Raw genomic sequence first — 57,671 nt, forward strand, 5'->3', positions numbered from 1 at the left:
CACTCTTATGGAGAGGGGTCCGAGGGGTGAACTATATATCAGCCCGAAGGGGGCCGATGTGGTGCTGGTCACATTGACCGACGGAGGGTGGTTTGGTTCTTTACAAGACGTAAGGCCAGGCCAAATCCCACACACAATGAAGAACCTTGTGGGAGCTGGCTTGCCTGCGATCGCGGTGTGCCAGGCAGAAAACTTTGCACTGATGCACCGCCATCGCGGGCAAGCCCGGCTCCCACACTCACCAGCTCCCACATTGGTTCTGCAGTGGCATTGAGGGATGGTTACAATGCCGCTCCCCCAAGGAGCCTCCATGACTTCCCTGCTCACCGACTGGCGCCACCGCTCCACCCATCGCCGCGTCTGGGCCCTGGCCGCGCCGATGATCCTGTCGAATATCTCGGTGCCATTGGTGGCCTTGGTCGACAGCATGGTCATCGGCCACCTGCCTCACGCCCACCAGTTGGGCGCCGTGGCCGTCGGCGCGAGCCTGTATACCTTCCTCGCCTGGGCCATGGGTTTTCTGCGCATGGGCTCCACCGGTTTCGCCGCCCAGGCTGCCGGGCGTAACGATGGCGCGGCATTGCGGCAAATCCTGTTGCAGGGCTTGTTGCTCGCGCTGGGGCTGGCGATGCTGCTCGGCACGGTGGGCATCCCCTTGAGCCATCTGGCCCTGGAATGGATGCAGCCGTCCCCCGAACTGAATCAACTGACACAAGACTTTTTCCACACGCGCTTGTTTGGCTTGCCCGCCGCACTTGCCAGCTATGCGCTGGTCGGCTGGTTCCTCGGCACGCAAAACGCCCGCGCGCCGCTGGCGATTTTGCTGACGACGAACCTTGTGAATATCGCCCTGAACCTGTGGTTCGTGCTTGGCCTGGATTGGGGCGTGGTGGGTTCGGCCCGCGCCTCCGTCGTGGCCGAATGGACCGGCGCCCTGCTCGGCCTGGCCCTGACGCAAAAAGCCCTGCGCGCCTACCCCGGGCACATCGCCTGGGCCGCGTTGAAATTGTGGGAAAGCTGGCGCCCGCTGTTAGCGGTCAACCGCGACATCTTTATCCGCAGCCTGGCGCTGCAATCGGTGTTTTTCATGATCACGGTACAAGGCGCACGCCTGGGCGACGCCACCGTGGCGGCCAATGCGCTGTTGCTCAACGGCCTGCTGCTGACCGCCCATGCGCTGGACGGTCTGGCCCACGCCGTCGAAGCCCTGTGCGGCCATGCCATCGGCGCCCATGACCGCCAGTCGCTGCGTCGTTCGTTGGTGGTGGCGGGCGGTTGGTCGCTGATCGCCAGCATTGGCTTTGCATTGCTGTTCACTGTCGCCGGGCATCTGTTTATCGCCATGCAAACCGACATCCCCAGCGTGCGCGAAACCGCCGACCTTTACCTGCCTTATCTGGCAGTACTCCCGTTGATTGCGGTGTGGAGCTACCTGCTCGACGGCCTGTTCATCGGCGCCACCCGCGCCCGGGAAATGCGCAACGGCATGCTGCTGACCGTGCTGCTGACCGTGCCGGTTGCCTGGGCCTTGCAGGGCCTGGGCAATCACGGGCTGTGGCTGACCTTCCTGTTGTTCATGGCCCTGCGCAGCCTTACTTTGTGGGCGATTGCCTGGCGCTTGAACCGGCAGGATCAGTGGCTTGGATAAAAGCGGTTACGCGGTCCAGCACAGGCGCGAGCCAACGTAGCGGCTTGGCGATAGACGCCACCAGCGTCGCGTGGTTGGTCCTGGTGAAATAGAACGCTTCGACCGGCACGCCCGCCGTGCGCAACTTGCTCGCCAGCCCCCCGGTATTGCGCGTGGGGTTGACCAGGTTGTCGTCCTTCGAAGCGATCAACAGGCTGGGCGGCGCACTGGCGCTGACGTGGTTGATCGGCTGCGAGTCCGGTGGCGAATCGGGGAAGAAAAACACCGGGCGCACGTCGCGGTTTTCAATCGGCAGGAAGTCATACGGCCCGGCCAGGCCAATCCAGCCCTTGAAGATTGACGGCGACAAACCCACCGCGTTCAGCCAGCGCGAATCCAGTGCCAGCATCGACGCGTTATACGCGCCGGAGCTGTGGCCCATCACATACATCTGCACGGGATCGGCGCCGTAGTCGGCGATGTGCTCGTGAGCCCAGGCCACGACTTTGGCGCCGTCCTGGAGAAAAGCGGGGTAACGTACCTGGGGGTAGAGCCGGTAATCAGCGATCACCACCACAATGCCGCGCGAGGCCAGGGCTTCGCCGACGAAACCGTAGTCTTCCCTCGAGCCGCTGTTCCAGCTGCCGCCGTAGAAAAACACCACGACCGGGGCGTTGGACACGGCCGGGACGGGGCGGTAGACGTCGAGTTTCTGGCGGGGGTCATCGCCATAGGCGATGGCGGAGGTTTTGGTGAAGGTGCTGGAGGGCGTGAGTGCGTTGAGTACTTTGATCGGGGAGCAGGCCGACAGTAGCGCCGCGACAATCAAGGTAAATGCTTGAAGGTACTTGCTCGACATTATCCAGCCCTCACAATGAAGCGACTACCAAACTCAGATACAAATGTGGGAGCGGGCTTGCTCGCGAATACGGTGGGTCAGTGAACACATACGTGACTGATATACCGCATGCGCGAGCAAGCCCGCTCCCACATTTTGGATCGCTGTCGACCGTACTTACGAGGACAGGTAAGACGAGCGCGTCAGGCCCAGGCGCAATGCATCCAGGAACTGGGTGCGCTCGCTGGCACTGATCTTCGCGCTCGCACACTTGTCACGGTAGTGCGTCATCAGCTCCTCCGGCGACAAGTGCACGTAACGCAGCATGTCTTCGATGGTGTCGTGGGTTTCGATGCCGGCGCTGTATACCGAACCGTCTTCACGCTGGTAGATGTTCACCGAATCGGTGTCACCGAACAGGTTGTGCATGTCACCCAGAATTTCCTGGTAGGCACCGACCAGGAAGATACCCAGCAAGTAGTCCTCGCCCTCGTTCAGGGCGTGCACCGGCAGGCTGGTCTCGATGGACTGCTCATCGACGTACTGCTTGATCTTGCCGTCGGAGTCGCAGGTCAAATCCTGCAATACCGCGCGGCGCAGCGGCTCTTCATCCAGGCGATGCAGCGGCAGGATCGGCAGGACCTGGCCGATGGCCCAGGTGTCCGGCAGGCTCTGGAACACCGAGAAGTTGCAGATGTATTTGTCGGCAAGCTTGTCGTTGAGCTCGTCCAACACCTGGCGGTGCGAACGCTGGCGGGCCTTGAGCGAGTCGTGCAAACGGCGGCATACGGCGAAGTAGCACTGCTCGGCCAGGGCTTTTTCAGCCAGGGTGATCTTGCCGTCGGCGTACTGGGTGGCCACGTCGCTCATGTAGTGAGTGGCGCGCCAGTAGGTTTCGGTGACCATTTCAATGTCGGTCGGGCCCAGCAGGTCCACCAGCCATTGCACGGTTTCCGGCAGGCTTTCCTTGTTTTCGATCAGCGGGATTTCGTCGTTGTGTTTCTCGACGTCAGTCACCTGCACCACCAGCATGGCGTGGTGGGCGGTCAGGGAACGGCCGCTTTCGGAGAAAATGTTCGGGTGCGGCAGGCTCTGGGCGTCGCAGAATTCCTTGAGCATACCCACGACCACACCGGCGTAGTCGTCCATGTCGTAGTTGATCGAACTGGCGTTACGCGAGTGCGTGCCGTCGTAGTCCACACCCAGGCCGCCGCCGACGTCGATGTGGTCCACCGGCAGGCCGAGGTTGCGCAGTTCACCGTAATAACGAATGGCTTCCTTGAAACCGTGCTGGTAGTCGGCCAGGTTGGCGATCTGCGAACCCATGTGGAAGTGCAGCAGGCGGATGCCCTGATCCAGGCCCGCCGCGCGGAAACGCTCGACCACGGACAGCAGTTGCGCCGCCGAGAGGCCGAATTTGGACTTCTCGCCGCCGGTGTCCGCCCACTTGCTCGAGGCCAGGGACGACAAGCGCACGCGCAGGCCAACCTGCGGCTTGACCTTGAGGCTGGCGGCTTCTTCGATCACCAGTTCAACTTCGGATTCTTTCTCGATCACGATGAACACGTTGTGGCCCAGCTTCTGACCCATCAGGGCCAGGCGGATGAACTCACGGTCCTTGTAACCGTTGCAGACGATGGTGCCACCCTTCGGCGCGAGGGCCAGCACGGCCAGCAGCTCAGGCTTGGAACCGGCTTCCAGGCCGATGGACACGTTCTGGGTGGCGATGATGTTCTCGATCACCGCCTCCTGCTGGTTCACCTTGATCGGGTACAGCGCGGTGTACTTGCTCTGATATTCCAGGCGCTCGATGTTCGAATCGAAGGCACCGGTCAATTGGCGTACACGGTCTTGCAGAATATCGGGGAAGCGCACCAGCAACGGCAGTGACAGGCCGCTCTTGCGCAGTTCGTCGACTTGCTCGTAAAGGTCGACAGGCGTGCTGTTCGGGCCGTTCGGACGGACTTCAACGCGACCGGCATCATTGATCGCGAAATACCCGGCCCCCCAATGGCGAATCCCGTAAACACTGCGGCTGTCCGCAACTGTCCATTGGCTGCCATCGTCTTTGCGTGTGCGTCGTACGGACATCGAAGTCCCCTATAAATGAAGTCGAAGGCACCGCCCCTATCAGAGGCTGGCGCAGTCTAAAGAATGAAAATGACGATTTGCCTGCGTGAAAGGTAGGACCCCACGCGCAGGACAGAGTTTAGACACAGGTCGGGAAGAGGCTTTCAGCCGCCGGACTTCTTGGCCTTGTACCCGAGCTTGATCAGCTCGGCCAACAGCAACTCGACGTGATCGCCCTGAATCTCGATGACGCCGTCTTTCAACGCGCCACCGGTGCCACAACGCTTTTTCAACGTGGTGGCCAGTTCTTTCAGGGCATCCTCGGCCAGCGGAACGCCGGTGATGGTGGTCACCGTCTTGCCGCCACGGCCTTTGCTCTCGCGTCGCACGCGGGCAATACCGTCGCCTTCAGGGATCAGGGTCTGTTTACAGGTACACGAATCCACGGGCTGACGACAGTCCGGGCAGTGTCGACCTGCGTCGGTGGAAAATACCAGGCCACCAAGGGCGGCGAAGGATGCGGCTTTTTTGGCCACCGGCAATCCTCTTGGGAGGACAAAGACTGATCGGTACTCACAATGAGGGTTACCGACCGCGAAGCCCCACTCAGGCAGGGGCAGCGCTACCGAACCAACCGACTCCTAACAGCAGGGTGGTTCGGGTGAAAAGTCGCGCAGTGTAACGGCAAAAAGCCGACTTGCTAAGGGCCAAATGGCGCCAATTTATGCAGCTTTAGCGACGTGAGGCCAGATAGCGCCGCAAGCCCTCTTGCGCGTCCGGGCAGTAGGGCTTTTGTTCAGCTTCCTGCAGGACAATTTCAAGGGGTAAAAAGCGCGCTTCCATGACTTCTTCGGGCTGCAGCCGCAGGGGGCCGTCCCAGACGGCCGAGTAGGATTTGCACCAGAGTTTGCTGTCGCCGTCTTCAAAGTAGAAATGGTCGTGCTCGACCAATTCCACGCCGCTGACGCCCAACTCCTCTTCAAGCTCCCGAGCCGCCGACAAGGTGTAGGACTCACCCTTCGCGACCATCCCGCCCGCCGCCGTGTCCCAGAAACCCGGGTACATGGCCTTGCTCAGGGTGCGCCGGTGCACGCAGAGCTCGCCGGCGGAGTTGAACAGAAAGATAAAGGTGCAACGGCCAATCAGGCCGCGCTGGCGCAGGTCGGACCTGACCAGGGCGCCGAGCAGGTTGTCTCGCTCGTCGACCCAGCAGATCAGTTCAGCATCGGAAGCCGCTCGGTGGGCGGCCTCCTTTTGAGTAGCGTCCATCATCACCCCTGGTTGAGGAGCTGACGCAGATCGATAACGGCAGCGTTTGCCCGGGAAATATAATTGGCCATGACCAGCGAGTGGTTGGCGAGGATGCCAAAGCCACTGCCGTTAAGAATCATAGGGCTCCAAACCGGTTCCTGCGAAGCTTCCAGCTCACGAATGATCTGGCGCACGCTGACGGTGGCGTTTTTCTTGGCCAGCACGTCGGCAAAATCGACTTCGATGGCGCGCAGCAAGTGGGACAAGGCCCACGCCTGGCCACGGGCTTCGTAGAACACGTTGTCGATCTGCATCCATGGGGTTTCCACCACTTCCTCATCGACCTGCGGCACTTCACCCGGCGCCAGGGCCTCGGTTTTCAGCGCGGTGTTCAGCTTGACCCGGCCGACACTGGCCGACAGGCGTTGCGACAGCGAACCCAGCCGGGTAGCGACATCGCCCAGCCAGTTGTTCAGGTTGTCGGCACGCGCATAGAACAGCGCGCCGCGTTGATTCGGGTCGGACAGGCGCGCTTCGTAGCGGCTCAGGGAGTTGATGCCTTCCTGGTATTCCGATTCGCTGGACGGCAGCACCCAGCTCTTGTTGTCAAAGTTGAAACGCGGCTCGGCCTTGGCCAGGTCAGCATCTTCAGCCGACTGCGATTGGGAACGGGCGAAGTCTTTACGCAGGGCACGGGTCAAGTCGCGGACCTGCACCAGCACGCCATATTCCCAGCTCGGCATGTTGTCCATCCACAGGCCTGGCGGGAAACGGTCGTTGGAAATGTAGCCGCCGGGCTTGTTCAGCAAAGTGCCGACCACGGTCTTGAGGGTTTCGACGGTGGTGAAGCCCACCACCATCTGCTTGCCGTCCTTTTCTGCGGCAAGCTGGGCATTTTGCTGGACCGGGAACAATGCCGGCTCTTCGCTCCAGTACCAGCCGAGGCCGCCGGTGACCAACAGGTACAAACCCAGCACGCTGAGCACGGCGCGGCTCATCAGCAGGTTGCGAAAGTAGCCGCGGTTGGCCGACTTGGGCTCAGGAGCAGGGCCTTTGGCGCTGCCTGCACGGTTTTTCCAGTCCAGCATGGCGATATCCTTTCAATCACTTGAGTTCATGCACGTCAATGGTCCGGGTGCGTTCAAACACTCCGACCACAACCCTACCCCATCGTGCCCGTGGATGCGGGGCTTTTAACCGAAAGTGGCAGGTGCGCGAGGTTCAACTATAAAGGATGCACGTTTTTTACGCTGCGCGACCAACAGGTCGGTAACTGAATGCTCAAGACCCGTACTTAATTGACGTATGACACTCATGTAATGGAAAAGAGGTGCTAGCATAGAGCCATCAGTCGACCTCAGCATGCGCCCTCACTAGTAGTCAGGATATGACCGAGCCAGAAGACCCCAGCCGTGAGCGTCTCAAGCACCATTTTGCCCAGCGGGTAATTCATCAGGCACGTCAAATTCTTGAGATCTGGCAGCGCCTGCAACGCAGCGAATGGTCGAACGCCGATTTGTCCGAACTCAGCGAGGCCAACCTGCGCCTGCTGCGCTTTGCCGAACGTTTCGAACAACCGGAGCACGGCCAGTTGGCGCGGCATATCGGCGAATCCCTCAAAGCTGTGGACGACAATCGCGGCCGCCTGAGCAGCCAGCTGATCACCGAGCTCAACCGCCTGATGCAGCGCTTGTCCCGCACCGGCTTGCGCCAGGGCGACCAGTTGGAACAGACCTTCCTGCCGCCGATGCGCAAGCCGATCTACGTGATGCTGGCCGATCACGACCGTGCCGAGCGCCTGGCCAAGCAACTTGAATTCTTTGGTTTGAGCGCCCAGTCCCTGGACAGCGTGGCGGCGTTTCGCGCCTCCATGGCCGAGCGCCTGCCGTCGGCGATTGTGATGGACGTGGATTTTTGCGGCACCGGCCTGGGCCTCAAACTCGCCGCCGAGGCCCAGGAAGGTCTGGAGCAAAAGCTGCCGCTGCTGTTTTTCAGCCTGCACGAAACCGATACGCCCACCCGCCTCGCCGCCGTGCGCGCCGGTGGCCAGGAATTCCTCACCGGCACACTGGAAGCCTCCAGCCTGCTGGAAAAAATCGAAGTGCTGACCTGCGTCGCCCAGTACGAACCTTATAAAGTGCTGATCATCGACGACTCGCGGGCTCAGGCGTTGCACACCGAACGCCTGCTCAACAGTGCCGGCATCGTTACCCGCACTTTGATTGAGCCGATCCAGGCCATGGCCGAGCTGGCGGATTTCCAGCCGGACCTGATCATCCTCGACATGTATATGCCAGCCTGTACCGGTACCGAACTGGCCAAGGTGATTCGCCACAACGACCGGTATGTCAGCGTGCCGATCATCTACCTGTCGGCCGAGGACGACCTGGATAAACAGCTCGATGCCATGAGCGAAGGCGGCGACGACTTCCTCACCAAGCCGATCAAGCCGCGCCACCTGATAACCACCGTGCGCAACCGTGCCGCACGAGCGCGCAACCTGAAGGCGCGCATGGTCCGCGACAGCCTGACCGGCCTGTACAACCACACCCATATCCTGCAATTGCTCGAAGACTGCAGCTTCCGCGCGCGCCGCGAGAACAAGCCGCTGAGCTTTGCCATGCTCGACATCGACCACTTCAAGCGGGTCAACGACAGCCACGGCCACCCCATGGGCGACCGCGTAATCAAGAGCCTGGCGTTGTTTCTCAAGCAACGTTTGCGCAAGACCGACTTTATCGGGCGCTACGGCGGCGAAGAGTTCGCCATCGTGATGCCCGACACCGACCTGGAATCGGCCTGCAAGGTGCTGGACGAAATTCGCGGGCGTTTTGCCGAAATCCACTACCCCGCCCAACCCCAGGATTTGTGGTGCACCTTCAGCGCCGGGCTGGTCGAGCTGTGCGAAGGTTCCGACAGCCTGATGATGGCTGCCCAGGCCGACGAGGCGCTGTATCGCGCCAAGGACGCCGGGCGCAACCGCGTACAAGCGGCGCGCACGTCAAAGCAAAGTGCCATCTTTTCACCGGAATCCAGCGATTCCGTCATAACTCTGTAATGGAAACGCAATAACTTCAGGCACTTATCTTTTGCTGTCGGTTGAAACCACGCATGCGCCTGAAGCTGCTGACCAATCTCAATACCCTCCTTCTGGTGGCCGTGTGCCTGGCACTTGGGGCGACGCTGTGGTGGTCGCAACGGGCGCTGGAACGGCCTTATTTGCTGATGGAGCGTTACCTCGGGCTGTCGCAGACCTTCCAGAACCAGGCCGCACGCAATATCGACGACTACTTGGGCAGCGGCGACGCCTTGCGCTTGAGCAGTGCCAGCCAGAGCCTGGAAAACCTGTTGCAGCATCTGGATGAACTGCCTGCCGACCTCGCGCAAAACCTGCGCCCGAGCCTGACCGAACTGGATGCTTTCAGCAAAACCGACCTGCTGGCCGCCGGCAAACTGGCTGGCGACCCGCAAGCCTTGTTGCTGCAAGCCGAGCGCGAACTGGGGGCGAACCTGGAGCAACTGAGCCAGTACGCGATGGGCGTCAATTCGCCGGATGCCGCGCGTTATTTGCCACCCCTGCTGGCAGCGGCCCAGCACCTGGGCAAGCTGTCACTGGCCCGCGACAAGCTGGTAAGCAGCGGCCGCGCAGAATTGGCTGACGATGTAGAGCGCGAAATCGCCAGCATCCGTACCCAGGCCGACGTGTTGGCGCAGTTGCCATTGCTCGGTGTGAAGGCCAGCAGCGAATCCAGCACCGATGACTTTTCCGCGATGATGGGCCTGGAAAACAGCGAAAAAACCGAAGTACAAGACACCGGCGTCGACCTCAAGCGCGAGCTCAACAGCCTGCTGACCCGCTACCCGGCCGAACTCAAGCGCACCCGCGACCAGATCCAGCAACGCGCCGACCTCGCCACCGGCACCCACCTGAAAATCGCCGCCGTGCAGCAAGCCATCGCCGGCCTTGAGCCGGTGGTGCGCGCGCAACACGGCAAGATCCAGGGCGAAGTGCGCCTGATGCAGGGCGTGATGATCGGCCTGATTTTGTTGATCGCGTTGCTGATCGACACCCTGCAACGCCGCCTGGCGCGGGTGCTGACCAACCTCGCACCGGCTCTGTCGACTTGGGCCGAGGGCGATTTCAGCCAGCCGATTGCCCTGGGCAAGACCAACCGCGAACTGCACGATATTGAAGCCTCGTTGAACCGCCTGCGCGCGTATCTGGTGGACCTGGTGGGCACCATTCGCGGCAATGCCGAGGAAGTCGCCGGCAGCAGCCGCGCCCTTGCCGAACTGAGCAGCGGGCTGCACGACGGCGCCGAGCGCCAAGCCGGTGATACCGGGCAGATTCGTGACTCCCTGGGCGAGCTGGAAGCGACGATCCAGCAAGTGGCGGGCGATGCCAGCCAGGCCGCCAGCGCCAGCCGCAGCGCGGGCCAGGCGGTGGAGCAAGGCCAGCGGGTGATTGGCTTGAGCCTGACGGGCTTGCACGCTTTGGTCGGCGAAGTGCAGCAAAACGCACAGATGATCGAGAAACTCGCCGAAGAATCCGCCACCATCGGCGGCGTACTGACAGTGATTCGCTCGATTGCCGACCAGACCAATTTACTCGCACTTAACGCCGCCATCGAGGCCGCGCGGGCCGGTGAAGCCGGGCGCGGGTTTGCCGTGGTGGCCGACGAAGTCCGCTCGTTGGCGCAGCGCACCGCCGGCGCCACCGCCGAAATCCAGGGCCTGATTGCCAGCCTGCAAACAGCCGCCCATCAGTCGGTTGAAGGCATGCGCGCCCAGGTCGAGCATGCCGAAGCCACCGCCCGGCAAGCCCAGGCGGCGGATGGCGCGCTGGATGAAATCGTCGGTGCGATCCACACCATCTCCGAAACCGCCGTGCGCATCGCTGATGTGACCGCGCAGCAGAGTGGCGCCGTCAGTGAGATTCGCGACAACAGCGAGCGGATTCACCAGTTGGGCGAGGATAATTTGCTGCGCATCGGGCAAGGGCGCAGCCAGGGTGAGCATTTGTTGGTGCTGGGTGGGCAGCTCAATACGGCGGTGCAGGCCTTTCGCGTCTGACCCGTTCCATTGCCAAGTGAAGATCAAAATGTGGGAGCGGGCTTGCTCGCGAATGCGGTGTCTCAGTCAACACATCCATCACTGACCCACCGCATTCGCGAGCAAGCCCGCTCCCACATTTAATCTCTGGTGTAGTCAGAACTGTGTTTCCAATGACCAGATCCGACGGGTTAGTCACAAATTTTGCGCAATCCTCGCTAATCGTGCTGCCTACTGCATAGAACTGGACAGTCACAAAGGCTTTGCGGCATAGTCGCCGGGTTCTGCCGTACCCACATCAATAACAAGGAACAGCCGATGGCGACCTTACTGGTTCTTCACGGACCCAACCTGAACCTGCTCGGCACCCGTGAACCGGGCGTCTACGGGGCAGTGACCCTGGACCAGATCAACCTCGATCTTGAACGCAGGGCGCGTGAAGCCGGCCACCATCTGCTCTACCTGCAAAGCAATGCCGAGTACGAATTGATTGATCGCATCCATGCCGCGCGCGGCGAAGGCGTGGACTTTATTTTGATCAATCCCGCCGCTTTTACGCACACAAGTGTTGCATTACGTGACGCGCTGCTGGCGGTGAGCATCCCATTTATCGAAGTGCATTTGTCGAACGTGCACAAACGCGAAGCTTTCCGCCATCACTCCTACTTCTCCGATGTAGCGGTAGGTGTGATCTGCGGCCTTGGCGCCAGCGGTTACCGACTGGCCCTGGAGGCCGCCCTGGAACACATTGAACAACCGGCCAAGCGCCCCTGACCGACCCTTGGGAGTTGATGATTCATGGATATCCGTAAAGTTAAGAAATTGATCGAACTGCTGGAAGAATCCGGTATCGACGAGCTGGAAATCAAGGAAGGCGAAGAGTCCGTACGGATCAGCCGCCACAGCAAGACCCCGGCTCAACAGTTCTACGCACCACAGATGCAAGCACCGGCGCCAGCCGCTGCTGCGCCGGCCGCTGCTCCTGCTGCCGCCGCTGCTCCTGCCGCCCCAGCCGCTCCGGCGCTGAACGGCTTCGTGGTCAAGTCGCCAATGGTCGGTACCTTCTACCGCACCCCGGCACCGACCTCGCCAGCCTTCGTTGAAGTCGGCAAGACCGTGAAAGTGGGCGACACCATCTGCATCGTTGAAGCGATGAAGATGATGAACCACATCACCGCTGAAAAAGCCGGCGTCATCGAATCCATCTTGGTAGAAAACGGTCAGCCGGTTGAGTACGACCAGCCGCTGTTCACCATCGTTTGAACCGCGGAGTGCCTTCGATGTTGAAACCTGCGAAGAAACTGGAAAAAGTCCTGATCGCCAACCGCGGTGAGATCGCCCTGCGAATCCTGCGCGCCTGTAAGGAACAAGGCATCAAGACCGTCGCTGTTTATTCGACGGCCGACTCGGAACTGATGCACGTGAAACTGGCGGACGAAAGCATCTGCATCGGCCCGCCACTGGCCACGAACTCGTACCTGAAAGTCCCAAGCATCATCGCTGCGGCAGAAGTGACCGGCGCTACCGCCATCCACCCTGGCTACGGTTTCCTTGCGGAAAACGCCGACTTCGTCGACCAGGTGGAAAAGTCCGGCTTTACCTTCATCGGCCCGAAAGCCGAGACCATTCGCCTGATGGGCGACAAGGTCTCCGCCAAGGAAGCCATGATCGCGGCCGGCGTGCCAACCGTTCCAGGCTCCGACGGCCCACTGCCTGAAGACGAGGAAACCGCTCTGCGCATTGGTCGCGAAGTCGGTTACCCGGTGATCATCAAGGCCGCCGGTGGCGGTGGTGGTCGCGGCATGCGCGTGGTGCACAAGGAAGAAGACCTGATCGAAGCCGCCAAGCAGACCCGCTCTGAAGCAGGCGCCTGGTTCAACAACCCGATGGTCTACCTGGAAAAGTACCTGACCAACCCACGTCACGTGGAAGTGCAGGTTCTGTCCGACGGCCAGGGCCACGCCATTCACCTGGGTGACCGCGATTGCTCGCTGCAACGTCGCCACCAGAAGGTACTGGAAGAAGCCCCGGCACCGGGCCTGGACGAAAAAGCCCGCGAAGAAGTGTTGGCTCGCTGCGTCAAGGCGTGCATCGACATCAACTACCGTGGCGCCGGTACCTTTGAGTTCCTCTACGAGAACGGCCGCTTCTACTTCATCGAGATGAACACTCGTGTGCAGGTAGAGCACCCGGTTTCGGAGATGGTCACCGGTATCGACATCGTCAAGGAGATGCTGAGCATCGCCGCTGGCAACCCGCTGTCCTTCACCCAGAACGACGTGAAGATCCACGGCCACTCCCTGGAGTGCCGGATCAACGCCGAAGACCCGAAAACCTTTATCCCAAGCCCTGGCCTGGTCAAGCATTTCCATGCGCCCGGCGGCAACGGCGTACGTGTGGATTCGCACCTGTACAGCGGCTACAAGGTTCCGTCCAACTATGACTCGCTGATCGGCAAGCTGATCACCTGGGGCGCTACCCGTGACGAGGCCATGGCCCGCATGCGTAACGCGCTGGACGAGATCGTGGTTGACGGCATCAAGACCAACATCCCGCTGCATCGGGACCTGGTTCGTGATGAAGGCTTCTGCGAAGGTGGTGTGAACATTCACTACCTGGAACACAAGCTGGCTAACCAGTAAGTGCTCCACCCAACAAAACCGCCTTCGGGCGGTTTTGTTGTTTGTGGCACCTGGGTTTTGCTGGATGGATACATTCCCCTGTGGGAGCGGGCTTGCTCGCGAATGCGTTGGGTCAGTGATGGATGTGTTGGCTGATACACCGCTTTCGCGAGCAAGCCCGCTCCCACATTTGTTATGTGTACACCCCTCCCGCCGCTCGCGTAAACTTGCGCGCTTTCGCAGCCCACCCCGCTGCACATTCAATTTTTCAAAGGTGCCCGCCATGCCTTGGCTGCAAGTCCGTCTCGCCATCAGCCCAGAACAAGCCGAAACCTACGAAGACGCTTTCCTCGAAGTCGGCGCCGTTTCGGTCACCTTCATGGACGCCGAAGACCAACCCATCTTCGAACCGGAACTCAACACCACCCCGCTGTGGTCCCACACCCATTTGCTCGCCCTGTTCGAAGATGGCACCGATGCCGCTGCCGTCCTGGCCCATATGGAACTGCTGACCGGCAGCCCGCTGCCCGAGCACCACAGTGAAGTGATCGAAGACCAGGACTGGGAGCGCAGCTGGATGGATAACTTCCAGCCGATGCGTTTCGGCCAACGCCTGTGGATCGTGCCAAGCTGGCACGCCGCGCCTGAACCAGACGCCGTCAACCTGCTGCTCGACCCCGGTCTGGCGTTCGGCACCGGCACCCACCCCACCACCGCGCTGTGCCTGGAGTGGCTGGACGGCCAGGACCTTAACGACTGCAACGTGCTGGACTTCGGCTGTGGCTCGGGGATCCTGGCCATTGCCGCGCTGCTGCTGGGCGCCAAGGAAGCCGTGGGTACCGACATCGACGTGCAGGCCCTGGAAGCCTCGCGCGATAACGCTGGCCGCAACAACATCCCTGAAGGCAAATTCCCGCTGTACCTGCCGGAGCAGCTGCCCCAGGTGCAAGCCGACGTTTTGGTCGCAAACATCCTCGCCGGGCCGCTGGTTTCGCTGGCCCCGCAGCTGTCGAGCCTGGTCAAGCCGGGGGGCCGCCTGGCACTGTCGGGCATCCTCGCCGAACAGGGCGAAGACGTGGCTGCCGCTTATGCGCAGGATTTCGAGCTGGATCCGATCGCAAACCGTGATGGCTGGGTACGCATCAGCGGTCGTCGGCGCTAGAATGAGCGCTTGCCTGAATCGGATGGCCGCATGACCGACAGTTTCGTCACCCAGTGCCCGCATTGCCAAGCCCGCTTTCGCGTCAGCCACGCCCAATTGAGCGTGGCCCGTGGCGTGGTTCGCTGCGGCTCGTGCCTGCAAGTGTTCAACGCGGCCCGCCAGTTGCTGGAGCAACGCGCCCACGCGTCTGCACCAGAACCTGAGCAGCCGGCGGTCGTTGAAACCCCTGCAGCGCCGGCCCCCGAGGCACCGCGCGCCATCAGCCAGAAACAGTGGACCGCCGAAGAGCTGGACCTGGACAACCTGGACCTGGACGAAGAACTGGCCAAGCTGGAACGCCGCGAGATTCAGCACACTCAGCCGGCAGGTGGCGAACGTCGCCAGGCCGGCATAGACCGCAGGCAAAAAGAAGAGTCTCTCAGCGCCAGCCGTGACACGGTCAAGGCCGAGGAAGAGAAATGGGCCGCCAGCCTGTTCAGCGAACCGCCTGAGGAACGCACGCCAGCAGCCGAAGACGAACCTGAACCGGCCAAAGCGCCTGCGACCCGGCAGCGCACCGAGCCGTCCATGTCGTTTCATATTGATGATGTCGACGAAGAACCGCCGCTGCGCTCAACCCCTGACGATGACGAACTGGACCCACCCTTCAGCCCCGTCACCGACGAAGTGCACGAGCCGGAACCCGAAGAGCGCCCTCAGCCGCGCCGTAAACGCTCGCGCCCGGAGGCCAGTGTTCACGATGAGATGCTGCAGGACCTGGAAGACGACCCACTGCATCTTTATGCACAGAAGCGCCCATCCGGCTGGGGCCGCCGCCTGATCTGGATCGTCCTGGTACTGCTGGCCGCCGCCGGCCTCGCAGGCCAGTACATCGCCTACCAATTCGACGACCTGGCCCGCCAGGACGCCTACCGCCCGTGGTTCCAGCAACTGTGCCCAAGCCTGGGTTGCACCGTGCCATCGCGGGTCGACATCGCTCACATCAAAAGCAGCAACCTGGTGGTGCGCAGCAACCCTGAGTTTGCCGGAGCACTGGTAGTGGACGCGATCATTTACAACCGTGCAACGTTCTCCCAGCCCTTCCCGCTGCTGGAACTGCGCTTTGCCGACTTGAACGGCAACCTGATTGCCAGTCGTCGCTTCAAGCCTGGCGAATACCTGAGCGGTGAGCTCGCCGGAGTGAGCGAAATGCCATCGCAGACACCGATCCATATTTCCCTGGACATCCTCGACCCGGGCAATAAAGCGGTGAATTACAGCCTGAGCTTCCACTCGCCTGAGTGAATCGGTTGATGCACCAAGGTTTGACGGCGGATTCTTGACTTCACCCCGCGCAACCAAACCGGTCGCGATAAAGAAATAACTGTTCAGATTTTATCCAATTCAGCCTTTATCCAGTCATCGAGAGCGGGTATCATGCCAACCCTTTTTCGAACTCTAATGATCCGGCCCCACAACAGGGAAGTCCTATGTCGGCGGTACGCATCGGCCCATACACATTGCAGAACGGCTTGATCCTCGCCCCGATGGCGGGTGTCACCGACCAGCCCTTTCGTCAGCTGTGCAAGCGTTTGGGCGCGGGTCTAGTAGTCTCGGAAATGGTCACCAGCGACATGAGCTTGTGGAACACCCGCAAATCGCGGATGCGCATGATCCACGAAGGTGATCCCGAGCCCCGCTCGGTACAGATCGCCGGTGGAGATGCACAGATGCTGGCGGACGCGGCCCGGGCCAATGTGGAGCTGGGTGCACAGATCATCGACATCAACATGGGCTGCCCGGCCAAGAAGGTCTGCAACAAGGCCGCCGGTTCCGCATTGTTGAAAGATGAGCAGTTGGTCGCCGAGATCCTGCAGGCCGTTGTCGCCGCAGTGGATGTGCCGGTGACCCTGAAGATTCGTACCGGCTGGGACCGGGACAACAAGAACGGCCTGACGGTGGCGAAGATCGCCGAACAGGCAGGCATTACAGCGCTGGCAGTGCATGGCCGCACCCGCGCCGACCTTTACACCGGTGAAGCCGAGTACGACACCATTGCCGCCATCAAGCAGGCGGTGTCGATGCCGGTGTTTGCCAATGGCGACATCGACTCAGCCGAGAAAGCCCGGCGCGTGCTGCACGCAACCGGTGCCGATGGCTTGTTGATTGGCCGGGCCGCCCAGGGGCGGCCGTGGATTTTTCGTGAGATCGAGCACTTTCTGCGTACCGGCGACGTGTTGCCGGCACCGGAGCTGATCGAGGTGGAACGTATTCTGCTAGAGCATCTGGCCGCCCTGCACGCCTTCTATGGAGACGTGATGGGAGTACGCATTGCTCGCAAGCATGTCGGCTGGTATCTCGCAACCTTGCCGGGCGCCAGGGAATTTCGCGCCCACTTCAATCGTTTGGATGATACGGAAGCACAGTGCGCCAACGTTCGTGAGTTTTTCAGCGAGCGTTACAAGAGCCTGGGGACAGGGGACGGAGAGGGGGTGGCCGCATGACGATGATGACCGAGACTTTAGTGAGTGGAACAACACCCGTGAGCGACAACGTCAATTTGAAACAGCACCTCAACACGCCGAGCGAAGAAGGCCAGACCCTTCGCGGGAGTGTCGAGAAGGCGCTGCACAATTATTTCGCCCACCTTGAGGGCGCCTCCGTCACGGACGTGTACAACCTGGTGCTCTCCGAAGTCGAGGCGCCGTTGCTTGAAAGCGTGATGAACTACGTCAAGGGCAACCAGACCAAAGCCAGTGAGCTGCTGGGCCTGAACCGTGGGACCTTGCGCAAAAAGCTCAAGCAGTACGATTTGCTGTAAGCATTCAATCAAACCAGAAAGGCGCCCGCGTAAAAAACGGTCGCCTTTTTTGCTGACTCCTTTGCTTTTGATGGAAATTGAAATGACCGACCAGACTACCCGCCTGCCGATCCGCCGTGCCTTGATCAGTGTTTCCGACAAGACCGGGATCCTCGAATTTGCCCGGGAGCTGGAAGCCCTGGGCGTGGAAATCCTCTCCACAGGCGGGACCTTCAAACTGCTGCAGGACAACGGCGTGGCCGCAGTGGAAGTTGCGGACTACACCGGTTTCGCAGAAATGATGGACGGTCGGGTCAAGACCCTGCACCCGAAAATCCACGGCGGCATCCTCGGCCGTCGCGGCACCGACGACGCGATCATGACCGAGCACGGCATCAAGCCGATCGACCTGGTCGCCGTTAACCTGTACCCGTTCGAAGCCACCATCAACAAGCCAGGCTGCGACCTGCCGACCGCCATCGAGAACATCGATATCGGCGGCCCGACCATGGTGCGCTCGGCAGCCAAGAACCACAAAGACGTGGCCATCGTGGTCAACGCCAGCGACTACGCCAACGTGCTGGAAAGCCTGAAAGCCGGCGGCCTGACCTACGCCCAGCGCTTCGACCTGATGCTCAAGGCCTTCGAACACACCGCTGCCTACGACGGCATGATCGCCAACTACATGGGCACCGTTAACCAGGCGGCTGAAACACTCTCCACCGAAGGCCGCAGCCAGTTCCCGCGCACCTTCAACAGCCAGTTCATCAAGGCCCAGGAAATGCGCTACGGCGAGAACCCGCACCAGAGCGCGGCGTTCTACGTGGAAGCCAAACCCGCCGAAGTGGGCATCGCCACCGCGACCCAGCTGCAAGGCAAAGAGCTGTCCTACAACAACGTGGCCGACACCGATGCCGCGCTGGAATGCGTGAAGAGCTTCGTCAAGCCGGCCTGTGTGATCGTCAAGCACGCCAACCCGTGCGGCGTGGCCGTCAGCCCGGACGCTGAAGGCGGTATCCGTCAGGCGTACGAACTGGCCTACGCCACCGACACCGAATCGGCCTTCGGCGGCATCATCGCCTTCAACCGTGAACTGGACGCCGAGACCGCCAAGGCGATCGTTGAGCGTCAGTTCGTGGAAGTGATCATCGCCCCGAGCGTCAGCGAAGAAGCCCGTGCCATTGTTGCTGCCAAGGCCAATGTGCGCCTGCTGGCCTGCGGCGAGTGGTCGGCTGACCGCGCCGCTGCCTGGGACTACAAGCGCGTCAACGGCGGCTTGCTGGTACAGAGCCGCGACATCGGCATGATCGGCAGCCAAGACCTTCAAGTCGTGACCCAGCGCGCCCCGACCGAGCAAGAGATCAACGACCTGATCTTCGCCTGGAAAGTGGCCAAGTACGTTAAATCCAACGCCATCGTCTACGCCAAGAACCGCCAGACCATCGGTGTCGGCGCCGGCCAGATGAGCCGCGTGAACTCGGCGCGTATCGCTGCGATCAAGGCTGAGCACGCAGGTTTGCAAGTGGTGGGTTCGGTAATGGCTTCCGACGCGTTCTTCCCGTTCCGTGATGGTTTGGACAACGCGGCGAAAGCCGGCGTGACCGCCGTGATCCAACCGGGCGGTTCGATGCGCGACGCCGAAGTGATTGCTGCCGCAGACGAAGCTGGCATCGCCATGGTCTTCACCGGCATGCGCCACTTCCGTCACTGATCCAACTCGATCGAAATGTGGGAGCGGGCTTGCTCGCGAATGCGGTGTATCAGCTACATATTTTTGCGCCTGACACACCGCTTTCGCGAGCAAGCCCGCTCCCACATTTAAAAGCGCTCCAGCGGCGCCTACAGAATTTGAGGTTTTTGAAATGAATGTTTTGATCATCGGCAGCGGTGGCCGTGAACACGCCCTGGCCTGGAAAGTTGCCCAGGACCCTCGCGTCCAAAAGGTTTTCGTCGCACCCGGCAACGCCGGCACCGCCATTGAAGCCAAGTGCGAAAACGTCGCCATCGACGTGCTGGCCCTGGAGCAATTGGCAGATTTTGCTGAAAAGAATGTGTCCCTGACCATCGTCGGTCCGGAAGTGCCACTGGTTGCCGGCGTCGTGGACCTGTTCCGCAGCCGAGGCCTGGACTGCTTTGGCCCAACCGCTGGCGCTGCCCAGCTGGAAGGTTCCAAGGCGTTCACCAAGGACTTCCTGGCTCGCCACAAGATCCCGACCGCCGACTACCAGAACTTCACCGAGATCGAGCCGGCCCTGGCTTACCTGCGTGAAAAAGGCGCGCCGATCGTGATCAAGGCCGATGGCCTGGCCGCCGGCAAAGGCGTGATCGTTGCGATGACCCTGCAGGAAGCCGAAGACGCCGTGCGCGACATGCTCGCCGGCAACGCCTTTGGTGACGCCGGTTCGCGTGTGGTCATCGAGGAGTTCCTCGACGGCGAAGAAGCCAGCTTCATCGTGATGGTCGACGGCAAGAACGTACTGCCGATGGCCACCAGCCAGGACCACAAACGCGTCGGCGACGGCGACAGCGGCCCGAACACGGGCGGCATGGGCGCTTACTCCCCGGCCCCGGTGGTTACCGCCGAGGTGCACAAGCGCGTCATGGACCTGGTGATCTGGCCGACCGTGCGCGGCATGGCTGACGAAGGCAATGTCTACACCGGTTTCCTGTACGCAGGCCTGATGATCGACAAGGCCGGTAACCCGAAAGTCATCGAGTTCAACTGCCGTTTCGGTGACCCGGAAACCCAACCGGTGATGCTGCGTCTGCAATCGAGCCTGGTGCTGCTGGTGGAAGCCGCCCTGGCCCAGGCGCTGGACAAGGTTGAAGCACAATGGGATCCACGCCCAAGCGTCGGCATTGTGCTGGCGGCCGGCGGCTACCCTGCCGATTACGCCAAGGGCGATGTGATTGAAGGTCTGGACGCGGCTGCTACGCTGGAAGGCAAGGTGTTCCATGCGGGCACCGCGCTCAAGGACGGCAAAGTTGTAACCGCAGGTGGCCGCGTGTTGTGCGCCACCGCAATGGGTGCCAGTGTCGACGCCGCGCAACAACAAGCGTACAAACTGGCCGCAAAAATCGACTGGAAAGGCTGCTTCTACCGCACGGACATCGGCTACCGCGCCATTGCCCGTGAACGCGGCGAGAACAGCTGAACAGCTACACTTGAGTAGCTATCCGTTCGGTTAGGTGAGGGCCTCTGGCCCTTGCCGTACACATGTCGCCCCGCGCATAGTTAACCCGTGCATCAACCTACGAAGGGATTTCGCCGTGCGCTGGCTCAGGATCGCCATAGGTTTCACAGTCAGCTTGCTGACCCTGCTCTGCTTGTTCCCGGCCCAGGCCGCCGCGCAAGGCAGTGGTTGGGCGGTATTGCTTGATGAACAAGCCGACCTGCAGCTGAGCGACATCCGTTCCGCCCGCTACACCAACCAATTCAGCCCCATCGAACTCGACCGCATTACCGCTGCGGAGCCGGACGGTGCGTTGTGGGTACGCTTCAAACTGCAACCCGGCAAGCACGAGCAAGTGCTGCGGGTATTTGCCCCGGACCTGTCTCACCTGAGCCTCTACGTGCTGGATGGCGACACCCTGATCGAGCAACAAAGCACCGGCACCCGCCAGCCCCAGGCGGAACGACCGCTGCCCAGCAGTGACTTCATGCTGCCGATGCCGCAAAGCCAGAAGCCCCTTGAGGTCTACCTGCGGCTGGTCTCGGAACATGAACTGCGCCCCTATATCACCCTGGAACCGGCCGTACTGGCCGCCGCCGACCAGAACCAGACGCTGATCTACGGGCTGCTGTTCGGCGTGCTGTTGATGCTGATCCTGCACAACCTCACGCGCTTTGCTTACCACCGCTCACGCAGCAGCCTGTGGCTGGCCGCCTGCGAAGTGCTGCTGATGCTCAGCCTGGCGCTGCTGCTCAACCTGGTGGGCCCATGGTTGCCGAACTGGCACGCGGTGCAAACCCCTGGCGCCTACCTCGCCCTGCTGCTGACCGCCCCGTGCGGCTTGATGTTTGCCTACCGCTTTTTCATGCCGCTGGGCCCGCACCCGCTGAACAAGCTGCTGATGGCCGACATCCTGTTTATCGTGCTGTGCGGCTTGTTGCTGCTGTTCGTCAACACCTTGCCACTGAACATCATCACCTATGCCTTGGTGGCCCTTGCCGGGTTGAGCATGCTGTTTGTCTCGGCCTATCACTGGCAAAAAGGCTACCGCCCGGCACGCCTGTTTGTGGCGGCGATGGTGGTGTTCAACATCGGCACGCTGATCATCCTGCCGGCGCTGCTTGGCCTGACGCTGGTGGCGCCGCAAGGCCTGATCGTCACCCTGTTGAGTTTTATCTGCCTCAGCGGCTTGCTGATGAGCCTGGCCCTGGGCGAACGCCAGCGCGCCATTGTCGAAGCCCGTTTCAGCCTCAGCCGCGACCTGGCCGCCAGCAACGCCGAAATTGCCGCCAAGGCCGAGTTCCTGGCAAAAATCAGCCACGAAATCCGCACGCCCATGAACGGCGTGCTGGGCATGACCGAACTGCTGTTGGGCACGCCGCTGTCGGTCAAACAGCGCGACTACGTGCAGACCATCCACAGCGCCGGCAATGAGCTGCTGACACTGATCAACGAGATTCTGGATATCTCCAAGCTGGAGTCCGGGCTGATCGAACTGGACGACGTGCAGTTCGACCTCAATGCGCTGATCGAGGACTGCCTGAGCATCTTCAGGGCCAAGGCCGAACAGCAGAATGTCGAGCTGATCAGCTTTATCCAGCCCCAGGTGCCCCGCGTGATCAGCGGCGACCCTACGCGCCTGCGTCAGGCGCTGTTGAGCCTGCTGGAAAATGCCCTGCAAAAAACCGATGAGGGTGAAGTGCTGATCGTCGTCGCCCTCGACGAGCGCAGCACCAAGCCACGCTTGCGCATCGCCGTGCAAGACAGCGGCCTGCCGATGGAAGCCGCCGAACGTGACGCGCTGCTGCACAGCGAACTGCACAGCAAGAACTTCCTGTCGGCCACGCGCTTGAGTGGCCACCTCGGCCTGGTGATTGCCCGCCAACTAATCCTGTTGATGAACGGCGAGTTCGGCATCAAGAGCGGCAGCCATCAGGGCAGCACCTTGTGGCTGACCCTGCCGTTGGACCCGGAACGCCTGGAACATCCGACCTCCGACCTCGACGGCCCCCTCAAAGGCGCCCGGGTATTGGTGGTGGACGACAACGACACCTGCCGCAAAGTGCTGGTGCAGCAATGCTCGGCCTGGGGCCTGAACGTCAGCGCCGTGCCGTCGGGCAAAGAGGCCCTGGCGTTGCTGCGCACCAAGGCGCACCTGCGCGATTACTTCGACGTGGTGCTGCTGGACCAGAACATGCCCGGCATGACCGGCATGCAACTGGCGGCGAAGATCAAGGAAGACCCGAGCCTGAATCACGACATCCTGCTGATCATGCTCACCGGCATCAGCAATGCGCCGAGCAAGATCATCGCGCGCAACTGCGGGATCAAACGCATCCTCGCCAAACCCGTGGCCGGCTACACGCTGAAGACCACCCTGGCCGACGAACTGACCCAGCGCAGCAAAGGTGTTGTACAACCTCGCCCGGCCATCAGCCCGCCAGCAGCCGTGACCGTGCCCAGTGATTTCCGCATCCTGGTGGCCGAAGACAACAGCATCTCCACCAAAGTGATTCGCGGCATGCTCGGCAAGCTCAACCTCAACCCGGACACCGCCAGCAACGGCGAAGAAGCGCTGGAGGCGATGAAAGCCCAGCGTTACGACCTGGTATTGATGGACTGCGAAATGCCGATCCTCGATGGTTTCTCCGCCACCCAACAACTGCGGGCGTGGGAGGTCAGCCACCAGCGTATTCGTACGCCGGTGGTGGCGCTGACGGCGCACATTCTTTCCGAGCACAAAGAGCGCGCACGCCAGGCCGGGATGGACGGGCACATGGCCAAACCGGTGGAGTTGTCGCAGTTGCGCGAGCTGGTGGAGTTCTGGGTGGCCCAGCGCCAACAGCGCCCGGAACACGCGCCTTCCTGACCTGAAATACACTCCCCTGTGGGAGCTGGCTTGCCTGCGATGCAGACACCTCGGTCTCTCAGGAGGACCCGGTTGATGCCATCGCAGGCAAGCCAGCTCCCACATTTGATCTTTGTCGCCTGATAGACTCTCACCACTCTTCTCGCCGCGAGCCGCCTCCATGCTCCACGTGTTATTCAGCGTCTACCTGAAAATGCTGGTGCTCTACAGCCCGTTCTTTGTGCTGTCCTGCTTTATCAGCCTGACTCGCGGCTACTCCAGCAAGGAACGCCGACGCCTGGCCTGGAAGGTCGCGCTGGCAACGCTGGTGTCGAGCGTTTTGCTCTACCTGTTCGGCCGGGTGATTTTCAGTGTGTTCGGCATCACCGTGGATGCCTTCCGCATCGGCGCCGGCAGCGTGCTGTTCATCTCCGCCCTGGGCATGGCCCAGGGCAAATCAGCGGTGCAGACCGACAATGTGCAGCAGGACGTGACCATCGTGCCGCTGACCATTCCCCTCACGGTCGGGCCTGGCACCATCGGCGCACTGCTGGTGATGGGCGTCAGCCAGCCGCATTGGGACGACAAGATCATGGCGATCCTCAGCATCGCCCTGGCCAGCCTCACGGTGGGCGTGGTGCTGTACTTGTCCAACCGTATCGAACGCATTCTCGGCGACCAGGGCTTGCAGATTGTCAGCCGGTTGATGGGGTTGTTCGTGTGCGCCCTGGCCGCGCAAATTATCTTTACCGGGGTTCGCGGCTACCTGGTGCCCTAGATCCGGTATTTGGCAATGGCCAACTGCACCTTGTCACCTGCGCTCTCGCGCATCAGCTGGATGGTTTTTTCGTTGACCAGCGCGGTATTCAGCACCAGGCAGGTTTGCCCGCTGAAGGCCTCAAGCGAGGCGCTGTCCCACTCCAGAAAAGGCAGGCCTACCTGCTTGTTCACCCCGTGACTGCTGTAGGTCACGAGCACCATCATGACTTCGCCATCGGTTTCAGCGCAGGACGCCAGGCCGAAATCACCGCCCTGATGCACCGTGCAATTGCGCTTGAACAACTCGAAAGAGGCCGGTTGCCGCTTCAGCGCTTCCAATGCATCGGCGGCGAGTTTCGGCAGCCCCGCAAGGATTGGCCCCGCCAGCGAGGTCGTCGCCAGCATCGCCGCAATGATATCCAGCGCCGCCAGTTGCACGGTCAGCCCCTTGCCGGAGCTTGAGACCCGCTCAAAGCGGCTGCGCACCGGCAGCCAGCCCAGGCTGATCATTACCTGGATAAATTCGTCGTACCAACGCTCGGTGCCCCGGTTGACCTTCAACACATCACTCACATAACTGCTGGCCAGCAGGTAGCTTTTGCGGATGTACTCCCGGTTCAGCGCCGACATGCCCTCCACAAACGAGATCACGCCGTTGTTTACCACGGCCGCGTTACTGTCATCTTCGTCGTCCGGCGCCACGGCGGCGGGCAACCCGGGCGCCCCCGGCAGCTTGTAGGCGGCAATCAACTTGCGCCGCTTTACGCTGTTGATCCTTCGGCGATATCGCTCCATTTTCACTTCTCCACAAGCACCCCAACGTGGGGCGTGTGTTCACACTAGTTCAGGCACCGACGCGCTTTCCAGACCACAAACATCGCTTGCCTGCCCCCTCGGAAAAGCGCTGCCCAGCAATGGCGGGGGCTCGCGCAGCACCCTTCCGGATTTCAGCCGCAAAAAAAGAAAAAGCCCCGAAAAACGGTGGGCAAACACCCGACGTTATTCGGAGCTTTCTCTGGTGTGGCAGGCTGTTTTCAGGAGGCAGGTTTTTCGCCATACCAGCGCGGCGTATACACCCACTCACCGCCACCGGCGCGCGGGAACACGCAAGTGGTGGACGAGCCGATCAGCACCATGGTGCGCATATCGACTTGCTCGGGTGTCAGTTGCCCCAGCGTGGTGACTCGCAGGGTCTGGCCGGGGCGGCCGATGTCGCGGCCCAGTACCACGGGCGTTTCAGCGGTGCGGTGCAGCGCCACAATTTCCAGCGCGCGCCCCAATTGCCACGGCCGCGAACGCGAAATCGGGTTGTAAAACGCCAGGGCCAGATCAGCCTGAGAGGCCAGGTCCAGGCGCTTTTCGATGATCGACCAGGGTTTGAGGTTGTCCGACAGCGACATCACGCAGAAGTCATGCCCCAGCGGCGCCCCGGCTTGGGCCGCAGTGGCGAGCGAGGCGGAAACACCTGGCAGGATTTCCAGGTCGACCTGATGCCAGGCCGGGTCGCTGGACTCATGCAACGCCTCGATCACCGCCGACGCCATGGCAAACACGCCAGGGTCGCCGGACGACACCACCACCACCGAGCGGCCCTGTGCGGCCAGCTCAAACGCGTGGCGGGCGCGCTGCATTTCTTCGCGGTTGTCGGTGCAGTGCTGGATCTGGTCGTCACGGAACGGCCCGGCCATGCGCACGTAGGTCTCGTAGCCAAGCACATCGGTGCAGCGCGCCAGTTCAGCCTTCACCGCCGGCACCATCAACTCGGCGGCACCGGGGCCCAGGCCGATCACGGCGAGGCGGCCACGACCACGGCCGACGTGCGCCAGGTCCAATGGTCGCTCGCCGACAGTGATCAGGATGTCTGCGTCTTGCTCTACCGAGGCGAAACGCAACGGCACCGCCAAGGCCGACGCGGCGGCATGCAACGAGGCTTCAGCCATTTGCGTATCGCTGGCCAACAAGCAGGCCAACGATTGCACGGCAATACCCGCCTCCTGCAAGGCTGTTCGCACACGCTCGGCCAGGTGCTCACCCGGCTTGCAGGTGACACACACATTCTTCGGATAAATCAGCAGCTCATTGGCAGCCGGTTCACGGGCGTCGCTGCCAACATGAATCGCCAAACGTGCCTGTTGGTCTTGAGGCAGGTTGGCGTGGTCCAGCCACGGCGCAGCGCCTTCTATACGCACGCTTTCGCCCGCCAGCAGGTCCGAGACAAACCGCTTGCCCAGCTCCAGGTCCGCCAACTCATAACCCTTGGGCGGGTTGAGCAGGCAAGTGCCGAAGCGTAACTCGCCACTGGTGGTGATCGCAGCCGCCACATTCAGTGCCGTCGCAATCTCGCGCGCCATGACATTCACACCGCCAAGCCCGCCGAGCAACGGCACCACAGCGCTGCCGTCTTCGGCCACCGCCAGCACGGCGGGCTCTTCGCCCTTCTCCAGCAGCAACGGCGCCAGCGTGCGGATCACGATGCCCGCCGCGCACAAAACAATCAGCGGCGTGCCTTGCCCATACAGTTGGCGCAGGGTCGCGCCGAACTCGGCATAGGCTTGGTCGGCACCTTCAACCCGTCCAGCCAGACCGTGAATCCGGGCGCCCGGGTAGACCTGCTGGATCTTGCGCGCAGTCGCCAGGCTGCCCTGGCCCAAGATAACAATCGCCGGATTCATCACCCTTGCCACCGTTCGCCCGGCACGATGATCAGCGAGAAGTACGGCGACGAGGCCGGGTCCACCTGATCCAACGGCACGATCTTCTGGTTGGCCATGGTCGCGCGCTCCACATACAGCGCGCGCCCGGCCAGGCCGAGTTCTTCCAGCACCTGGCGCACTTTCGGAAAGTTGCGACCCAGCTTCATGATCACTGCGGCATCGGCATCGGCCAAACGACGCTTGAGGTCGTCATGGGGCAACACACCGGATAGCACCGACAGGCTCTGGTTGCGATACACCAACGGCGCACCCAGCACCGAAGCGCCGCCGAGCATCGAGCACACGCCGGGGATGACCTGGGCTTCGTACCGCTCGGCCAGGCGGTCATGCAAGTACATGTAGGAGCCGTAGAAGAACGGGTCGCCCTCGCAGATCACCGCCACGTCGCGGCCGGCGTCCAGGTGCGCTGCCACGTCCAGGCTGGCGGCATCGTAGAAATCGCTGATGACTTGCTCGTAGGACATCGGCGCCGGCAGCACTTCGGTGGTCACCGGGTACACCAGCGGCATCAGGGTTTGTTGTGGCACCAAGTGATCTTCGATGATGCCGAAGGCGTTGCCCTTCTTGCCCTTGGCCACAAAGTAGGCCACCACCGGCGACTCGCGCAGCAGGCGCAACGCCTTGAGGGTGATCAGTTCCGGGTCACCGGGGCCGACGCCCAGGCCGATCAAACGTCCGCGTGCCGGCATTATTCGACCTCCGTGGCCAGGGCGTTGACTGCGGCAGCAGCCATCGCGCTACCGCCGAGACGGCCCTGCATGATCACGAAGGGCACACCACGGCTGTCCGCCGCGAGCATCGCCTTGGATTCGGCGGCGCCGACGAAGCCCACCGGGAAACCGAGGATCAACGCCGGTTTGGGCGCGCCCGCGTCGAGCATTTCGAGCAGGTAGAACAACGCGGTCGGCGCATTGCCGATCACCACCACACTGCCTTCCAGGTGCGGGCGCCACAGTTCCAGTGCGGCGGCGGAGCGGGTGTTGCCCAATTCGCGCGCCAGCTCTGGCACGCTGTCGTCGCGCAGGGTGCAGATCACTTCGTTGTTGGCCGGCAGGCGTGCGCGGGTTACACCTTCGGAGACCATCCGCGCATCACACAGAATCGGCGCGCCAGCCGCCAGCGCATCGCGCCCGGCCTTGCCCGCACCTTCGGAAAACTGCAGGCCGTCGATGGCCTCGACCATGCCGCAGGCATGGATCACGCGCACCGCGAGTTTTTCCAGGTCGGCCGGGATGCGGTCCAACTTGGCTTCCGCGCGAATAATGGCGAAGGAGTTGCGATAGATCTCCTGACCGTCGCGGATGTAATCAATCATCGGTGTTGCTCCGTGGGTGAGCGCGCAACAGGGCGCCCGCCGCTTCAATGGAAAGGGTGCGCGCGTGCAGCCGGCCGAAACCCGGGTGGGCTGCATCGCGAAAATAGAGGTCGTAGTGGCCGGGGCTGACGGCCAGCAGCGTCACTGGCGCGGTGTGCGCGGCGGCGCAGGAGCGTGGGCAGCCAGACAGGTGCACCTCGTGCTGCGGTTGCAGCGCGGCCAGTTGCACGGCATCGGCCTTGGTGTCGGCCAGGCCTTTGCCGCAGCCGCTGGAGCCGGTGCAGGCGACCATGCGCGCCAGGGGCTGGTCGACTGAGCAGAGGAAGCCCAGGCGTTCCAAACCGTCAGTCACGGCATGAGGATTTTTTACGTTGGGCAGCAGCACGCCCTGCCAGGGCGTGAAACGCAAGGTGCCGTCGCCGAACTCGCTGGCCAGCTGCGCAACGCCGTTGAGCATCCTCGAATCCAGACGGCCCAAGGGTGCGACGGCGGCAACGTAGAACTGGTTTTGTTCGTGCTGTGGATAAGTGCCGAAGTGCAACAGGGCCCCACTGGCCGGGCGCTTGAAGCCGTCGGTAGGCCGCAATGGCAGGCGCAGACGGCTCAGTAACTTATCCACAGCCAAATGGCGCATGCGGGTTTGGTCGGGGGTGGCGAGGTCCAGAAACGCTTCCAGCACAGCCACCACCAGCGCATGGCCCTGCTCCAGCGACACGGCCGCCAACGGCGCATCCAGCCCCGGGCAACCGGCCAGGCCGAACGCCAACAACGTTTCGCCCTTTCGCTCAAACGCCGACAGCCACAGGTCATGGTGATGTTCAAGCATAGCCAGGGCTTCGCCGCCATCGAGTTGCACGGCGAACTTGGCCGACAGCTCATGGAAACGCGGGTGGTTTTGCAGGGTGGCAAGGATTTGATCGGCCAGCGGGCGGGTGTCGAACAGCATCTGCGGGTCGATGCCGGCGCTGGGGCTGAGCATCAGGTTGCGTACGTCGTCACCGGCGGCGTTGTTTGGGCCAAGGTCCGCAGCGAGCAGCATGGCGATCAGGGCATCGCTTTGGACGCCGATGCCGCGAATCTGCAGGTTGGCACGGTTGGTCGCCTCGATCACCCCGCCCGCATAGGCCCGGGCCGCGTCGGCCACCGCGTGAGCCTGCTTTGCGGTGATAGAACCACCGGCCAATTTGATCCGGCAAATGCCGCCATCCAGCGCCTGGACGATACGCAGCAACCCCGGGCAGGCCGAGGGGCGTAAGGTATTCGCAGCGGGCGTCTGGTTCACGGGGCTACCGGTTGACGGGTAAAGGCGCGGTATTATGCCTGCTTTGTCCGGCGGCATGAAAAGCCTGCCCGTCGGATGTCGCTCAAGGAATTCATATGTCGCCCTGGCTGACGGTTGTAGGCATCGGTGAAGACGGCTTCAAGGGGCTGGGCAGAAACGCCCGGCATGCCCTGTTGCGCGCCAACCGGATTATAGGCGGCCAGCGCCAGTTGGACCTGCTGCCGGTGTGTATTCGCGGCGAACGCCAGCTGTGGCCGAGCCCGTTTTCGCTGGAGCCGGTGCTGGCAAGCCGTGGTGAGCCGGTGTGCGTGCTGGCCAGCGGCGACCCGATGTTTTATGGCGTAGGCGCCAGCCTGGCGCGGCAGGTGGCGACGGATGAGTTGCTGATATTGCCGGCGCCTTCGTCGGTTTCCCTGGCGGCGGCGCGGTTGGGTTGGCCGTTGCAGGAAGTGGTGACGTTATCCGTGGTGGCGCGGCCATTGGCCGCGTTGAATGCGCATCTGGCCAGCGGCGTGCGGTTACTGGTGTTGAGTAATGACGGCCGCAGCCCGGCGCTGATTGCCTCGTTACTGACTGAATCCGGTTTCGGGCCAAGCCGGCTGAGTGTGTTTGAGCACTTGGGCGGCGCCGATGAGCGGCGCATCGATGGTTTGGCGAGTGATTGGCAACAGGCTCGCGTCGCCGATTTGAATCTAGTCGCCATCGATTGCGTGGCCTCCAGCGAAACACCACGCCTGTCGCGCCTGGCAGGCCTGCCGGATTCAGCCTTCAAGCACGACGGCCAACTGACCAAACGCGACGTACGCGCCATGACCCTCGCCCGCCTCGCACCGATGCCGGGCGAACTGCTGTGGGACGTGGGCGCGGGCAGCGGTTCCATCGGCATTGAATGGATGCGCGCCCATCCGAGCTGCCGCGCGTTGGCGATTGAGGCGGATGAGGGCCGACAGGGGTTGATCGAACATAACCGCGATGCCCTGGGTGTGCCCGGCCTGCAACTGATTCGCGGCAAGGCGCCTCAGGCGCTGGATGGGTTGGAAGCACCGGACGCGATCTTCATCGGCGGCGGCGTAACGCGCGAAGGCGTGCTCGATACGTGCTGGCAACAGCTGCGGCCCGGTGGCCGCTTGGTCGCCAATGCCGTGACCCTGCAAAGCGAGATGGCCTTGATGAACTGGCGCGCCGAGCACGGCGGCGAACTGACGCGCATCCATGTCGCCCAGGCCCAGCCGTTGGGCGAATTCGACACCTGGCGCCAGGCATTGCCGATCACCTTGCTGGACGTGGTCAAACCGCTATGAAGCGCATTCTGTTGCTGGGCGGTGTGACTGAGGCGTTGGCGATTGCTCGCACGCTCGGCCCGGAACACATCTACAGCCTGGCGGGCGTTGGCCGGGTGCCGACGGATCTGAATTGTCAGGTTCGGGTCGGCGGTTATGGCGGGGCGCAGGGGCTGGCGCAGTTTGTTCGGGACGAAGGGATTGGTCTGATTCTTGATGCCACCCATCCGTATGCGGCGCAGATCAGCCGCAATGCCGCTGAGGCTGCGCGTGTATGTAGCGTGCCGTGCTGGGCGCTACGGCGCCCGGCGTGGCAGCCACAGGCGGGAGATGATTGGCGGGAAGTCGAGGACTGGGCCTCGTTGATCGAAGCGCTCAAACCTTTCAAACGCCCGCTGTTCACACTGGGGCGCGAGCCGTTGCAGCATCTGAATGAAATCCCGCCGGAGCACTTCTGGACACTGCGCGCGCTGGACGTGTACCCGGGCAATGAGCGGTGTGAAGTGATCGGCGCGCGTGGGCCGTTTTTGATCGAAGATGAACGCGCGCTGTTCGAACGGCGTGGCATCGATGTGCTGATCAGCAAGAACAGCGGCAGCACGGCGACCGAACCGAAGCTGGAAGTGGCACGTGAGCGCGGCGTGCCAGTGCTGGTGTTGAAACGGCCCGTGCTGGCGGCTGTCGACCGAGAGTTCACCGCCGTGGCTGCGGTGCTACAGGCAATCACCACCCCCTAAACATCACAGATCCCCTGTGGGAGCGGGCTTGCCCGCGAAGGCGGCGTATCAGTCACCTGATGTATTGACTGACACTCCGCTTTCGCGAGCAAGCCCGCTCCCACATTTGATTTGTGTAGCTAGGCCTGCCCAATGCCTTCCGGCACACGAGCAGCCAGCAACTGTGCCAGCTCAATCAACTGCACGACACCCAGCAACGCCTCTCGCTTCGAGCCGTCCAGATCAAATGCAAGATCACAGCTCAGCGCATTCGCCGAGGCGAGGGTCTCGTTGAGGTTGACCAGCAGGTCTTCGGTGGTGATGCCGTCGGCTACGGTGAAAACCCGAAAGGGCGAGTTGGGAGTGAAGGCTGATTTAGTCATGGTGACGCTCCGATAGAAAAAGTAGAGGCGCCTTAGTGCTTGCGGGCCGCGACGCCCGACCGCTGAATGTGCAGCGGTGTCCGGAGACTAGAGATCGAGTGTCCTAGGGACAACCTTAAATCCATATCGGAAACTTCTGGTTGCTGCTTGCACACATTCCACCAGCAACCGACAGCCTCAAGCCAACCCACAGTGTGGAGTGCAAAATTGGCAATCCGCGTTTCCCGTCTATCCTGAAACCTGTCACTGCGACACCAAACCACACCGCCCCTTTTTACTTATCCACCCCGATCAGGCTAAATACCCCCCTGATCGTTTAACCCTACGGATTGTCCGCCATGGCCCGTCAACGCTTTGCAATTGTGTGGATCGCCTGCTTTGCAGTGCTGTTCAACGCCTTTGCCATGCCGATGGCCGGGGCGATGCAGCAGTCGGACGACCCGGTCAAACAGCTGTTGTGGGGCAGTTTCTGCTCGTCCAACGGCGCCAGCCTGAAGACCATCGCGCTGGGCACGCTGGAGGTTCCGGCACCGCAGCAGGACGATCACTCCACCATGCAGCATTGTTGGTGCTGCTCGGGCTCGGCGCCGGTGGTGGCGCTGCCGGGGCATGTGCCGCAGTTGTATGTCACCCGTTTTGACGCCGTACTGGGCCTGTCCCGGCCCGCCCTGCAAACCCCCACCCCGCGCCAGCAATGGCCGAGCCTCAACCCGCGCGCCTCTCCAACGGTCTGATTTCTTCGCAAGTGAACTGCGTTTAGAACCGTTCTGGAGAACTGCCATGCTCAAATCTTCCCTGCTTCTGGCCGCGTTGCTGTTGCCGGTGTTCAGTGCTGCCAATGCCGATGACTACAAGGCCGGCGACCTGTTGGTCAGCGACCCCTGGTCCCAGGAATTGCCGCCCAACGCACCGACGGTGGCGGCGTACTTTGTGATTCATAACACGGGGGAAACCCCGGACCGCCTGCTCAGCGTCGAGACGCCGGTGGCGGACAAGGCCGAGTTGCACGAGCACGTCCTGCAAGGCGACCTGATGAAAATGCAGCAGGTGCCCAGTGTGGCGGTGCCGGCCAAGGGCGATCTGACGTTCGCGCCGATGGCCTATCACGTGATGCTGCTGGGCCTCAAAGACCGCAGCCTGCTGGCCGATGGCAAGCAATTTCCGCTGACCCTGACCTTCGAAAAGGCCGGCAAGGTGCAAGTAGAAGTCTCGGTGCAGAAGGTGCCGCCAATGGCCACCCACGAGCATAAGCACGCCCAGTAGGCCAACTTCGATGGGCGCCCCTCGCGCCAGGTTTTCTCCACACGCCCGCGTGAGACGCGGCCGTTGGATCAGCCTGTTCGCCATGCTGATGATCTTTATCGGTCCGCTGATTTCCCAAGCGATGCCGATGGACCATCACGCCGGTATGTCGATGAGCATGTCCATGGACATGCCGATGGACCACACCGACTCCCATCACCCCAAAGCCCCTGACGAACACCACGCCCTCTGGTCCAAGTGCGGCTATTGCGACCTGCTGTATAGCTGCCCGGCCCTGCCCGGCGGCCTTTCAAGCTTCACCCTCTCCACCCCGCCATCGGCCAACGCCCTTACCCCCGCCCCACGCCTGGGCCACGCCCGGCAAAGCATCTTCCCCGGCGCCCGCAGCCGCGCACCGCCCGTCAACGCGTAAACCCTCCACAGCGTTACTTCACCCCGGCCGACTTTAGACAGACAGCCGCAGGCTGCTGGCCGTGTTGTTTACGATTGATTGATGGAATTTGTCATGTCCAGGTTTTCTGCTGACACCCGTTTGGGAAGCACTCCCGTGGTCGCCGTTCTGTGCGGCGCCCTTTTGGCTCCACTTGCCCACGCCGACGAGCACGAACTGAGCCCCACGGTCATCACCGCGGTCGCCCCCAGCTCGCCGCTGACCGTGGTGACCAACCCGAAAGACCCGCGCCAGCCGGTGCCCGCCAGCGATGGCGGCGACTACCTCAAGACCATTCCCGGCTTCGCGCTGGTGCGCAACGGCGGCACCAACGGTGACCCGGTGCTGCGCGGCATGTTCGGCTCGCGCCTGAATATCCTCACCAACGGCAGCATGATGCTCGGTGCCTGCCCTGGCCGCATGGATGCGCCGACCTCATACATTTCCCCGGAAACCTACGACAAGCTTACCGTGATCAAAGGCCCACAAACCGTGCTCTGGGGCCCGGGCGCCTCCGCCGGCACCATCCTGTTCGAACGTGAGCCCGAGCAATTCGGTGAATTGGGCACACGCCTGAATGCCAGCGTTCTGGCCGGTTCCAACGGGCGTTTTGACAAAGTGATCGATGCCGCTGCGGGCGGGCCTTTGGGCTATGTGCGGGTGATCGGCAACCAGGCCCACGCCGATGACTACAAGGACGGCAACAACGACACCGTGGCCTCGCGCTACGACAAATGGAACGGCGACGTGGCCGTGGGGTTCACACCCGACGCCGACACCCTGCTGGAGCTCACCGCCGGCCGTGGCGATGGTGAAGCGCGCTATGCCGGGCGTGGCATGGACGGCTCGCAATTTCTGCGTGAAAGCCTGGGGCTGCGTTTCGAAATATCCAACATCGGCGAGGTGCTGGATGAAGTTGAAGCCCAGGTTTACTACAACTACGCCGACCACGTGATGGACAACTACACGCTGCGCACGCCCTCCGGCACCGGCATGATGGCCGGGCCCATGGCGGCCAACGTCGACCGCCGTACCCTCGGCGCGCGGATCAAGGCGACCTGGCGCTGGGCCGATGTGCAACTGATCGGCGGCCTGGATGCGCAAACCAATGAACATCGCCAGCGCAGCAGCATGGGCATCGACACTTACAAGGACTTGCCCCGGGAAAAGGACGCCAACTTCCACAACTATGGCGTGTTCGGCGAGCTGACCTGGTACGCCGCCGACCGCGACCGCCTGATCACCGGCGCGCGCCTGGACCGCGCCTCAGCCAAGGATTTTCGCCAGACCACCAGCTCGGGAATGATGAGCCGCCCTAACCCGACCGCCAACGACACCCGCGCCGACACACTGCCATCGGGCTTCGTACGCTTTGAACACGACCTGGCCGACAGCCCGACCACCGTCTACGCCGGCCTGGGCCACTCGGAGCGCTTCCCGGATTACTGGGAGTTGTTCTCGCCGAACACCGGCGCCGTGGGCTCGGTGAACGCCTTCGACGGCGTGAAGCCGGAGAAAACCACCCAGTTCGACTTCGGCGCGCAGTACAAAACCGCCGACCTCGAAGCCTGGGCCTCGGGTTACATCGGCCGCGTGCAGGACTTCATCCTGTTCGACTACACGCCCGGCATGATGGGCACCACCTCCCAGGCGCGCAATGTCGACGCGCGCATCATGGGCGGCGAATTGGGTGCGGCGTACAAGCTGACCCGCCATTGGAAAGCCGACGCCACCCTCGCCTACGCCTGGGGCAAGAACACCAGCGACGGCAAGGCGCTGCCGCAAATGCCGCCGCTGGATGCGCGCTTCGGCCTGACCTACAGCGAAGACGACTGGAGTGCCGGCGCCTTGTGGCGCGTGGTCGCGGCGCAGAATCGCATCGATCAGAACAAGGGCAACGTGGTCGGCAAGGACTTCGACAAAAGCGGCGGCTTTGGCGTGTTCTCGCTGAACGCGGCGTACCGCATCAATAAACATTTCAAGGTCAGCACTGGCGTCGACAACCTGTTCGGCAAGGCCTATGCCGAGCACTTGAACCTGGCCGGCAACGCCGGGTTCGGCTACCCGGCCAATGACCCGCAGGCCATCAAGGAGCCGGGGCGTACGCTCTGGACCAAAGTCGATATGAGCTTCTAAGAGCATCGCGGGCAAGCCCGCTCCCACATTTGATTTGTGAATACATTCAAAGGTGGGAGCTGGCTTGCCTGCGATGGCGGCATAACTGACAAAAAAACTTTTAAAGCCTTTGCGGAGCCCCCTGATGACCACCCAAAAAGTTTCCTTCTACAACCTCGCCTGGCGCTGGCACTTCTACGCCGGGCTCTTCGTCGCCCCTTTTATGGTGCTGCTGGCCCTGACCGGCATCATCTACCTGTTCAAACCTCAGCTTGATCCGCTGATGTACGGCAACCTGCTCACCGTGCCCGCCGCCGAGCACGCGCTGAGCGCCGACGAGCAACTGCAACGCGCCAAAGCGGCCTACCCACAAGCAGCGATCAGCAAATACCTGCCGCCCGCCAACAACACCAGCAGCGCGCAATTCGTAATGCGCAACGGCGGTCGTGAAGTCACCGTCTTCATCGACCCGTATCGCGGCACCGTACTCGGCGAGCAGGACTCGAAGTACAACCTGCAAGCCATCGCCCGCGCGCTGCACGGTGAGCTGATGATCGGCACCGTCGGCGACCGTCTGGTGGAACTCGCCGCCGGTTGGGGCGTGATGCTGGTGGTGTCTGGCGTGTACCTGTGGTGGCCGCGCGGCAAGTCTTCGGCGGGCGTTCTATGGCCGCGTTTCAGCACCCGGGGCCGTGTGTTCTGGCGCGATATGCATGCGGTCGCCGGCTTCTGGGGCGCGGCCTTTTTGCTGGTGATGCTGCTCAGCGGCATGACCTGGACCGGCTTCTGGGGCAAGCAATACGCCGACCTGTGGAACACCTTCCCGGCGGCGATGTGGAATAACGTGCCGCAGTCCGACCAGCAGGCGCGCAGCCTCAACACCGCCAGCCAACAGACCGTGCCGTGGGCCCTGGAAAACACGCCGATGCCGATGTCCGGCGAGCATGCCGAACACATGAACCACGGCGCCATGCATGCCGGCCCGGCCGCGCCGACGGTGAGCTTGCAACAGGTGGTGGACCTGGCAGGCGCGCGCAAAGTCGAGCCCGGCTACAGCATCACTTTCCCGACCACCGCTACCGGTGTATTCACTGTCTCGGTGTTCGCCAACGACCCGCGCAATGACGCCACCCTGCATGTGGACCAATACACCGGCAAGGTCCTCGCCGATGTGCGCTGGGAACACTACAACACCGTCGCGCGGGCCACCGAGACCGGCGTGATGCTGCATGAAGGCAAGATGTTCGGCTGGGTCAACCAACTGATCGTGCTGCTGATTTGCCTGATGATTCTGCTTAGCGCCGTCAGCGGCGTGGTGATCTGGTGGAAGCGTCGCCCGGCGGGCGGGCTGGGGGTTCCGCCGCTGCGCCATGACCTGCCGAAGTGGAAAACCGCGATGGTGATCATGCTGGCGCTGGCCCTTGTTTTCCCGCTGGTGGGCGCCTCATTGATCGTGGTGTGGGCGTTGGATCGCCTCGTGTTGTCACGTTTTTTCAATCAACATGAATCTGCCTCAGGTTCGGCATGAGCCAGGCGAGATGCCCATGGCAGAGGCCTTCTGTAGCCTTGCGCGACTTTTGTCCCGCAGCCAATAAGTGTTAACTTATAACACTTTCTGCGTTATCGTTGCTCGCCGCGCCCTGCGGCGAGCAACCCTTCAAGAAGACTGATCGACCGATGAACAAGTACCTTGCGTCTGGCCTGTGCCTGCTCGCCCTGCACAACAGTGCCCAGGCCCTGACCCTGCCCGCCAGCCCCGTCACCGCGCCTGCCGTCGATGCAGAACGCGTCGACCTGGACACCCCGACCACCGCCGGTTCGCGGCTGAACCTCACGGCGCGGCAAACCCCCGGCAGTGTCGAAAGCCAGACCGGCGAAAAAATCCGCGAGCGTGGCGATGCCAGCGTGCAGGACGCCATCTCCCGCGCCACCGGCATCAGCCGCACCGGCACCCCGGGTGACGGCGGCACCTCGTTGCAGGCGCGCGGGTTTACCGGGCAGAGTTCAGTGCTGCAACTGTACGACGGCCAACGCATGTTCGATGGCGCGGGCACCTCCACTTTCCCGGTGGACACCTGGTCGGTCGAGCGCGTGGACGTGCTGCGCGGCCCGGCTTCGGTGATTTACGGCCAGGGCGCCACGGGAGCGGTGATCAATACGGTTCCCAAAAAGCCGTTTGAAGGCGAGATCGAAAACCATATTCGCCTCGGCTATGGCTCCTACGACCGCCAACAGGAAGCCCTCGACAGCGGCGGCTCACTGACTGACACCCTGAGTTACCGGCTGAATGTAAACCGCCTGCGCAGCAACGGTTTCATCGAGCGTGGCGACTCCGCCAGCGACTTCGTGAGCGGCGCATTGCGCTGGCAACCGGCCGACAACCTGAGCTTCACCCTGGCCCACGACTACGGCAACCAGAGCCCGCAGAACTACTACGGCACGCCACTGATCAACGGCCAGTTGCACAAAGGCCTGCGTGACAAGAACTACAACGTCAGAGACGACAAGCAACTCTACAACGACCAGTGGACCCGCCTGACAGGCGAGTGGCAGATCAACGATAACGTCACCGCCACCAACGAGCTTTCGTACCTGAAAAACCAGCGCCGCTGGCAGAATGCCGAGAGCTACAACTACGTCGACGGCGGCCTGGTGCGCCAGAGCTACCTGGGCATCAAGCATGACCAGGAACAGGTGGGTGATCGCCAGACGTTCACGTTCAAGCACACGCTTTTCGGCCTCGACAGCCAGACCATCACGGGCGTCGAATACAACCGCATTCGTTTTCGCCTGGCCAGCAACTCGCCCTTTAATGACTTGACCGACGCTGGCCAGCCGGTCGACATTCAGCACCCCGTGCCGCAGCCCTTTGAAAGTGCCAGCCCGTTCATTCCACAGTCGGTCAGCACCACCAAACAGCTGGCCGCCTTTGCGGAAAACCGCCTGCAACTGACCGACAAACTCTCGCTGGTCACCGGCGCGCGCCGTGATTACCTGCACATCGACCGTGAGTCACTCAAGGATGGCAGCGAGTCCGACAAGACCCTCACCGGCAACAACTGGAAAGCCGGTTTGGTGTACGCAATCACCCCGGATACCTCAGTCTACGGCCAGTACGCGACCAGCACCGACGGCATCGGCAGCCTGATTACCCTGAGCCCGAGCGAGCAACAATTTGGCCTGTCCACCGCCAAGCAAACCGAGATCGGCTTCAAGCAATCCTTCTGGGATTCGCGGGGCGAATGGACCCTGGCGGCTTACCACATCGTCAAAAAGAAACTGTTGGTGAGCATTCCCGGCACCGACCTCAAGGAACAAGTCGGCCAGCAATCCTCCAACGGCCTGGAGGCCAGTCTCGACCTGCAACTGCCTGACGCCTGGCAACTGCAAGCCAATGCCGCCATCGTGCGGGCGCAGTACGACGACTTCTCCGAAGTGGTCAACGGCCAGGCCGTTTCCCGCAACGGCAACCGCCCCACCGACGTACCGCGCCGCACCGCCAACCTGTGGCTGAGCAAGGCCGTGACCGACGATATTCGCGCTGGCGCCGGTGTACGTTATGTGGACTCACGTTATGCCGACACCGCCAACACCAGCGAAGTACCGAGCTACACCGTGGTCGACGCCACGGTGTCGTGGAAAGCCATGCGCAACACCACGCTGGGCCTGCAATTGAATAACCTGTTTGATCGCACCTACGCGGTGAGCCAGTACAACGAAGGCCAGCAGTGGATCCTCGGCGAGCCACGCTCGTTCTTCGTCACGGCGGACTACACCTTCTAACCGAACATTACACAGAACCCCTGTGGGAGCTGGCTTGCCTGCGATAGCGGTCTATCCGGCAAAGGTGTATTGCCTGACCCACCGCTATCGCAGGCAAGCCAGCTCCCACATGTTGAACAGCGTTTAATTTGAGAGACACGATGACCTCACTCACCCTCACCCGCCTCACCTGGACGCCCCAGGTTCACGGCCACTGCCTTCACCAGTTCCACCTGTGTGACGCCAGCCTGCAGGTCGGCGCGGGGGAGTTTGTGGGGCTGATCGGGCCCAATGGCAGCGGCAAGACCAGCCTGTTGCGCTGTGCCTACCGGTTCACCAAACCCGATCAGGGCGATGTGTCTCTCGCCCACCAGAACGTGTGGAAACAGAGCGCGAAATGGTGCGCGCAACGCGTCGCGGTGGTACTGCAGGAATTCCCCGATGCGTTCGGCCTGCGCGTGGATGAAGTGGTCGCCATGGGCCGCACACCGCATAAGGGTTTGTTCGACAGCGACACCCCACATGATCAACAGCTGATCCAGCAAGCGCTGGAATCCGTCGGCATGCAGGGTTTCGAGGACCACGCCTTCGCCACCCTCTCAGGCGGTGAAAAACAACGCGTGATCCTCGCCCGCGCCCTGGCCCAGCAACCCGAACTGCTGATACTCGACGAGCCGACCAACCACCTCGACCCGCGTTATCAGCTTGAACTGCTAAGGCTGGTTAAACGCCTGAACATCGGCACCCTGGCGAGTATCCACGACCTGAACCTGGCCGCCGCCTTCTGCGACCGCCTGTACGTGATCAACCACGGCCGCATCATCGCCAGCGGCACGCCCCATGAAGTGCTGACCGTCGAGTTGCTGCGCGATGTGTTTGGCGTCGACGCCCTGATCGACACCCACCCCCTGTCCGGCTACCCCCGAATCACCTGGATAACCCAACCATGATCCCTCGCGCCCTCCTCGCCTTTGCCTTGCTGTTCGGTACCTCTCAAGCGTTCGCCGAAGCGACCCATTACCCGGTCACCGTCAAAAGCTGCAACCGCGACGTGACCTTTCAGGAAGCGCCGAAACACGCGGTCAGCCACGACATCAACATGACCCAGATGATGCTTGCCCTGGGCCTCAAATCGCACATGGCCGGCTACAGCGGGGTGACTGGCTGGAAGTCCGTGACGCCGGAAATGACCGAGATACTCGACGGCCTGCCGGAGCTGGCGAGCAAATACCCGTCGGTGGAAACCCTGCTCAACGCCAACGTGGACTTCTTCTTCGCCGGCTGGGATTACGGCATGCGCGTGGGTGGCGACCTCACGCCATCCACCCTGCAACCGCTGGGCATCAACGTGTATGAGTTGACCGAATCCTGCGCTTTCGTGATGAAGCGGCCGGCTGCGACGCTGGAGGACACCTATAACGACCTGCGCAACCTCGGCAAGATTTTCGACGTGCAGGACCGCGCCAACGCGCTGATCGCGCAGATGCAGGCGCAAATCGCCGAAGTGCAGAAAGACCTGCCCGCCGACAAACCTCGCGTGTTTCTTTACGACAGCGGCGAAGACCGCGCCATGACCTCCGGCCGCCTTGGCATGCCCCAGGCACTGATCGATGCCGCAGGCGGGCGCAATATTCTCGATGACATCGACGCCAGTTGGACCCGCGTCAACTGGGAAACCGTGGTGGAGCGCAACCCGCAGGTGATCGTGATTGTCGACTACAGCGAAATCACCGCCGAACAGAAAGAGCAATTTTTGTTGAATAACCCGGCGCTGCAAGCGGTGGACGCGATCAGGAACCAGCGCTTTATCGTGATTCCGTATGTGCAGGCCACGCCGGGCATCGATAACGTGCTGGCGGTGGAAACCCTGGCCAAGGGGTTCCACGGCGAATGATCACCCGTCGCTACGCCTTGCTGCTGGCCGCCCTTGGCGCGCTGTTGCTGGTCTCTTGCGTGATCTCATTGGGCTTCGGCCCGGCACGGGTGCCGGTCGAGGTGGTGTGGCGAATTGTGCTGTACAAGGCGTTCGGCATGGGCGAGGTGAACTGGCCGGCCGGGCAGGAACATATCGTGTGGTTGATCCGTGTGCCGCGCATGCTGCTCGGCGCGCTGGTCGGCGCCGGGTTGGCCTTGATCGGTGCGGTGTTGCAGGCCGTCACACGCAACCCGCTGGCGGATCCGCACCTGCTCGGCGTCACTTCAGGCGCCACCCTGGGTGCGGTGATTGTGGTGCTGCATGTGGGTGAAATTGTCGGGTTGCTGACGTTGCCCATCGCCGCGTTTATCGGCGCGCTGGCGAGCATGCTGGTGGTGCTGGCGGTGGCCAGTCGTAACGGGCGGCTGGAGAGTGATCGCCTGTTGCTGTGCGGCGTCGCGGTGTCGTTTGTGATGATGGCGGCGGCCAACCTGTTGTTGTTCATGGGCGACCATCGCGCCGCTTCCGCCGTGATGTTCTGGATGCTCGGCGGCCTCGGCCTGGCGCGCTGGGAGCTGCTGGCGATTCCCGCCGCCACGGTGCTGCTGGGCCTGTTGGTGCTGGTGGGCATGGCCCGCCCGTTGAACGCATTGATGGCCGGTGAACAGACCGCCGTGACCCTGGGCCTGAACGCGCGCACGGTGCGTTTGAAGGTGTTTTTGGTGGCCTCTCTGATGACCGGCGTGCTGGTGTCCATCAGCGGCTCCATCGGCTTTGTCGGGCTGATGGTGCCGCACATTGCCCGGCGCCTGGTGGGCGCCGAGCATCGACGGTTACTGCCCGTGTGCGCGCTGCTCGGCAGCCTGTTTCTGGTGTGGGTGGACGTGGCCGCGCGCACGCTGATCGCCCCCGAAGACTTGCCGATTGGCGTGGCGACCGCGGCGATTGGCGGGTTGTTTTTTATTGGGCTGATGCGCAAGCGCTGAGGTCAGAGCTCATCTTTTTCACGGCCATACCAGGGCTCGTAGGTATTGGACCCGGCGTTTACGCCACTGCCATCCCACTCGTTGTTCAAGGGCCCTCGGGTTTTCCAGAACGCGTCGGTGACCAGTACCGACAACACGCCCAGATTTTTTAACTGAAGCACCAGCGCACTCGGCGTAAGGGCAGGTCTGGCGCCCAGCATCGCTGTTTCCGTCGCTGTCAGCGCCGGCACGTATTTGAGCAAGGCACCGCCACGGCACGAGAGGTAGATGCTCTGGGCGTCAGGAATGTTACTGATGACCACTGACAGGTAGTCGTTCAGATCCTGGCTGGAGACGAAGTTGGGCAACAATCGGATATCCAGTGGTTTCAGGCTGGGTGTGGACGCGATCGATTTATAGAAGGCGTGCACCGCTCCGATTTTGTAGTCATGCAGATCGTGATTGGCCGGCACATCGAACCCGGCGCGCCCCTTCCAGAAGAAGGCCTCAAGCGTGCTGTCGAAGAAGCCTGGCCGGTCTTCCACGGGATCAATGGCCACATAGCCGGAAATGCGCGCAGGCACCAGCAATGCGCCCAGGTATGCCTTGCTTTCGAACGGTGCCACCAACCGTTGCGCATAGCGAGCGGCGTCATCGGCGTAAAAGAACAGGGGCCCGCAGAAGGAGTGGAAATAAGGGTCGCTGGAGAACGGATGAGGCAGCCGTTTGGGCGACTATTGCGCATCGACGCGCTGCTTGCGCCCCCACGTTTCGCTGGTGACCCGGATGTCCAGCTCCCCCATCGAGGCCAACCCGCGAACATAATCGCGTACGCTCAGCGAACCTTCGCGCAGTTGCATGGATTGACCGGCCACCCGGTGCATGGGGACTTTTTCAGGCAAGGTATAACGCAGCAATGCACCGTCGGCGCACATCAGATACAACGGCAGTGCCCCCCCATTGCGTGCCGCGGTCATGAACGCCAGCGCCTTGAGGATCACCGAGGGGCTGAAGAAGTGCCCGGCCATGTCATCGGTGGCGGGAGCAATCGATTCAGTCGATGCGCACAAGTACACGCCAGCCATCAAAAAACCGCTGGGTAACTGACCGTCGATAAAAACCGCCTTCAAATTCTGAAAACCACTTCTGTAAAGCGGCAGAGTCGCCATGTACAACTCCCGGCCCTGCGATTTGAGCACATAGCCCAGAGCAACCTGAGCCTGGGGTTTCCAGCCGCGCTGCACATGGCGCACGGAATCGAACGCGCGGGTGAAGATCGGGCCGCACGGCGTGTCGGCAGCCACCTGCACAATCTCCAACGGGTTGGCCCGGTAGGGGTTCAGCGCAAACCCCTGCTTCAAGCGGCGCGGGTTACCCCACAAGGCGTCCCCCGACACCACACGCAAATCCCCGGCCTTGGCCATCAAATTGACGAAGTCTTGCGGCGACAGCTCGCCCGTTTGAAGCTGCTGCTCAATGGCGTTATCGACGAAGTCACGTTTAACCAGGTTAAGCGGGCTCATACGTGTTTTGAGCAGTGTTTCGTCAGCGGACTCCGAAACCTGGTAGCTGAGTATCGAACCGGTGGCCCCGAACACGTACTGGTGTTTGATTTGGGTGGTGCGGTGCAACAGCTCGGCGAGTAGCGCACTGGGGATCATGCTTTGGTAAATGGCTTTTTGCGTCGGCGACAGCAGTATCGGCGCCTCTTGCTCCATCAGGGAACGGTAGTTGGCGACCAACGTGCTGCCGCCCGGATAGAGCCCTTTTCCCGTGGCGGAGTCAGGAAAAATCCACCCCAGGGTGACCCCTTGGGGCGGGACAACCAGGGGCTCTGTCGCCACAAACAACCCATTGACCAGCCGCAGGATGACGCCGCCGTACACCCGTTTGTGCCCATTGCCCACAGAAGCCTGGGCGTGGCGCGCGGCATCGTCGGCAGAAGCGAACGCAGGGCTCAAGCGACGTGGAAGCAAATGTTCATAACCGGACCAGTCAGCCCCGACCAGGCCAACCTTGTCCCAGCACTGGCTGATGCGCACCACCCGCAGCTCGCCCTTGGCGGCCCACTCCCGGACGAATGCCAACGGTGTCTTCGCGCCGGAGCCGAGGTCGGCAGTGGCCTGCCCCAACAGCGTGTCCACCTCGCCGCTGCGCTGCACATCAAGGGATGACGATTGATACCGAAGCAGCGCGCCATCGAGGGTGGAAAAGTAAATTCCCAGGCTGCGCGTTCTTTTGCGCAGCGCTTCAGACAGCGTCACGTTCAACACATCCGGCACCACAAAATACTGCGATAACCAGGCATAGGCAGCCGCCAGCCATGACGGCACCCATTGTTGCGAGCGGAACAAGGCATGCAACTCGAACCCCTCGGGCAGCAGGTATTCATCGCGGCCCTTGCGACCAAACAGGAATGCCGGCATGAACAGGTCTCCCGTGGAGATCACGCCCACCACTTCGGTGGCCATGTACTCCTCACGGTCCTTGTGTTTGAGCACAAAGGCATAACACGCCTGCTCGGGCATTCGGCGGCCATGGACCCGCCCGTGCAGGTCGTGAGCCGCGTCGTCAGCACTGGTGAACAGCCCGCCGTAGGTCACGTAGTCGAGCGGGCCCGTGCGCGGTGCATAGGTGAAACTGGGCGTCCAATCGCTGTACACCGGCGAGCGCGGGCCCCACAACGGGTTGCCCTGGATAATCCTGAAGTCCCCGGCCACCGCCAGCCGTCGCACCCAGTCGGCGGGTTTGATGTGCCCACGGTCCAGTTGCCGCCCCAAGTGGTTTTCCCCGGCGACCGGGCTGATATTGGCCAGCAGCAACTGCTCCTGCGGCGACTGGCTGGGGGCGTATTCCAGGAGGCAATCGTCAGCCCCCGACAAATACGCGACACGCCCATCCGAGATAATCGAGTACATCTCCTCGGTGGAAAACACCTGCAAATTGATCAACGCGTCTTCCCGCGTCCAGTGGCGCTGGCCCACCCAGGCCGGTGCAACCATCGACAGCGCGGTATGGGAGCCGTAACGCGCATACAGCTCGTAATGCTCGGGAGGAATCAGCGGGCCGTCACCCTCAACCGGAAACAACAGCGTTCCGGCAAACGGGTTGGCCTTGCTTTCCAAAGGCTCGGTGACCACAAACCGGCCGTCCGCCCCCTTGAGCACATAGCCGCCGTAGTACCGGCTGCGCTGCTTGCCCACTTGCTCATGGGCAAACACGGCCGCATCCCGCGCCGAATAAAACACGCGGCTCAAGACTGCCGCGTGAAAGGCGTTAAGCTGTGCCGAGCGCCGCTCTACCCGCCCGAGATCCCGCCATAACTGCCCGGCCTGCACCACCTGCAGTTCAGTAGCATCGATCACCCGGCGAACGTAGTTACGCGGGCTCAAGGTGCCTGCAACCAGTGCCACCTGGGCGCCGTTATCGTTGATCACACCATCAGTGCCGCGCTTGAACAGTTCGGTCGAGAGGCTCGCCAACGGGACTTTCAGTTTGAGCAACGAGCGCTCCAGGGTGCGCAGGTACAGGTCCAGCCCCTGGCCCGGTAGCTGCAACGCCAAAGTGTCTTGCCCCTGCTGAATGGCGGCCGCCACCTGTGCCGGGGAGAAAAACGCGCTGGCCAGCCAGTCCTCCCGGGCCGCCACTTCGTCCTTGGCGTACCAGTCGCGACAGTAAATACCCGCCAGGCGGTAGTCGGCGGGCAATTGCAATGAACCGTCAGGCCCTTTCGGGAACACCGCATCCAGCGCAAACAAGGGCTCACGCCGGGGTGACGGCAGCGTCGCCACATAACGTTCCTCACGCAGATGCTTGAGTACAAACCCCACACCCGGTTCCTGCGACTGTGCAGGCATAGCCGCCATCACCGCCTGCTGCGCCTGTTCGAAAACGCTTGTGCACAACGGCTGCTCGGTCACGGCTGGCGAAGTGAAAGGCTCGAACACCACCCAGTCGGCCGGCACCCGCCCGACCGAGCCGCCCCACAACGCCGTCGGCACGATCAGGCTCAGCGAGCCGAAGGTGGAGACTTTTTTGACGAACTCATCGAACGGCCCATATACCCCCACGGGGTTGCCCGCGGGTTTCCCGGCCTGCACCCACAACGCAAAACTGAATTCTGCCCGCGAGCCACTGGGCGTGTGGCGGATCAGGGAACCGTCCGGGCCAGACAAGTAGGACGAAGGAAAAAAACTGCGATCATGCACGTCCTGGTAAAAGTCCGTACCGGACAAAAAGCCCAGGAAGGCCTTGGCCATGCGTTCATCGAAACTGGGGTTTCTGGAAAGGATCAGCGCATGCTGCGCCGGGTGGGAATGGTAACTGGCCACACAGGTATAGCCCGCAGGCTGTTGGTAGTAACCATCATTCCCCACCGTCAATATATCGAGCAGGTCAAACTGCATGGCCCCACTCTGGAACGGGTAGCTGGCGAAATACAGGCCGGCGGCATTACGCACAATCACGCCGCCGTACTCCACATCACGGCGCTCGCCGATGTGCAGATGCGCCCAGTAGGCCGCATCGGTTTCCTTGATAAACGCCGGGCTCAACGTCGGCAGCCTTCCAGCCCCGCGTTTCGAACTGGCGGCACGCTCTTCGCGTGACAATCTGATAGCCATGACCACTCCTTGAAAGTATGCCGAGGCACAACGCCCCGCAGTCCCATTTTCGGGCGGCGGGGCTCTTTCAATCGGTAGATAGATAGGTTTCTCACCCTGAGGGTGCGCCGCGCCAAGGCAGGCACCACAACAGCACATCAGCGTGCACGCACCTGCCCAACAAGCGCCACATTGGTGCGCACCACCCCCAGCCGGCCACGCACACGCCCTGTAGACCGGGGTTGGGCGACTTAGGCACAGCCCTTGCTATCTCCTCGTCATCAGCCATCCAAGAACAACCGGTCACGGAGATTGCACCATGAAGCGTCGCAGCTTGATCAAGGCTTTCACTCTTTCGGCATCCATTGCCGCCATGGGCCTGACCTGGACGGTGCAGGCCGTCGAGACCATCAAGGTCGGCATCCTGCATTCGCTGTCCGGGACCATGGCCATCTCCGAAACGTCGCTTAAAGACATGGCGCTGATGACCATTGACGAGATCAACGCCAAGGGCGGTGTGAACGGCAAGATGCTCGAACCGGTGGTCGTGGACCCGGCGTCCAACTGGCCGCTGTTCGCTGAAAAAGGCCGCCAGTTGCTGACCCAGGACAAGGTCGCCGTGGTGTTCGGCTGCTGGACCTCGGTGTCGCGCAAATCCGTATTGCCGGTGTTTGAAGAACTCAACGGCCTGCTGTTCTACCCGGTGCAATACGAAGGCGAAGAGATGTCGCCGAACGTGTTCTACACCGGTGCGGCGCCGAACCAGCAAGCCATCCCCGCCGTGGAATACCTGATGAGCGAAGAAGGCGGCGCGGCCAAGCGCTTCTTCCTGCTGGGCACCGACTACGTGTACCCGCGCACCACCAACAAGATCCTGCGTTCGTTCCTGCACTCCAAAGGCGTGGCGGACAAAGACATCGAAGAGGTCTACACCCCGTTCGGCCACGCCGATTATCAAACCATCGTGGCCAACATCAAAAAATTCTCGGCCGGCGGCAAGACTGCCGTGATCTCCACCGTAAACGGCGACTCCAACGTGCCGTTCTACAAAGAGCTGGCCAACCAGGGTTTGAAAGCCACCGACGTGCCGGTGGTGGCGTTCTCCGTGGGTGAAGAAGAACTGCGCGGCATCGACACCAAGCCGCTGGTAGGCAACCTCGCCGCGTGGAACTACTTCCAGTCGGTAGAGAACCCGGTGAACAAGAAATTCGTCGCAGACTGGAAAGCCTACGCCAAGGCGCACAACCTGCCGGGCGCGGACAAAGCCGTGACCAACGACCCGATGGAAGCCACTTACGTGGGCATCCATATGTGGGCCCAGGCGGTTGAGAAAGCCAAGTCCACCGACGTCGACAAAGTGCGCGAAGCCATGGCCGGCCAGACCTTCGCCGCGCCGTCGGGCTTCACCCTGGAAATGGACAAGACCAACCACCACCTGCACAAGCCAGTGATGATCGGCGAGATTCAGGCTGACGGGCAGTTCTCGGTGGTGTGGCAGACCGAAAAAACCATCCGCGCCCAGCCTTGGAGCCCGTACATTCCGGGCAATGACAAGAAGCCGGATTACGCCGTCAAGAGCAACTGATAATCCCTGTGGGAGCTGGCTTGTGTGGGAGCGGGCTTGCTCGCGAAAGCGGTGTGTCAGGCGACACATTCCTCACTGGCCCAGCGCATTCGCGAGCAAGCCCGCTCCCACATTTTGACCGCGCATGATCAGGACACTTTAGTTATGCCCACTGCCCTGTACCGCTTCATCCTCGCCGCCCTGCTGGTGCTGCCCTTCGCCGCACACGCCAGTGACGCCGAAGACTTCCTGGCCGCCAACCCGATGCAACAAGCCAAGCTTCTTCAGGACTGGGCCGCCCAGCCTGATCCGGCGCGCATCGAGTTGGTGGACGCCCTGCAACAAGGCCAGCTCACGGTCAATGGTGAAACCAAAACCGTACGCCTGAACAACCGCCTGCGCGGCCTGATCGACAATGTTCAAGCCAGTCAGCAACTGCTCGCCGCCGACCCCAAGGTGCGCCTGGCGGCTGCGCAAACCCTGCAAAAAAGCGCACAACCTGCGCAGCTCAAATTCCTTGATCAACAAGTCGCCGCCGAAACAAACGAAGACGTACACACCGCCCTCAGCCTCGCGCTGGCCAACCTGCAACTGGTCGACGCCGACCCGGTTGTGCGCCTCGCCGCCGTTCGTTTGCTGGGTGGCACCGGCGACCCCTTGGCCCGCACGCGCCTTGAAGCGCTGCTCGCCCCCGGCGTTGAAACCGACGCCGCCGTGCACACCGCCGCCGAGACCAGCCTGGCCCAGGTCAAACGCAAATTGATGTTCGGCGAGATCCTCGGCCAAGCCTTCAGCGGCATGTCCCTGGGCTCGATTCTGCTGTTGGCGGCCCTCGGCCTGGCGATCACCTTCGGCCTGCTCGGCGTGATCAACATGGCCCACGGCGAGATGCTGATGCTCGGCGCTTACTCCACCTACGTGGTGCAATTGCTGATGCAGCGCTACGTGCCGGCAGCCATCGAGTTCTACCCGCTGATCGCGCTGCCAGTGGCATTTTTTGTCACCGCCACCATCGGCATGGCGCTGGAGCGCACAGTGATTCGTCACTTGTATGGCCGCCCGCTGGAAACCCTGCTCGCCACGTGGGGCATCAGCCTGATGCTGATCCAGTTGGTGCGCCTGGTGTTCGGCGCGCAGAACGTCGAGGTGTCCAACCCCGAGTGGCTGTCCGGCGGCATTCAAGTGCTGCCCAACCTGGTGCTGCCCTACAACCGCATCGTGATCATCGCCTTCGCCCTGTGCGTGGTAGTGCTGACCTGGCTGCTGCTGAACAAGACACGGCTGGGCCTGAACGTGCGCGCCGTCACCCAGAACCGCAACATGGCCGCGTGCTGCGGCGTGCCCACCGGGCGCGTGGACATGCTCGCCTTTGGCCTCGGCTCCGGCATCGCCGGCTTGGGCGGCGTGGCGCTGAGCCAGATCGGCAACGTCGGCCCGGACCTGGGCCAAAGCTACATCATCGACTCGTTCCTGGTGGTGGTGCTCGGCGGTGTCGGCCAGTTGGCCGGCAGCGTGATGGCGGCCTTCGGGCTGGGCATCGCCAACAAGATTCTCGAACCGCAGATCGGTGCCGTACTCGGCAAGATCCTGATCCTCGCGCTGATCATTCTGTTCATCCAGAAACGCCCGCAAGGACTCTTCGCACTGAAAGGACGGGTGATCGACTGATGAACCAGCCATTGATGCTCACGGCCACACAAAAGGCCGGCCCCAAGGTTACGATTGCCGTCGGCGCACTGATTCTGGTCGTGCTGCTGGCGCTACCGTTGCTGTCGCTGTTGCCGCCGGATAATGCCTTTCATATCTCGGCCTATACCCTGACGCTGGTGGGCAAGATTCTGTGCTACGCCATCGTTGCCCTCGCGCTGGACCTGGTGTGGGGTTACGCGGGCATGTTGTCGCTGGGCCACGGTTTGTTCTTTGCCCTGGGCGGTTACGCCATGGGCATGTACCTCATGCGCCAGGCCTCCGGCGATGAATTGCCGGCCTTCATGACCTTCCTGTCGTGGACCGAATTGCCCTGGTACTGGATGGGCACCGAACACTTCCTCTGGGCCATGTGCCTGGTGGTGTTGGCACCCGGTTTGCTGGCGCTGGTGTTCGGGTTCTTCGCGTTCCGTTCGCGGATCAAGGGCGTGTATTTCTCGATCATGACCCAGGCGCTGACCTTTGCCGGAATGCTGTTGTTCTTTCGCAACGAGACCGGATTTGGCGGCAATAACGGCTTCACCAATTTTCGCAGCATCCTGGGCTTCGGCATCACCGAACCGGGTACGCGGGCAGTGCTGTTTTTTGCCACGGTGGTGTTGCTGGTCGTCAGCCTGTACACCGGCTGGCGCCTGGCGCAGAGCAAGTTCGGCCGGGTGCTGACCGCCCTTCGCGATGCGGAAAACCGCCTGATGTTCTGCGGCTATGACCCGCGCGGTTTCAAGCTGTTCGTGTGGGTGTTGAGCGCAGTGCTGTGCGGTTTGGCGGGTGCGTTGTACGTGCCGCAAGTGGGCATCATCAACCCCAGTGAAATGTCGCCGACCAACTCGATTGAAGCCGCTGTGTGGGTGGCCCTCGGCGGGCGCGGCACCCTGATCGGCCCGTTGCTCGGCGCCGGCGTGGTCAATGGCATGAAGAGCTGGTTCACCGTGGCCTTCCCCGAATACTGGCTGTTTTTCCTCGGGGCGCTGTTCATCATCGTCACCCTGTACTTGCCCAAGGGCATCATCGGCCTGCTGAAGAAATGAGGAACGTCATGCTCGAACCTATTCTCGATGCGGGCAGCGGCCGCGACGCCATCGGCATTGGCCAGGCGGCCGGCAAGGGCCTGAACACCCGCCACGGCACCATCCTGACCCTGGAAGACATCAGCGTCAGCTTCGATGGTTTCAAGGCGCTCAACGACTTGAACCTCTACATCGGCGTCGGCGAACTGCGCTGCATCATCGGCCCCAACGGCGCGGGCAAGACCACGCTGATGGACGTGATCACCGGCAAGACTCGGCCCAGTCACGGCACCGCCTGGTTTGGCGAAAACCTCGACTTGACCGGCATGAGCGAAGTGCAGATCGCCCAAGCCGGCATCGGCCGCAAGTTCCAAAAACCGACCGTGTTTGAAGCCCTGAGCGTGTTTGAAAACCTCGAGCTGGCGCAGAAAACCGATAAATCGGTGTGGGCCAGCCTGCGCGCCCGCCTGAGCGGCGAGCAGAAAGACCGTATCGATGAAGTGCTCGACACCATTCGCCTGACGGCCTCGGCGCAACGTCAGGCGGGCTTGCTGTCCCACGGCCAGAAGCAGTTCCTGGAAATCGGCATGCTGCTGATGCAGGACCCGCAACTGTTGCTGCTGGATGAGCCGGTGGCGGGCATGACCGACGCCGAAACCGAATTCACCGCCGAACTGTTCAAGCGCCTGGCGGGCAAGCATTCGCTGATGGTGGTGGAGCACGACATGGGCTTTGTCGGCTCGATTGCCGACCACGTGACCGTGTTGCACCAGGGCAGCGTGCTGGCCGAAGGGTCGCTGGAGCAGGTGCAGGAAAACGAGCGGGTGATCGAGGTGTACCTCGGCCGTTAACGCTGCCACAGGCTGCTTTATGTGGGAGCTGGCTTGCCTGCGATGGCGGTGTATCAGATACACCGCCATCGCAGGCAAGCCAGCTCCCACAGTTGATCCGGTTCCAATCAGGGAATTGAGGAGAATTTGAACATGCTGCAAGTCGACAAGCTGCACCAGTACTACGGCGGTAGCCACATCCTGCGCGGGCTTTCATTTGACGTGAAGATCGGCGAAGTCACCTGCCTGCTCGGCCGTAACGGCGTGGGCAAGACCACCCTGCTCAAGTGCCTGATGGGCCTGCTGCCGGCCAAAGAAGGCGCGGTGAACTGGGAAGGCAAGGCCATCACCGGGTTCAAGCCGCACCAGCGCGTGCACGCGGGCATTGCCTATGTGCCACAGGGCCGGGAGATTTTCGGGCGGTTGACCGTGGAAGAAAACCTGCTGATGGGCCTCTCGCGCTTCCCCGGTTCCGAAGCCAAAGAAGTGCCCGCATTCATCTACGAGCTGTTCCCGGTGCTGCTGCAGATGAAACATCGGCGCGGCGGCGACCTGTCCGGCGGCCAGCAGCAACAGCTCGCCATTGGCCGCGCCTTGGCCAGCCGCCCGCGCCTGTTGATTCTGGATGAGCCCACCGAAGGGATCCAACCGTCGGTAATCAAGGAAATCGGGGCGGTGATCAAAAAACTCGCCGCCCGCGGCGATATGGCGATTTTGCTGGTGGAGCAGTTCTACGACTTTGCCGCCGAATTGGCCGACCAGTACCTGGTGATGTCCCGCGGGGAAATCGTGCAGCAGGGCCGAGGTGAAAATATGGAAAGCGAGGGTGTGCGCGGGCTCGTTACGATTTAATCTGTGGCGTCCCAATAATAAGCACTCACCATGACCCTGCCCGTCCCCCCTGCCCTGTTTACCCCCAGCTGGCACGCCGAGCTGGAACTCGGCTACGCGCGTTTTGGCGACACCACGCGCCCGGTCATGCGCCGCCATGTGGGCCCGCTGCGGGTGCAAAAGCACCTGTACGCCGAAGGCCCCGAGGTGTGCCAGCACATCATCGTGCACCCGCCGGGCGGCATTGCCGGCGGCGATCGCCTGGACATCAGCGCCCATGTTGGCACGGGCGCCTGGGCCCAACTGACCAGCCCCGGCGCAGCCAAATGGTATCGCGCCAAGGGCCCGGCCTATCAGCAAGTCGAACTGACGGTGGAAGCCGGCGCTACGCTGGAATGGCTGCCCCAGGAAACCATCGTGTTCAGCGCCGCCCAGGCCGAACTGACCACGCGCATTGAGTTGCAAGGCGACGCGCGGCTGTTCTACTGGGACGTGGTCGCCCTCGGCCGCCCGGCCAGTGGCGAGCGTTTCGACCTCGGCCACTTTCAATCGCACCTGGACATTCGCCGCGACGGCCAGTTGCTCTGGCACGAGCGCCAGCGCATTGTAGGCGCCGACGGTTTGCTCGACTCGCCCATCGGGCTGGACGGCCAGCCGGTATTTGCCACGTTGCTGCTGACGGGTGATATCGAGCCTGAACTGCTTGAGCAGTGTCGCGCCCTGCCCCACGGGGTGCGTGGCGACCTGACCCAATTGCCGGGCTTGCTGGTCGCCCGCTGCCTGGCCGGTGAAGCGCTGCATGCGCGGGCATGGTTGATTGATTTATGGCGGCTGTTGCGCCCGGCGGTGCTGGGCCGAGAAGCCGTAGCACCACGAATCTGGAGCACATGAAGACCCCAATGTGAAATCTGACCCTGTGGGAGCTGGCTTGCCTGCGATGCAGGCGACTCGGTTAAACAGGACACTGAGTTGATGCCATCGCAGGCAAGCCAGCTCCCACATAAAGCGGCTTTCACATTGGATCCCTGATGTTTTTAAGAATGCTGTTTATGAGAGACCTTGAACCATGGATTTGACCCCACGGGAAAAAGACAAGCTGCTGATCTTCACCGCCGGCCTGGTCGCCGAGCGCCGCCTGGCGCGCGGTGTGAAGCTCAACTACCCGGAGACCATCGCCTACATCTCCGCCGCCCTGATGGAAGGCGCGCGCGATGGCCGCACCGTGGCCGACCTGATGCACTTCGGCACCACTCTGCTTACCCGCGAGCAGGTGATGGAAGGCATCCCGGAAATGATCCCGGACATCCAGGTAGAAGCCACCTTCCCCGACGGCACCAAGCTGGTCACCGTCCACCAGCCGATTGCGTGAGGCGCGGCCATGATTCGTGATGCAACCCAAAGCGATTTGCCGGCGATCCGTGATATCTACAACGACGCGGTGCTGAACACCACGGCGATCTGGAACGAACAACCCGTGGACCTGGGCAACCGCCAGGCCTGGTTCAGCGCGAGGCATGCGCAGGGTTATCCGATCCTTGTCTCAATCGAAAATGACCAGGTCACCGGCTACGCCTCATTTGGCGACTGGCGCCCCTTCGAAGGTTTCCGCTACAGCGTCGAACACTCGGTGTACGTGCGCAACGACCAACGCGGTAAAGGCCTGGGCCCACGCCTGATGGCAGCCCTGATTGAACGCGCGCGCACCTGCGGCAAGCATGTAATGGTCGCCGCCATCGAGAGCGGCAACCAGGCCTCAATCCGCCTGCATGAGCGCCAGGGGTTTATCACCACCGGGCAAATGCCGCAGGTGGGCATCAAGTTCGGCCGCTGGCTGGACCTGACCTTTATGCAACTGACATTGAATCCGGGCGCCGAACCGCCCAAGGAGTGAGGTCGATGAACGCCGCGCAACTGCGTCGAGTCAATGCTGAAAGTTTTGCCCATTACCGCCTGGGCTTGATTGAGCTGTTGCTGGACGCGGTAAAACACGGTGCTTCGGTCGGTTTCATGGCGGACTTCGACGAGGCCCAGGCACGCACCTACTTGAGCGGCGTGCAGGCGAGCATCGAAGACGCCAGCCTGCTGTTGTGGGTCGTGGTACGCGATGAACACGTGATTGCCAGCGTGCAATTGGCGCTGTGCCAGAAAGCCAACGGCCTGAACCGCGCCGAGGTGCAAAAGCTGCTGGTGCACAGCAACGCGCGGCGCCATGGCCTCGGCCAGCAATTGATGAACACCCTGGAACTCGCCGCGCGCCAGCACAAGCGCGGGCTGCTGTACCTGGACACTGAGGCCGGTTCCGGCGCCGAAGCCTTCTACCAGTCACTGCGCTACACCAAAGTCGGTGAACTGCCCGACTATTGCCAAAGCCCGGACGGGCGTTACACCCCGACCGCCATCTACTTCAAGACCCTGGGGCAACTTGCATGATTCCTGGTGAATATCAGATTCAGCCTGGCGACATTGAACTCAATGTCGGCCGACGCACTATCAGTTTGAGCGTGGCCAACAGCGGCGACCGGCCGATTCAGGTGGGCTCGCATTACCATTTTTTTGAAACCAATGACGCGCTGACGTTTGACCGCGCGGCGAGCCGGGGCATGCGTTTGAATATTCCGGCCGGGACGGCGGTGCGGTTTGAGCCGGGGCAGAGTCGGGAGGTTGAGTTGGTGGATTTGAGTGGGGGCAGGCGGGTGTTTGGGTTTGCCGGAAAGATCATGGGCGACCTTTAGGGCCTCTTCGCGAGCAAGCCCGCTCCCACAGGGGAATGCATTTCAAATGTGGGAGCGGGCTTGCTCGCGAAAGCAGTCTCACATTCAACACAAATTTTTCAGGGCACGCACACATGAAAATCACCCGCCAAGCCTACGCCGACATGTACGGCCCCACCGTCGGTGACAAGGTCCGCCTGGCCGACACCGAACTGTTCGTCGAAGTCGAAAAAGACTTCACTGTCTATGGCGAAGAAGTGAAATTCGGTGGCGGTAAAGTTATCCGCGACGGCCAGGGCCAAAGCCAATTGCTCGCCCACGAAGTGGTCGACACCCTGATCACCAACGCGTTGATCATCGACCACTGGGGTATCGTCAAAGCCGACGTAGGCCTGAAAAACGGCCGCATCCACGCCATCGGCAAGGCCGGCAACCCGGACGTACAACCCGGCGTGACCATGGCCATCGGCGCCAGCACCGAAGTGATTGCCGGCGAGGGCATGATTCTCACCGCCGGCGGTATCGACACCCACGTGCATTTCATCTGCCCGCAGCAGATCGAAGAAGCGCTGACCAGCGGCGTGACCACCATGATCGGCGGCGGCACTGGCCCGGCCACCGGCACCAACGCCACCACCTGCACCTCCGGCCCGTGGCACCTGGCGCGCATGCTCCAGGCCAGTGATTCGTTCCCGATGAACATCGGCTTCACCGGCAAGGGCAACGCCAGCCTGCCGGAGCCGTTGATCGAGCAGGTCAAGGCTGGTGCCATCGGCTTGAAGCTGCACGAAGACTGGGGCACCACGCCCGCGAGCATCGACAACTGCCTGAGCGTGGCCGACGAATACGACGTGCAGGTCGCGATCCACAGCGACACCCTCAACGAGTCAGGCTTCGTCGAAGCCACCCTCGCCGCCCTCAAGGGCCGCACCATTCACACCTACCACACCGAAGGTGCCGGTGGCGGCCACGCGCCGGACATCATCAAGGCCTGTGGCTTTCCCAACGTGCTGCCCAGCTCGACCAACCCGACGCGGCCGTTCACCCGCAATACCATCGACGAACACCTGGACATGCTGATGGTCTGCCACCACCTGGACCCGAGCATTGCCGAGGACGTGGCTTTCGCCGAAAGCCGCATCCGCCGCGAAACCATCGCCGCTGAAGACATCCTGCACGACCTCGGCGCGTTCTCCATGATCAGCTCCGACAGCCAGGCCATGGGCCGCGTCGGCGAAGTCATTACACGCACCTGGCAAACCGCCGACAAGATGAAAAAACAGCGCGGCCCGCTGCCCGGCGACGGCCCGGGCAACGACAACTTCCGCGCCAAGCGCTATATCGCCAAGTACACCATCAACCCGGCGATCACCCACGGCGTGAGCCATATCGTGGGGTCCATCGAAGTGGGCAAATGGGCTGACCTGGTGTTGTGGCGCCCGGCTTTTTTCGGCATCAAACCGACCCTGATTCTCAAGGGCGGCGCGATTGCGTCAAGCCTGATGGGCGACATCAACGGCTCGATTCCAACGCCGCAGCCGGTGCATTACCGCCCGATGTTCGCCAGCTTCGGCAGCTCGCTGCACGCCACCAGCCTGACCTTTATCAGCCAGGCTGCCCAGGACGCCGGCTTGCCCGAAGCCCTGGGTTTGAAAAAACAGATCGCCGTGGTCAAGGGTTGCCGCGAGGTGCAGAAAACCGACTTGATCCACAACGATTACCTGCCGGACATCGAAGTTGACCCACAGACCTATCAGGTCAAGGCCGACGGTGTGTTGCTGTGGTGCGAGCCAGCGGACGTGTTGCCGATGGCCCAGCGTTACTTCCTGTTCTGAAACGCCCGGCTCGCAACAGGGTGCCTTACGCGCTGGCGGACGCGGAAGGCACCGCCCACTCGGTACGGCTCAGGCTTTCGATCAACGCCTCTTCGGCCGCAGCCAGGCGTGTTTTCACGTCATTGGCCTGTGCCAACAAGTCGCCCTCGGGCGTGTCATCGGCCGCCGTTGAATCCGACAACTTCGCCAGTTCCTCGTAATACGGCTCGCTCAAGCCCTCGAACTGCGGCCTGTATTTGCTCACCACAAAATCCTTCCAGAAGTC

At 62.1% G+C, this 57,671-nt stretch carries 49 protein-coding genes and 1 pseudogene (1 of these 50 only partly in view); 36 read left to right on the forward strand and 14 right to left on the reverse strand.

Annotated elements, in window-relative coordinates:
* Positions 1 to 310: 310 nt before the first annotated feature.
* On the forward strand, positions 311 to 1,648 hold the full coding sequence (locus tag AB4P94_RS02945) for an MATE family efflux transporter (RefSeq protein WP_395609331.1): 1,338 nt from the start codon (positions 311 to 313) through the stop codon (positions 1,646 to 1,648).
* Here the strand turns inward: AB4P94_RS02945 and AB4P94_RS02950 are convergent.
* The 5 genes from AB4P94_RS02950 to AB4P94_RS02970 form a co-directional block, all read right to left on the reverse strand.
* Entirely contained in the window at positions 1,593 to 2,486 is an 894-nt protein-coding gene (locus tag AB4P94_RS02950; protein WP_395609332.1) for an alpha/beta hydrolase, read from the reverse strand. The two genes, AB4P94_RS02945 and AB4P94_RS02950, sit on opposite strands and share 56 nt — an antisense overlap.
* Before the next feature lie 156 nt (positions 2,487 to 2,642).
* Positions 2,643 to 4,556: an arginine decarboxylase gene (gene speA, locus AB4P94_RS02955; RefSeq protein ID WP_395609333.1), complete on the reverse strand. Its 1,914-nt coding sequence runs from the start codon at positions 4,554 to 4,556 to the stop codon at positions 2,643 to 2,645.
* 143 nt (positions 4,557 to 4,699) lie between these two features.
* Complete coding sequence (locus AB4P94_RS02960; protein WP_005784408.1) at positions 4,700 to 5,071, reverse strand: translation initiation factor Sui1; 372 nt, start codon at positions 5,069 to 5,071, stop codon at positions 4,700 to 4,702.
* 196 nt (positions 5,072 to 5,267) lie between these two features.
* Positions 5,268 to 5,804, reverse strand: a complete 537-nt coding sequence (locus tag AB4P94_RS02965; RefSeq protein WP_395609334.1) for an NUDIX hydrolase — start codon at positions 5,802 to 5,804, stop codon at positions 5,268 to 5,270.
* A gap of 2 nt (positions 5,805 to 5,806) precedes the next feature.
* Positions 5,807 to 6,874: a DUF2333 family protein gene (locus AB4P94_RS02970; protein ID WP_395609335.1), complete on the reverse strand. Its 1,068-nt coding sequence runs from the start codon at positions 6,872 to 6,874 to the stop codon at positions 5,807 to 5,809.
* A 299-nt stretch (positions 6,875 to 7,173) separates the two neighbouring features.
* Between AB4P94_RS02970 and AB4P94_RS02975 the strand changes: the two genes are divergently transcribed.
* From AB4P94_RS02975 to AB4P94_RS03035, 13 genes and pseudogenes are all read left to right on the forward strand, one after another.
* A complete protein-coding gene (locus tag AB4P94_RS02975; protein ID WP_395609336.1) occupies positions 7,174 to 8,844 on the forward strand; it encodes a diguanylate cyclase in 1,671 nt (556 codons plus the stop codon).
* A 1,499-nt stretch (positions 8,845 to 10,343) separates the two neighbouring features.
* Positions 10,344 to 10,859 (forward strand): annotated as a pseudogene (locus AB4P94_RS02980) (methyl-accepting chemotaxis protein); the annotation flags it as partial.
* A gap of 297 nt (positions 10,860 to 11,156) precedes the next feature.
* Positions 11,157 to 11,612, forward strand: coding sequence for a type II 3-dehydroquinate dehydratase (gene aroQ, locus AB4P94_RS02985; RefSeq protein ID WP_016972516.1), 456 nt, complete (start codon positions 11,157 to 11,159; stop codon positions 11,610 to 11,612).
* Between the two features lie 24 nt (positions 11,613 to 11,636).
* Positions 11,637 to 12,101 (forward strand): acetyl-CoA carboxylase biotin carboxyl carrier protein, encoded by a 465-nt coding sequence (gene accB / locus AB4P94_RS02990; RefSeq protein WP_003188191.1) that lies wholly within the window; start codon positions 11,637 to 11,639, stop codon positions 12,099 to 12,101.
* A gap of 17 nt (positions 12,102 to 12,118) precedes the next feature.
* Entirely contained in the window at positions 12,119 to 13,480 is a 1,362-nt protein-coding gene (gene accC, locus AB4P94_RS02995) for an acetyl-CoA carboxylase biotin carboxylase subunit (protein ID WP_395609337.1), read from the forward strand.
* Between the two features lie 262 nt (positions 13,481 to 13,742).
* Positions 13,743 to 14,621: a 50S ribosomal protein L11 methyltransferase gene (gene prmA / locus AB4P94_RS03000; RefSeq protein ID WP_395609338.1), complete on the forward strand. Its 879-nt coding sequence runs from the start codon at positions 13,743 to 13,745 to the stop codon at positions 14,619 to 14,621.
* Positions 14,622 to 14,651: 30 nt separating this feature from the next.
* Positions 14,652 to 15,905: a DUF3426 domain-containing protein gene (locus AB4P94_RS03005; RefSeq protein ID WP_395609339.1), complete on the forward strand. Its 1,254-nt coding sequence runs from the start codon at positions 14,652 to 14,654 to the stop codon at positions 15,903 to 15,905.
* A gap of 185 nt (positions 15,906 to 16,090) precedes the next feature.
* Entirely contained in the window at positions 16,091 to 17,104 is a 1,014-nt protein-coding gene (dusB, locus tag AB4P94_RS03010; protein WP_395609340.1) for a tRNA dihydrouridine synthase DusB, read from the forward strand.
* A complete protein-coding gene (fis, locus tag AB4P94_RS03015) occupies positions 17,101 to 17,421 on the forward strand; it encodes a DNA-binding transcriptional regulator Fis (RefSeq protein ID WP_002555375.1) in 321 nt (106 codons plus the stop codon). The genes dusB and fis overlap by 4 nt, the downstream gene beginning before the upstream one ends.
* An 82-nt stretch (positions 17,422 to 17,503) precedes the next feature.
* Positions 17,504 to 19,111, forward strand: a complete 1,608-nt coding sequence (purH, locus tag AB4P94_RS03020) for a bifunctional phosphoribosylaminoimidazolecarboxamide formyltransferase/IMP cyclohydrolase (protein ID WP_395609341.1) — start codon at positions 17,504 to 17,506, stop codon at positions 19,109 to 19,111.
* Between the two features lie 151 nt (positions 19,112 to 19,262).
* Positions 19,263 to 20,555, forward strand: coding sequence for a phosphoribosylamine--glycine ligase (purD, locus tag AB4P94_RS03025; protein ID WP_395609342.1), 1,293 nt, complete (start codon positions 19,263 to 19,265; stop codon positions 20,553 to 20,555).
* Between the two features lie 115 nt (positions 20,556 to 20,670).
* Entirely contained in the window at positions 20,671 to 23,442 is a 2,772-nt protein-coding gene (locus tag AB4P94_RS03030; RefSeq protein WP_395609343.1) for a response regulator, read from the forward strand.
* 160 nt (positions 23,443 to 23,602) lie between these two features.
* Positions 23,603 to 24,199, forward strand: coding sequence for a MarC family protein (locus AB4P94_RS03035; protein ID WP_017253590.1), 597 nt, complete (start codon positions 23,603 to 23,605; stop codon positions 24,197 to 24,199).
* Here AB4P94_RS03035 and AB4P94_RS03040 read toward each other — a convergent pair.
* The 5 genes from AB4P94_RS03040 to cobG all read right to left on the reverse strand — a co-directional run bounded on the left by AB4P94_RS03040 (position 24,196) and on the right by cobG (position 29,548).
* Positions 24,196 to 24,975 (reverse strand): hypothetical protein, encoded by a 780-nt coding sequence (locus AB4P94_RS03040; RefSeq protein WP_395609344.1) that lies wholly within the window; start codon positions 24,973 to 24,975, stop codon positions 24,196 to 24,198. The two genes, AB4P94_RS03035 and AB4P94_RS03040, sit on opposite strands and share 4 nt — an antisense overlap.
* A 239-nt stretch (positions 24,976 to 25,214) precedes the next feature.
* On the reverse strand, positions 25,215 to 26,852 hold the full coding sequence (gene cobJ / locus AB4P94_RS03045; RefSeq protein ID WP_395609345.1) for a precorrin-3B C(17)-methyltransferase: 1,638 nt from the start codon (positions 26,850 to 26,852) through the stop codon (positions 25,215 to 25,217).
* Positions 26,852 to 27,583, reverse strand: coding sequence for a precorrin-2 C(20)-methyltransferase (locus tag AB4P94_RS03050; RefSeq protein ID WP_395609346.1), 732 nt, complete (start codon positions 27,581 to 27,583; stop codon positions 26,852 to 26,854). Before AB4P94_RS03050 ends, cobJ begins: the two co-directional genes overlap by 1 nt.
* Positions 27,583 to 28,209: a precorrin-8X methylmutase gene (locus AB4P94_RS03055; protein WP_176997058.1), complete on the reverse strand. Its 627-nt coding sequence runs from the start codon at positions 28,207 to 28,209 to the stop codon at positions 27,583 to 27,585. The genes AB4P94_RS03050 and AB4P94_RS03055 overlap by 1 nt, the downstream gene beginning before the upstream one ends.
* Positions 28,202 to 29,548 carry a precorrin-3B synthase gene (gene cobG, locus AB4P94_RS03060; protein WP_395609347.1) on the reverse strand — a complete coding sequence of 449 codons (1,347 nt, stop codon included), beginning with the start codon at positions 29,546 to 29,548 and terminating at the stop codon, positions 28,202 to 28,204. The genes AB4P94_RS03055 and cobG overlap by 8 nt, the downstream gene beginning before the upstream one ends.
* Before the next feature lie 38 nt (positions 29,549 to 29,586).
* On the opposite strand from cobG, the gene cbiE reads away from it, so the two are divergent.
* Together cbiE and AB4P94_RS03070 are read left to right on the forward strand one after the other, a co-directional pair.
* Complete coding sequence (cbiE, locus tag AB4P94_RS03065) at positions 29,587 to 30,792, forward strand: precorrin-6y C5,15-methyltransferase (decarboxylating) subunit CbiE (protein WP_395609348.1); 1,206 nt, start codon at positions 29,587 to 29,589, stop codon at positions 30,790 to 30,792.
* Positions 30,789 to 31,508, forward strand: a complete 720-nt coding sequence (locus tag AB4P94_RS03070; protein ID WP_395609349.1) for a cobalt-precorrin-6A reductase — start codon at positions 30,789 to 30,791, stop codon at positions 31,506 to 31,508. The genes cbiE and AB4P94_RS03070 overlap by 4 nt, the downstream gene beginning before the upstream one ends.
* Before the next feature lie 119 nt (positions 31,509 to 31,627).
* Here the strand turns inward: AB4P94_RS03070 and AB4P94_RS03075 are convergent, their stop codons facing one another.
* On the reverse strand, positions 31,628 to 31,870 hold the full coding sequence (locus AB4P94_RS03075; protein WP_395609350.1) for a DUF6124 family protein: 243 nt from the start codon (positions 31,868 to 31,870) through the stop codon (positions 31,628 to 31,630).
* A 338-nt stretch (positions 31,871 to 32,208) separates the two neighbouring features.
* Between AB4P94_RS03075 and AB4P94_RS03080 the strand changes: the two genes are divergently transcribed.
* The 9 genes from AB4P94_RS03080 (at position 32,209) to AB4P94_RS03120 (ending at position 42,341) form a co-directional block, all read left to right on the forward strand.
* Positions 32,209 to 32,604, forward strand: a complete 396-nt coding sequence (locus AB4P94_RS03080) for a DUF2946 domain-containing protein (protein ID WP_395609351.1) — start codon at positions 32,209 to 32,211, stop codon at positions 32,602 to 32,604.
* A 46-nt stretch (positions 32,605 to 32,650) separates the two neighbouring features.
* The gene (locus AB4P94_RS03085) at positions 32,651 to 33,133 is read left to right on the forward strand and encodes a copper chaperone PCu(A)C (protein WP_395609352.1); all 483 of its coding nucleotides are present in this window, start codon (positions 32,651 to 32,653) and stop codon (positions 33,131 to 33,133) included.
* 10 nt (positions 33,134 to 33,143) lie between these two features.
* The gene (locus AB4P94_RS03090) at positions 33,144 to 33,545 is read left to right on the forward strand and encodes a DUF2946 domain-containing protein (protein ID WP_395609353.1); all 402 of its coding nucleotides are present in this window, start codon (positions 33,144 to 33,146) and stop codon (positions 33,543 to 33,545) included.
* 93 nt (positions 33,546 to 33,638) lie between these two features.
* A complete protein-coding gene (locus tag AB4P94_RS03095) occupies positions 33,639 to 35,699 on the forward strand; it encodes a TonB-dependent copper receptor (RefSeq protein WP_395609354.1) in 2,061 nt (686 codons plus the stop codon).
* A 124-nt stretch (positions 35,700 to 35,823) separates the two neighbouring features.
* Positions 35,824 to 37,206, forward strand: coding sequence for a PepSY-associated TM helix domain-containing protein (locus AB4P94_RS03100; protein ID WP_395609355.1), 1,383 nt, complete (start codon positions 35,824 to 35,826; stop codon positions 37,204 to 37,206).
* A 149-nt stretch (positions 37,207 to 37,355) separates the two neighbouring features.
* Positions 37,356 to 39,461: a TonB-dependent receptor gene (locus AB4P94_RS03105; RefSeq protein ID WP_395609356.1), complete on the forward strand. Its 2,106-nt coding sequence runs from the start codon at positions 37,356 to 37,358 to the stop codon at positions 39,459 to 39,461.
* A gap of 140 nt (positions 39,462 to 39,601) precedes the next feature.
* Positions 39,602 to 40,390 (forward strand): ABC transporter ATP-binding protein, encoded by a 789-nt coding sequence (locus AB4P94_RS03110; RefSeq protein ID WP_395609357.1) that lies wholly within the window; start codon positions 39,602 to 39,604, stop codon positions 40,388 to 40,390.
* The gene (locus AB4P94_RS03115) at positions 40,387 to 41,334 is read left to right on the forward strand and encodes an ABC transporter substrate-binding protein (protein WP_395609358.1); all 948 of its coding nucleotides are present in this window, start codon (positions 40,387 to 40,389) and stop codon (positions 41,332 to 41,334) included. Before AB4P94_RS03110 ends, AB4P94_RS03115 begins: the two co-directional genes overlap by 4 nt.
* The gene (locus tag AB4P94_RS03120; protein WP_395609359.1) at positions 41,331 to 42,341 is read left to right on the forward strand and encodes a FecCD family ABC transporter permease; all 1,011 of its coding nucleotides are present in this window, start codon (positions 41,331 to 41,333) and stop codon (positions 42,339 to 42,341) included. Before AB4P94_RS03115 ends, AB4P94_RS03120 begins: the two co-directional genes overlap by 4 nt.
* A gap of 2 nt (positions 42,342 to 42,343) precedes the next feature.
* Here the strand turns inward: AB4P94_RS03120 and AB4P94_RS03125 are convergent, their stop codons facing one another.
* Together AB4P94_RS03125 and AB4P94_RS03130 are read right to left on the reverse strand one after the other, a co-directional pair.
* Positions 42,344 to 42,946, reverse strand: coding sequence for a hypothetical protein (locus AB4P94_RS03125; RefSeq protein WP_395609360.1), 603 nt, complete (start codon positions 42,944 to 42,946; stop codon positions 42,344 to 42,346).
* 108 nt (positions 42,947 to 43,054) lie between these two features.
* On the reverse strand, positions 43,055 to 46,942 hold the full coding sequence (locus AB4P94_RS03130; protein WP_395609361.1) for a DUF4329 domain-containing protein: 3,888 nt from the start codon (positions 46,940 to 46,942) through the stop codon (positions 43,055 to 43,057).
* 298 nt (positions 46,943 to 47,240) lie between these two features.
* On the opposite strand from AB4P94_RS03130, the gene urtA reads away from it, so the two are divergent.
* The 11 genes from urtA to ureC all read left to right on the forward strand — a co-directional run bounded on the left by urtA (position 47,241) and on the right by ureC (position 57,406).
* Positions 47,241 to 48,506, forward strand: a complete 1,266-nt coding sequence (gene urtA, locus AB4P94_RS03135; protein WP_395609362.1) for an urea ABC transporter substrate-binding protein — start codon at positions 47,241 to 47,243, stop codon at positions 48,504 to 48,506.
* A gap of 144 nt (positions 48,507 to 48,650) precedes the next feature.
* Positions 48,651 to 50,153, forward strand: coding sequence for an urea ABC transporter permease subunit UrtB (gene urtB, locus AB4P94_RS03140; RefSeq protein WP_395609363.1), 1,503 nt, complete (start codon positions 48,651 to 48,653; stop codon positions 50,151 to 50,153).
* Positions 50,153 to 51,220 carry an urea ABC transporter permease subunit UrtC gene (gene urtC, locus AB4P94_RS03145; protein WP_395609364.1) on the forward strand — a complete coding sequence of 356 codons (1,068 nt, stop codon included), beginning with the start codon at positions 50,153 to 50,155 and terminating at the stop codon, positions 51,218 to 51,220. The genes urtB and urtC overlap by 1 nt, the downstream gene beginning before the upstream one ends.
* A gap of 8 nt (positions 51,221 to 51,228) precedes the next feature.
* The gene (urtD, locus tag AB4P94_RS03150) at positions 51,229 to 52,050 is read left to right on the forward strand and encodes an urea ABC transporter ATP-binding protein UrtD (protein ID WP_395609365.1); all 822 of its coding nucleotides are present in this window, start codon (positions 51,229 to 51,231) and stop codon (positions 52,048 to 52,050) included.
* 132 nt (positions 52,051 to 52,182) lie between these two features.
* Complete coding sequence (gene urtE, locus AB4P94_RS03155; RefSeq protein WP_027607728.1) at positions 52,183 to 52,881, forward strand: urea ABC transporter ATP-binding subunit UrtE; 699 nt, start codon at positions 52,183 to 52,185, stop codon at positions 52,879 to 52,881.
* A gap of 30 nt (positions 52,882 to 52,911) precedes the next feature.
* Positions 52,912 to 53,751 carry an urease accessory protein UreD gene (locus AB4P94_RS03160; protein ID WP_395609366.1) on the forward strand — a complete coding sequence of 280 codons (840 nt, stop codon included), beginning with the start codon at positions 52,912 to 52,914 and terminating at the stop codon, positions 53,749 to 53,751.
* Between the two features lie 175 nt (positions 53,752 to 53,926).
* Positions 53,927 to 54,229 carry an urease subunit gamma gene (locus AB4P94_RS03165; protein ID WP_069075162.1) on the forward strand — a complete coding sequence of 101 codons (303 nt, stop codon included), beginning with the start codon at positions 53,927 to 53,929 and terminating at the stop codon, positions 54,227 to 54,229.
* A 9-nt stretch (positions 54,230 to 54,238) separates the two neighbouring features.
* The gene (locus tag AB4P94_RS03170) at positions 54,239 to 54,751 is read left to right on the forward strand and encodes a GNAT family N-acetyltransferase (protein ID WP_395609367.1); all 513 of its coding nucleotides are present in this window, start codon (positions 54,239 to 54,241) and stop codon (positions 54,749 to 54,751) included.
* Between the two features lie 5 nt (positions 54,752 to 54,756).
* On the forward strand, positions 54,757 to 55,290 hold the full coding sequence (locus AB4P94_RS03175) for a GNAT family N-acetyltransferase (RefSeq protein ID WP_395609368.1): 534 nt from the start codon (positions 54,757 to 54,759) through the stop codon (positions 55,288 to 55,290).
* Positions 55,287 to 55,592, forward strand: a complete 306-nt coding sequence (locus tag AB4P94_RS03180) for an urease subunit beta (protein ID WP_395609369.1) — start codon at positions 55,287 to 55,289, stop codon at positions 55,590 to 55,592. The genes AB4P94_RS03175 and AB4P94_RS03180 overlap by 4 nt, the downstream gene beginning before the upstream one ends.
* Positions 55,593 to 55,705: 113 nt before the next feature.
* Entirely contained in the window at positions 55,706 to 57,406 is a 1,701-nt protein-coding gene (gene ureC, locus AB4P94_RS03185; RefSeq protein WP_395609370.1) for an urease subunit alpha, read from the forward strand.
* A gap of 25 nt (positions 57,407 to 57,431) precedes the next feature.
* Here ureC and AB4P94_RS03190 read toward each other — a convergent pair whose 3' ends face one another.
* On the reverse strand, positions 57,432 to 57,671 hold the final stretch of the coding sequence (locus AB4P94_RS03190; RefSeq protein ID WP_395609371.1) for an NEL-type E3 ubiquitin ligase domain-containing protein. It continues 5,772 nt past the right edge of the window; the window shows 240 of its 6,012 coding nt (coding positions 5,773-6,012); the start codon falls outside the window, past its right edge; its stop codon occupies positions 57,432 to 57,434.

The organism is Pseudomonas sp. B22129, from assembly GCF_044218875.1.
GTDB lineage: Bacteria > Pseudomonadota > Gammaproteobacteria > Pseudomonadales > Pseudomonadaceae > Aquipseudomonas.

What these genes read in the sequence shown, in the direction of transcription:
- aroQ (WP_016972516.1), top strand. Translation starts at nt 11,157, where the DNA reads ATGGCGACCTTACTGGTTCTTCACGGACCCAACCTGAACCTGCTCGGC.
- AB4P94_RS03085 (WP_395609352.1), top strand. Translation starts at nt 32,651, where the DNA reads ATGCTCAAATCTTCCCTGCTTCTGGCCGCGTTGCTGTTGCCGGTGTTC.
- dusB (WP_395609340.1), top strand. Translation starts at nt 16,091, where the DNA reads ATGTCGGCGGTACGCATCGGCCCATACACATTGCAGAACGGCTTGATC.
- fis (WP_002555375.1), top strand. Translation starts at nt 17,101, where the DNA reads ATGACGATGATGACCGAGACTTTAGTGAGTGGAACAACACCCGTGAGC.
- prmA (WP_395609338.1), top strand. Translation starts at nt 13,743, where the DNA reads ATGCCTTGGCTGCAAGTCCGTCTCGCCATCAGCCCAGAACAAGCCGAA.
- AB4P94_RS03070 (WP_395609349.1), top strand. Translation starts at nt 30,789, where the DNA reads ATGAAGCGCATTCTGTTGCTGGGCGGTGTGACTGAGGCGTTGGCGATT.
- AB4P94_RS02965 (WP_395609334.1), bottom strand. Translation starts at nt 5,804, where the DNA reads ATGGACGCTACTCAAAAGGAGGCCGCCCACCGAGCGGCTTCCGATGCT.
- cobJ (WP_395609345.1), bottom strand. Translation starts at nt 26,852, where the DNA reads ATGAATCCGGCGATTGTTATCTTGGGCCAGGGCAGCCTGGCGACTGCG.
- AB4P94_RS03170 (WP_395609367.1), top strand. Translation starts at nt 54,239, where the DNA reads ATGATTCGTGATGCAACCCAAAGCGATTTGCCGGCGATCCGTGATATC.
- AB4P94_RS03180 (WP_395609369.1), top strand. Translation starts at nt 55,287, where the DNA reads ATGATTCCTGGTGAATATCAGATTCAGCCTGGCGACATTGAACTCAAT.
- AB4P94_RS03110 (WP_395609357.1), top strand. Translation starts at nt 39,602, where the DNA reads ATGACCTCACTCACCCTCACCCGCCTCACCTGGACGCCCCAGGTTCAC.
- urtB (WP_395609363.1), top strand. Translation starts at nt 48,651, where the DNA reads ATGCCCACTGCCCTGTACCGCTTCATCCTCGCCGCCCTGCTGGTGCTG.
- AB4P94_RS03055 (WP_176997058.1), bottom strand. Translation starts at nt 28,209, where the DNA reads ATGATTGATTACATCCGCGACGGTCAGGAGATCTATCGCAACTCCTTC.
- urtD (WP_395609365.1), top strand. Translation starts at nt 51,229, where the DNA reads ATGCTCGAACCTATTCTCGATGCGGGCAGCGGCCGCGACGCCATCGGC.
- purD (WP_395609342.1), top strand. Translation starts at nt 19,263, where the DNA reads ATGAATGTTTTGATCATCGGCAGCGGTGGCCGTGAACACGCCCTGGCC.
- AB4P94_RS03115 (WP_395609358.1), top strand. Translation starts at nt 40,387, where the DNA reads ATGATCCCTCGCGCCCTCCTCGCCTTTGCCTTGCTGTTCGGTACCTCT.
- speA (WP_395609333.1), bottom strand. Translation starts at nt 4,556, where the DNA reads ATGTCCGTACGACGCACACGCAAAGACGATGGCAGCCAATGGACAGTT.
- AB4P94_RS03160 (WP_395609366.1), top strand. Translation starts at nt 52,912, where the DNA reads ATGACCCTGCCCGTCCCCCCTGCCCTGTTTACCCCCAGCTGGCACGCC.
- AB4P94_RS03050 (WP_395609346.1), bottom strand. Translation starts at nt 27,583, where the DNA reads ATGCCGGCACGCGGACGTTTGATCGGCCTGGGCGTCGGCCCCGGTGAC.
- AB4P94_RS03165 (WP_069075162.1), top strand. Translation starts at nt 53,927, where the DNA reads ATGGATTTGACCCCACGGGAAAAAGACAAGCTGCTGATCTTCACCGCC.
- AB4P94_RS03120 (WP_395609359.1), top strand. Translation starts at nt 41,331, where the DNA reads ATGATCACCCGTCGCTACGCCTTGCTGCTGGCCGCCCTTGGCGCGCTG.
- AB4P94_RS03095 (WP_395609354.1), top strand. Translation starts at nt 33,639, where the DNA reads ATGTCCAGGTTTTCTGCTGACACCCGTTTGGGAAGCACTCCCGTGGTC.
- AB4P94_RS03090 (WP_395609353.1), top strand. Translation starts at nt 33,144, where the DNA reads ATGGGCGCCCCTCGCGCCAGGTTTTCTCCACACGCCCGCGTGAGACGC.
- urtC (WP_395609364.1), top strand. Translation starts at nt 50,153, where the DNA reads ATGAACCAGCCATTGATGCTCACGGCCACACAAAAGGCCGGCCCCAAG.
- cbiE (WP_395609348.1), top strand. Translation starts at nt 29,587, where the DNA reads ATGTCGCCCTGGCTGACGGTTGTAGGCATCGGTGAAGACGGCTTCAAG.
- AB4P94_RS03035 (WP_017253590.1), top strand. Translation starts at nt 23,603, where the DNA reads ATGCTCCACGTGTTATTCAGCGTCTACCTGAAAATGCTGGTGCTCTAC.
- AB4P94_RS03130 (WP_395609361.1), bottom strand. Translation starts at nt 46,942, where the DNA reads ATGGCTATCAGATTGTCACGCGAAGAGCGTGCCGCCAGTTCGAAACGC.
- accC (WP_395609337.1), top strand. Translation starts at nt 12,119, where the DNA reads ATGTTGAAACCTGCGAAGAAACTGGAAAAAGTCCTGATCGCCAACCGC.
- AB4P94_RS02945 (WP_395609331.1), top strand. Translation starts at nt 311, where the DNA reads ATGACTTCCCTGCTCACCGACTGGCGCCACCGCTCCACCCATCGCCGC.
- ureC (WP_395609370.1), top strand. Translation starts at nt 55,706, where the DNA reads ATGAAAATCACCCGCCAAGCCTACGCCGACATGTACGGCCCCACCGTC.
- AB4P94_RS02950 (WP_395609332.1), bottom strand. Translation starts at nt 2,486, where the DNA reads ATGTCGAGCAAGTACCTTCAAGCATTTACCTTGATTGTCGCGGCGCTA.
- AB4P94_RS03005 (WP_395609339.1), top strand. Translation starts at nt 14,652, where the DNA reads ATGACCGACAGTTTCGTCACCCAGTGCCCGCATTGCCAAGCCCGCTTT.
- AB4P94_RS03040 (WP_395609344.1), bottom strand. Translation starts at nt 24,975, where the DNA reads ATGGAGCGATATCGCCGAAGGATCAACAGCGTAAAGCGGCGCAAGTTG.
- AB4P94_RS03175 (WP_395609368.1), top strand. Translation starts at nt 54,757, where the DNA reads ATGAACGCCGCGCAACTGCGTCGAGTCAATGCTGAAAGTTTTGCCCAT.
- accB (WP_003188191.1), top strand. Translation starts at nt 11,637, where the DNA reads ATGGATATCCGTAAAGTTAAGAAATTGATCGAACTGCTGGAAGAATCC.
- cobG (WP_395609347.1), bottom strand. Translation starts at nt 29,548, where the DNA reads ATGCCGCCGGACAAAGCAGGCATAATACCGCGCCTTTACCCGTCAACC.
- AB4P94_RS03080 (WP_395609351.1), top strand. Translation starts at nt 32,209, where the DNA reads ATGGCCCGTCAACGCTTTGCAATTGTGTGGATCGCCTGCTTTGCAGTG.
- AB4P94_RS02975 (WP_395609336.1), top strand. Translation starts at nt 7,174, where the DNA reads ATGACCGAGCCAGAAGACCCCAGCCGTGAGCGTCTCAAGCACCATTTT.
- AB4P94_RS03075 (WP_395609350.1), bottom strand. Translation starts at nt 31,870, where the DNA reads ATGACTAAATCAGCCTTCACTCCCAACTCGCCCTTTCGGGTTTTCACC.
- urtE (WP_027607728.1), top strand. Translation starts at nt 52,183, where the DNA reads ATGCTGCAAGTCGACAAGCTGCACCAGTACTACGGCGGTAGCCACATC.
- urtA (WP_395609362.1), top strand. Translation starts at nt 47,241, where the DNA reads ATGAAGCGTCGCAGCTTGATCAAGGCTTTCACTCTTTCGGCATCCATT.
- AB4P94_RS03105 (WP_395609356.1), top strand. Translation starts at nt 37,356, where the DNA reads ATGAACAAGTACCTTGCGTCTGGCCTGTGCCTGCTCGCCCTGCACAAC.
- AB4P94_RS03100 (WP_395609355.1), top strand. Translation starts at nt 35,824, where the DNA reads ATGACCACCCAAAAAGTTTCCTTCTACAACCTCGCCTGGCGCTGGCAC.
- purH (WP_395609341.1), top strand. Translation starts at nt 17,504, where the DNA reads ATGACCGACCAGACTACCCGCCTGCCGATCCGCCGTGCCTTGATCAGT.
- AB4P94_RS02970 (WP_395609335.1), bottom strand. Translation starts at nt 6,874, where the DNA reads ATGCTGGACTGGAAAAACCGTGCAGGCAGCGCCAAAGGCCCTGCTCCT.